Annotated in this window: 51 protein-coding genes, 2 tRNA genes and 1 pseudogene; 28 read left to right on the top strand and 26 right to left on the bottom strand. The window is 51.8% G+C overall.

All coding sequences use genetic code 11. The features are described from left to right. Positions 1 to 112 precede the first annotated feature (112 nt). From puuD to AC1DUO_RS12990, 3 genes are read left to right on the top strand one after another with little or no spacing between them, the layout of a single operon-like run. Positions 113 to 916 carry a gamma-glutamyl-gamma-aminobutyrate hydrolase gene (puuD, locus tag AC1DUO_RS13000; RefSeq protein WP_015689631.1) on the top strand — a complete coding sequence of 268 codons (804 nt, stop codon included), beginning with the start codon at positions 113 to 115 and terminating at the stop codon, positions 914 to 916. 4 nt (positions 917 to 920) lie between these two features. Beyond that, on the top strand, positions 921 to 1,478 hold the full coding sequence (gene puuR / locus AC1DUO_RS12995; protein ID WP_013574900.1) for an HTH-type transcriptional regulator PuuR: 558 nt from the start codon (positions 921 to 923) through the stop codon (positions 1,476 to 1,478). Between the two features lie 50 nt (positions 1,479 to 1,528). Next, positions 1,529 to 2,842, top strand: a complete 1,314-nt coding sequence (locus tag AC1DUO_RS12990; RefSeq protein ID WP_477987552.1) for an NAD(P)/FAD-dependent oxidoreductase — start codon at positions 1,529 to 1,531, stop codon at positions 2,840 to 2,842. A gap of 50 nt (positions 2,843 to 2,892) precedes the next feature. Here the strand turns inward: AC1DUO_RS12990 and AC1DUO_RS12985 are convergent, their stop codons facing one another. Beyond that, positions 2,893 to 3,087, bottom strand: a complete 195-nt coding sequence (locus AC1DUO_RS12985; RefSeq protein WP_037036572.1) for a hypothetical protein — start codon at positions 3,085 to 3,087, stop codon at positions 2,893 to 2,895. A gap of 194 nt (positions 3,088 to 3,281) precedes the next feature. On the opposite strand from AC1DUO_RS12985, the gene AC1DUO_RS12980 reads away from it, so the two are divergent. Further along, on the top strand, positions 3,282 to 5,009 hold the full coding sequence (locus AC1DUO_RS12980; RefSeq protein ID WP_013574897.1) for a potassium/proton antiporter: 1,728 nt from the start codon (positions 3,282 to 3,284) through the stop codon (positions 5,007 to 5,009). A 41-nt stretch (positions 5,010 to 5,050) separates the two neighbouring features. Here AC1DUO_RS12980 and osmE read toward each other — a convergent pair whose 3' ends face one another. Continuing rightward, positions 5,051 to 5,383 carry an osmotically-inducible lipoprotein OsmE gene (gene osmE / locus AC1DUO_RS12975; RefSeq protein ID WP_013574896.1) on the bottom strand — a complete coding sequence of 111 codons (333 nt, stop codon included), beginning with the start codon at positions 5,381 to 5,383 and terminating at the stop codon, positions 5,051 to 5,053. A 241-nt stretch (positions 5,384 to 5,624) separates the two neighbouring features. On the opposite strand from osmE, the gene AC1DUO_RS12970 reads away from it, so the two are divergent. Further along, on the top strand, positions 5,625 to 6,224 hold the full coding sequence (locus tag AC1DUO_RS12970; protein ID WP_112151752.1) for a cupin: 600 nt from the start codon (positions 5,625 to 5,627) through the stop codon (positions 6,222 to 6,224). Positions 6,225 to 6,231: 7 nt separating this feature from the next. Here AC1DUO_RS12970 and AC1DUO_RS12965 read toward each other — a convergent pair whose 3' ends face one another. The 5 genes from AC1DUO_RS12965 to AC1DUO_RS12945 form a co-directional block, all read right to left on the bottom strand. After that, entirely contained in the window at positions 6,232 to 7,857 is a 1,626-nt protein-coding gene (locus tag AC1DUO_RS12965; RefSeq protein WP_449632283.1) for a methyl-accepting chemotaxis protein, read from the bottom strand. Positions 7,858 to 7,954: 97 nt separating this feature from the next. Further along, on the bottom strand, positions 7,955 to 9,025 hold the full coding sequence (locus AC1DUO_RS12960; protein WP_013574893.1) for an ABC transporter ATP-binding protein: 1,071 nt from the start codon (positions 9,023 to 9,025) through the stop codon (positions 7,955 to 7,957). Continuing rightward, positions 9,018 to 10,787, bottom strand: a complete 1,770-nt coding sequence (locus tag AC1DUO_RS12955; protein ID WP_013574892.1) for an ABC transporter permease — start codon at positions 10,785 to 10,787, stop codon at positions 9,018 to 9,020. Before AC1DUO_RS12955 ends, AC1DUO_RS12960 begins: the two co-directional genes overlap by 8 nt. 87 nt (positions 10,788 to 10,874) lie before the next feature. Further along, on the bottom strand, positions 10,875 to 11,963 hold the full coding sequence (locus tag AC1DUO_RS12950; RefSeq protein WP_448311717.1) for an ABC transporter substrate-binding protein: 1,089 nt from the start codon (positions 11,961 to 11,963) through the stop codon (positions 10,875 to 10,877). 198 nt (positions 11,964 to 12,161) lie between these two features. Next, positions 12,162 to 13,058 (bottom strand): SDR family oxidoreductase, encoded by an 897-nt coding sequence (locus AC1DUO_RS12945; protein WP_449632282.1) that lies wholly within the window; start codon positions 13,056 to 13,058, stop codon positions 12,162 to 12,164. A 137-nt stretch (positions 13,059 to 13,195) separates the two neighbouring features. On the opposite strand from AC1DUO_RS12945, the gene AC1DUO_RS12940 reads away from it, so the two are divergent. Next, the gene (locus AC1DUO_RS12940; RefSeq protein WP_013574889.1) at positions 13,196 to 14,113 is read left to right on the top strand and encodes an AraC family transcriptional regulator; all 918 of its coding nucleotides are present in this window, start codon (positions 13,196 to 13,198) and stop codon (positions 14,111 to 14,113) included. An 80-nt stretch (positions 14,114 to 14,193) separates the two neighbouring features. Here AC1DUO_RS12940 and AC1DUO_RS12935 read toward each other — a convergent pair. Continuing rightward, positions 14,194 to 14,281, bottom strand: a tRNA-Ser gene (locus AC1DUO_RS12935). A 195-nt stretch (positions 14,282 to 14,476) separates the two neighbouring features. Further along, positions 14,477 to 14,564: transfer RNA gene (locus AC1DUO_RS12930), tRNA-Ser, on the bottom strand. Positions 14,565 to 14,953: 389 nt separating this feature from the next. On the opposite strand from AC1DUO_RS12930, the gene yccA reads away from it, so the two are divergent. Together yccA and tusE are read left to right on the top strand one after the other, a co-directional pair. Then, positions 14,954 to 15,619, top strand: a complete 666-nt coding sequence (gene yccA, locus AC1DUO_RS12925) for an FtsH protease modulator YccA (RefSeq protein WP_015689627.1) — start codon at positions 14,954 to 14,956, stop codon at positions 15,617 to 15,619. 107 nt (positions 15,620 to 15,726) lie between these two features. Beyond that, positions 15,727 to 16,056 carry a sulfurtransferase TusE gene (tusE, locus tag AC1DUO_RS12920; RefSeq protein WP_013574887.1) on the top strand — a complete coding sequence of 110 codons (330 nt, stop codon included), beginning with the start codon at positions 15,727 to 15,729 and terminating at the stop codon, positions 16,054 to 16,056. 6 nt (positions 16,057 to 16,062) lie between these two features. Here the strand turns inward: tusE and yccX are convergent, their stop codons facing one another. After that, positions 16,063 to 16,341, bottom strand: coding sequence for an acylphosphatase (yccX, locus tag AC1DUO_RS12915; protein WP_121019475.1), 279 nt, complete (start codon positions 16,339 to 16,341; stop codon positions 16,063 to 16,065). A 98-nt stretch (positions 16,342 to 16,439) separates the two neighbouring features. Between yccX and rlmI the strand changes: the two genes are divergently transcribed. Together rlmI and hspQ are read left to right on the top strand one after the other, a co-directional pair. Beyond that, entirely contained in the window at positions 16,440 to 17,633 is a 1,194-nt protein-coding gene (gene rlmI, locus AC1DUO_RS12910) for a 23S rRNA (cytosine(1962)-C(5))-methyltransferase RlmI (protein WP_015689626.1), read from the top strand. Positions 17,634 to 17,760: 127 nt separating this feature from the next. Then, positions 17,761 to 18,078, top strand: coding sequence for a heat shock protein HspQ (gene hspQ / locus AC1DUO_RS12905; RefSeq protein ID WP_013574884.1), 318 nt, complete (start codon positions 17,761 to 17,763; stop codon positions 18,076 to 18,078). An 82-nt stretch (positions 18,079 to 18,160) separates the two neighbouring features. Here the strand turns inward: hspQ and AC1DUO_RS12900 are convergent, their stop codons facing one another. Beyond that, the gene (locus AC1DUO_RS12900; protein ID WP_013574883.1) at positions 18,161 to 18,574 is read right to left on the bottom strand and encodes a CoA-binding protein; all 414 of its coding nucleotides are present in this window, start codon (positions 18,572 to 18,574) and stop codon (positions 18,161 to 18,163) included. 188 nt (positions 18,575 to 18,762) lie between these two features. On the opposite strand from AC1DUO_RS12900, the gene AC1DUO_RS12895 reads away from it, so the two are divergent. Both AC1DUO_RS12895 and mgsA read left to right on the top strand, forming a co-directional pair. After that, the gene (locus AC1DUO_RS12895) at positions 18,763 to 19,422 is read left to right on the top strand and encodes a DUF2057 family protein (protein WP_013574882.1); all 660 of its coding nucleotides are present in this window, start codon (positions 18,763 to 18,765) and stop codon (positions 19,420 to 19,422) included. 119 nt (positions 19,423 to 19,541) lie between these two features. Next, on the top strand, positions 19,542 to 20,003 hold the full coding sequence (mgsA, locus tag AC1DUO_RS12890; protein WP_013574881.1) for a methylglyoxal synthase: 462 nt from the start codon (positions 19,542 to 19,544) through the stop codon (positions 20,001 to 20,003). Positions 20,004 to 20,069: 66 nt separating this feature from the next. Here the strand turns inward: mgsA and helD are convergent, their stop codons facing one another. Continuing rightward, entirely contained in the window at positions 20,070 to 22,124 is a 2,055-nt protein-coding gene (gene helD, locus AC1DUO_RS12885) for a DNA helicase IV (RefSeq protein WP_121019476.1), read from the bottom strand. 176 nt (positions 22,125 to 22,300) lie between these two features. Between helD and AC1DUO_RS12880 the strand changes: the two genes are divergently transcribed. Continuing rightward, entirely contained in the window at positions 22,301 to 22,762 is a 462-nt protein-coding gene (locus tag AC1DUO_RS12880) for a YccF domain-containing protein (RefSeq protein ID WP_013574879.1), read from the top strand. A gap of 42 nt (positions 22,763 to 22,804) precedes the next feature. Beyond that, entirely contained in the window at positions 22,805 to 24,946 is a 2,142-nt protein-coding gene (gene yccS / locus AC1DUO_RS12875) for a YccS family putative transporter (RefSeq protein ID WP_477987543.1), read from the top strand. 21 nt (positions 24,947 to 24,967) lie between these two features. Here the strand turns inward: yccS and AC1DUO_RS12870 are convergent, their stop codons facing one another. After that, a complete protein-coding gene (locus tag AC1DUO_RS12870) occupies positions 24,968 to 25,600 on the bottom strand; it encodes a TfoX/Sxy family DNA transformation protein (protein ID WP_013574877.1) in 633 nt (210 codons plus the stop codon). 216 nt (positions 25,601 to 25,816) lie between these two features. On the opposite strand from AC1DUO_RS12870, the gene sulA reads away from it, so the two are divergent. Both sulA and ompA read left to right on the top strand, forming a co-directional pair. Beyond that, the gene (gene sulA / locus AC1DUO_RS12865; protein WP_013574876.1) at positions 25,817 to 26,323 is read left to right on the top strand and encodes an SOS-induced cell division inhibitor SulA; all 507 of its coding nucleotides are present in this window, start codon (positions 25,817 to 25,819) and stop codon (positions 26,321 to 26,323) included. Between the two features lie 357 nt (positions 26,324 to 26,680). Further along, positions 26,681 to 27,757, top strand: a complete 1,077-nt coding sequence (gene ompA / locus AC1DUO_RS12860) for a porin OmpA (protein WP_013574875.1) — start codon at positions 26,681 to 26,683, stop codon at positions 27,755 to 27,757. A gap of 109 nt (positions 27,758 to 27,866) precedes the next feature. Here ompA and matP read toward each other — a convergent pair whose 3' ends face one another. After that, on the bottom strand, positions 27,867 to 28,328 hold the full coding sequence (gene matP / locus AC1DUO_RS12855; protein WP_037035996.1) for a macrodomain Ter protein MatP: 462 nt from the start codon (positions 28,326 to 28,328) through the stop codon (positions 27,867 to 27,869). A 210-nt stretch (positions 28,329 to 28,538) separates the two neighbouring features. On the opposite strand from matP, the gene AC1DUO_RS12850 reads away from it, so the two are divergent. Further along, positions 28,539 to 30,305 carry an AAA family ATPase gene (locus tag AC1DUO_RS12850; protein ID WP_121019477.1) on the top strand — a complete coding sequence of 589 codons (1,767 nt, stop codon included), beginning with the start codon at positions 28,539 to 28,541 and terminating at the stop codon, positions 30,303 to 30,305. A gap of 68 nt (positions 30,306 to 30,373) precedes the next feature. Continuing rightward, the gene (gene fabA, locus AC1DUO_RS12845; protein ID WP_119261438.1) at positions 30,374 to 30,892 is read left to right on the top strand and encodes a bifunctional 3-hydroxydecanoyl-ACP dehydratase/trans-2-decenoyl-ACP isomerase; all 519 of its coding nucleotides are present in this window, start codon (positions 30,374 to 30,376) and stop codon (positions 30,890 to 30,892) included. Positions 30,893 to 31,042: 150 nt separating this feature from the next. Here the strand turns inward: fabA and rmf are convergent, their stop codons facing one another. The 6 genes from rmf to rlmKL form a co-directional block, all read right to left on the bottom strand. Further along, positions 31,043 to 31,210, bottom strand: a complete 168-nt coding sequence (gene rmf, locus AC1DUO_RS12840) for a ribosome modulation factor (RefSeq protein WP_013574871.1) — start codon at positions 31,208 to 31,210, stop codon at positions 31,043 to 31,045. Positions 31,211 to 31,485: 275 nt separating this feature from the next. After that, positions 31,486 to 32,052 (bottom strand): membrane integrity-associated transporter subunit PqiC, encoded by a 567-nt coding sequence (gene pqiC / locus AC1DUO_RS12835; protein WP_477987540.1) that lies wholly within the window; start codon positions 32,050 to 32,052, stop codon positions 31,486 to 31,488. Next, positions 32,052 to 33,704 carry an intermembrane transport protein PqiB gene (pqiB, locus tag AC1DUO_RS12830; protein ID WP_112197638.1) on the bottom strand — a complete coding sequence of 551 codons (1,653 nt, stop codon included), beginning with the start codon at positions 33,702 to 33,704 and terminating at the stop codon, positions 32,052 to 32,054. Before pqiB ends, pqiC begins: the two co-directional genes overlap by 1 nt. Then, positions 33,691 to 34,965 (bottom strand): membrane integrity-associated transporter subunit PqiA, encoded by a 1,275-nt coding sequence (gene pqiA / locus AC1DUO_RS12825; RefSeq protein ID WP_369794817.1) that lies wholly within the window; start codon positions 34,963 to 34,965, stop codon positions 33,691 to 33,693. The genes pqiB and pqiA overlap by 14 nt, the downstream gene beginning before the upstream one ends. A 78-nt stretch (positions 34,966 to 35,043) precedes the next feature. Then, entirely contained in the window at positions 35,044 to 36,948 is a 1,905-nt protein-coding gene (locus AC1DUO_RS12820; protein ID WP_477987537.1) for an ABC transporter ATP-binding protein, read from the bottom strand. 5 nt (positions 36,949 to 36,953) lie between these two features. Beyond that, positions 36,954 to 39,074, bottom strand: a complete 2,121-nt coding sequence (rlmKL, locus tag AC1DUO_RS12815; RefSeq protein WP_013574866.1) for a bifunctional 23S rRNA (guanine(2069)-N(7))-methyltransferase RlmK/23S rRNA (guanine(2445)-N(2))-methyltransferase RlmL — start codon at positions 39,072 to 39,074, stop codon at positions 36,954 to 36,956. 110 nt (positions 39,075 to 39,184) lie between these two features. Between rlmKL and AC1DUO_RS12810 the strand changes: the two genes are divergently transcribed. Beyond that, complete coding sequence (locus AC1DUO_RS12810) at positions 39,185 to 40,288, top strand: YcbX family protein (RefSeq protein ID WP_013574865.1); 1,104 nt, start codon at positions 39,185 to 39,187, stop codon at positions 40,286 to 40,288. A gap of 30 nt (positions 40,289 to 40,318) precedes the next feature. Here AC1DUO_RS12810 and AC1DUO_RS12805 read toward each other — a convergent pair whose 3' ends face one another. Together AC1DUO_RS12805 and pyrD are read right to left on the bottom strand one after the other, a co-directional pair. Next, positions 40,319 to 40,867: a cell division protein ZapC gene (locus AC1DUO_RS12805; RefSeq protein WP_013574864.1), complete on the bottom strand. Its 549-nt coding sequence runs from the start codon at positions 40,865 to 40,867 to the stop codon at positions 40,319 to 40,321. Positions 40,868 to 41,051: 184 nt separating this feature from the next. Further along, a complete protein-coding gene (gene pyrD / locus AC1DUO_RS12800; protein ID WP_013574863.1) occupies positions 41,052 to 42,062 on the bottom strand; it encodes a quinone-dependent dihydroorotate dehydrogenase in 1,011 nt (336 codons plus the stop codon). Positions 42,063 to 42,377: 315 nt separating this feature from the next. On the opposite strand from pyrD, the gene ssuE reads away from it, so the two are divergent. Genes ssuE through ssuB form a run of 5 tightly spaced genes read left to right on the top strand, consistent with a single transcriptional unit; the run spans position 42,378 to position 46,748 of the window. Next, positions 42,378 to 42,959, top strand: coding sequence for an NADPH-dependent FMN reductase (gene ssuE, locus AC1DUO_RS12795; protein WP_013574862.1), 582 nt, complete (start codon positions 42,378 to 42,380; stop codon positions 42,957 to 42,959). A gap of 18 nt (positions 42,960 to 42,977) precedes the next feature. Further along, the gene (locus tag AC1DUO_RS12790; RefSeq protein WP_013574861.1) at positions 42,978 to 43,952 is read left to right on the top strand and encodes a sulfonate ABC transporter substrate-binding protein; all 975 of its coding nucleotides are present in this window, start codon (positions 42,978 to 42,980) and stop codon (positions 43,950 to 43,952) included. A 59-nt stretch (positions 43,953 to 44,011) separates the two neighbouring features. Then, a complete protein-coding gene (gene ssuD / locus AC1DUO_RS12785; RefSeq protein WP_037036006.1) occupies positions 44,012 to 45,166 on the top strand; it encodes an FMNH2-dependent alkanesulfonate monooxygenase in 1,155 nt (384 codons plus the stop codon). 11 nt (positions 45,167 to 45,177) lie between these two features. Next, complete coding sequence (gene ssuC / locus AC1DUO_RS12780) at positions 45,178 to 45,969, top strand: aliphatic sulfonate ABC transporter permease SsuC (RefSeq protein WP_013574859.1); 792 nt, start codon at positions 45,178 to 45,180, stop codon at positions 45,967 to 45,969. Further along, entirely contained in the window at positions 45,966 to 46,748 is a 783-nt protein-coding gene (gene ssuB / locus AC1DUO_RS12775; protein WP_013574858.1) for an aliphatic sulfonates ABC transporter ATP-binding protein, read from the top strand. The genes ssuC and ssuB overlap by 4 nt, the downstream gene beginning before the upstream one ends. A gap of 75 nt (positions 46,749 to 46,823) precedes the next feature. Here the strand turns inward: ssuB and pepN are convergent, their stop codons facing one another. Then, positions 46,824 to 49,439 carry an aminopeptidase N gene (gene pepN, locus AC1DUO_RS12770; RefSeq protein ID WP_449632280.1) on the bottom strand — a complete coding sequence of 872 codons (2,616 nt, stop codon included), beginning with the start codon at positions 49,437 to 49,439 and terminating at the stop codon, positions 46,824 to 46,826. Positions 49,440 to 50,133: 694 nt separating this feature from the next. Between pepN and pncB the strand changes: the two genes are divergently transcribed. The 4 genes from pncB (at position 50,134) to AC1DUO_RS12750 (ending at position 55,843) form a co-directional block, all read left to right on the top strand. Then, complete coding sequence (gene pncB, locus AC1DUO_RS12765; protein WP_013574856.1) at positions 50,134 to 51,339, top strand: nicotinate phosphoribosyltransferase; 1,206 nt, start codon at positions 50,134 to 50,136, stop codon at positions 51,337 to 51,339. Positions 51,340 to 51,598: 259 nt separating this feature from the next. Continuing rightward, positions 51,599 to 52,999 (top strand): asparagine--tRNA ligase, encoded by a 1,401-nt coding sequence (asnS, locus tag AC1DUO_RS12760; RefSeq protein ID WP_013574855.1) that lies wholly within the window; start codon positions 51,599 to 51,601, stop codon positions 52,997 to 52,999. A 299-nt stretch (positions 53,000 to 53,298) separates the two neighbouring features. Continuing rightward, positions 53,299 to 54,411, top strand: a complete 1,113-nt coding sequence (ompC, locus tag AC1DUO_RS12755; RefSeq protein ID WP_013574854.1) for a porin OmpC — start codon at positions 53,299 to 53,301, stop codon at positions 54,409 to 54,411. A gap of 241 nt (positions 54,412 to 54,652) precedes the next feature. Then, on the top strand, positions 54,653 to 55,843 hold the full coding sequence (locus tag AC1DUO_RS12750; RefSeq protein WP_013574853.1) for an amino acid aminotransferase: 1,191 nt from the start codon (positions 54,653 to 54,655) through the stop codon (positions 55,841 to 55,843). 85 nt (positions 55,844 to 55,928) lie between these two features. Here the strand turns inward: AC1DUO_RS12750 and AC1DUO_RS12745 are convergent, their stop codons facing one another. From AC1DUO_RS12745 to AC1DUO_RS12735, 3 genes and pseudogenes are all read right to left on the bottom strand, one after another. Continuing rightward, the gene (locus AC1DUO_RS12745; protein WP_013574852.1) at positions 55,929 to 56,576 is read right to left on the bottom strand and encodes an MBL fold metallo-hydrolase; all 648 of its coding nucleotides are present in this window, start codon (positions 56,574 to 56,576) and stop codon (positions 55,929 to 55,931) included. 51 nt (positions 56,577 to 56,627) lie between these two features. Next, on the bottom strand, positions 56,628 to 57,179 hold the full coding sequence (mepK, locus tag AC1DUO_RS12740) for a peptidoglycan L,D-endopeptidase MepK (RefSeq protein ID WP_013574851.1): 552 nt from the start codon (positions 57,177 to 57,179) through the stop codon (positions 56,628 to 56,630). A gap of 179 nt (positions 57,180 to 57,358) precedes the next feature. Further along, positions 57,359 to 57,671: pseudogene (locus AC1DUO_RS12735) on the bottom strand (L,D-transpeptidase); the annotation flags it as partial.

Genomic DNA, 57,671 nt, shown 5'->3' with positions numbered 1-57,671 from the left:
AAAAGCGACCTGAGCGCTGCTAAATTGGTCAATATAAGGTCAATATTCTGAGCAGTAACGTGCGGGGAGGCACGTACTGTCAGCCAATTCATCTACTCAACGAGGCGGTATTATGGGCAATATATTTTCCACGGCATCTGCGGGAAAAGAGACGCGCTACAGACCGGTCATTGGGGTAGTCATGTGTAAAAACATCGTTGATGAAAATCCTGCCCTGACTGTCCACGAAAAGTATCTGGACGCCATTTTCAACGCCGATGCCCTTCCCGTTTGTCTGCCACATGAACTGGCAGCGCGCGAAGGCGCGATAGACCAGATTCTGCGCGGTCTCGACGGCATCTTCCTCACCGGCAGCCCCAGCAATATTGAGCCTCATCAGTACGGTGAAGAAGGTGTCGAGGAGCAGGCCGATCCCGGCCGTGACCGCCTGAGTTTGCAGTTGATCCGCGCGACGCTGGATAAAAAAATCCCGTTGTTCGCCGCCTGTCGCGGATTGCAGGAACTGGTGGTTGCCACCGGCGGCAGTTTGCACCGTAAAGTGCAGGACGTGCCGGGCTATATGGATCACCGCGAAGACACCACCTTGCCGCACGACAATCAGTATGATCTCGTGCATCCGGTACATATCGAACCGGGCGGCTTACTTTCGGAATTATTACCCGATTATCAGCAGTTTCAGGTGAACTCCCTTCACGGTCAGGGAGCCAACCGTCTGGGTGACATACTGACCGTGGAAGCACGCGCACCGGACAATCTGGTGGAAGCCGTGAGTGTCCGCAATCATCCGTTTGCCCTTGGTGTGCAGTGGCATCCGGAATGGCACAGTCTGACCGACCCGGTGTCGCGTCAGCTGTTTAACGCTTTTATCGCTGCCTGTCGCAAGGGCCATCAGGCCCGGAGCGCACGAGAGGAATAAACGGATGAGCGAAGTCAGTCTGGCGCCTGGTCGCCGGCTTTCTGAAATTCGCCAGCAACTCGGGATGTCACAGCGCAAAGCCGCCGAGTTGTCTGGCCTGACACACAGCGCCATCAGCACCATCGAACAGGATAAAGTCAGCCCCGCCGTCAGTACGTTGCAAAAGTTATTGCGGGTTTACGGGCTGTCACTTTCGGAGTTTTTCGCCGAAGAACATAAAAGTAACGCGCCGCGTATCGTGATTAATGCGGCGGATTTAATTGAAATCGGCAGCCGCGGCGTGTCCATGCGCATGGTCCACAACGGCACGCCAAACCATACCGTTGCCATGTTGCTGGAAACCTATCAGCCCGGCAGCACCACAGGTGACAAAATCAAACATCAGGGTGAGGAAGTCGGCACCCTGTTAGAAGGAGAAATCATCTTAACCGTCAACGGTCAGAGTTACCCGCTGCGTGCGGGGCAAAGTTATGCCATTAACACCGCGAACCCTCATAGTTTCAGTAATATTTCGACGCGGATTTGCAGGATTGTCAGCGCGCATACCCCTAATACCTTCTAGTTGTCATCGGCTCCGGGCGTGGCAACGGGAACCCGAAGAAGGATGTCATCATGACTGCTCAAACAGGAAGTCCCCGCGCTGCCGGTGTGCCGCACACCGACAGCTATTACGCCAGTTCTGTCAACGACCACGCCCCGTGGCCGGAACTGACAGACAATATTGAGTGCGATGTCTGCATTGTCGGTGCCGGTTTTACCGGCATTTCTTCTGCTTTATATCTGTGTGAGGCCGGTTACGATGTGGTGGTGCTTGAGGCCGCACGGGTCGGCTGGGGCGCCAGCGGGCGTAACGGCGGGCAGGTGGTCAACTCTTACAGCCGCGATATTGATGTGATTGAAGACCGCTACGGACGGCAGACCGCTGATATGCTCGGCAGCATGATGTTTGAAGGGGCGAACATCATCCGTCAGCGCATCGATCAGTATGYCATCGACTGTGACTATCGCCCCGGCTGTATTTTTGCCGCGCTGAGTGCACGCCAGCTTTCGAAACTGCGCGACCAGCAAAAACTGTGGAACCGTTACGGCCATACTGAACTGACCCTGCTGGATGAAACCGCCGTGCGGCGCGAAATCGCCACCGACCGTTACGTCGGCGGGCTGCTGGATAAAAATGGCGGCCACCTTCATCCGCTGAATCTGGTGCTGGGCGAAGCCGAAGCGGTGCGGCGTCATGGCGGGCGCATATTTGAAGGATCGGCAGTCACGCGCATTGACCACGGCGAACCGGCGTTAGTGCACACGGCCAAAGGTCAGGTCAGCGCCAAATATGTGATTCTGGCGGGCAACGCCTATCTGAGTCAGCAGCTTGCGCCGCGCCTCACGCGTCTCAGCATGCCGTGTGGCTCGCAGATTGTCGCCACAGAACCCCTGTCGGATGACATGGCACTCTCACTGTTGCCCAACAATTACTGCGTCGAAGACTGCAATTATCTGCTCGATTATTTCCGTCTCACCGCTGACAACCGGATGCTGTACGGCGGCGGTGTGACCTACGGCGGTAAAAATCCGCCGAATATCGATTCGGTGATCCTGCCCAAACTTAACCGCACCTTTCCGCAGCTTAAAGGCGTCAAGATTGATTACCGCTGGGGCGGCAATTTCCTGCTGACGTTATCGCGCCTGCCGCAATTTGGCCGGCTGGAAAATAACATCTATTACATGCAGGGTGACAGCGGGCATGGCGTGACGCTGACGCATCTGGCCGGGAAGCTCATCACCGAAATGCTGCGCGGAGACGCCGAACGTTTTGATGCGTTCGCCCGTTTACCGCATATGCCGTTCTTCGGTGGCCGCAATTTCCAGGTGCCATTTACCATGCTGGGCGCGGCGTATTATTCCCTGCGCGACCGCCTGGGCGTGTAATCCTTTCATCCTGCAAAGCCCCGCAGTTTAACTGCGGGGAAATCCCTGTGTCAGCCTTTACCCGCCACCGGAAATTCGCTGTCAGTGCCGACTTCGGGCAACTCATTCAGATCTGGCTCGATCCCTTGCGAAATGTAATCTTTTGCCGCAATCGACTGTTCATTGCCTTGTGCGTCGCGGATAAGCACATGTTTGATCGCGCCATCTTTCATCACCTCACGGTGTACACCGGTAAATTCACTCATTGTGGTTTCCTTTTTGATGAACTGCACGTAGACATCGCTCATCTTTAAGCATAGTTTTTTATTCTTAAGTGCAACTAATAAAAATCCTAAATGACCTCAGCAACGCGCTCATTTTCCTGATAAATTAGAGGTATTGTCACTGATGACGACACCGCACGCCCCCGCACCACTCATGCCTTACAAGGAGAACGCTCTTGGACGCCAGCACGATTAATACTCTTTTCTTTATTGGCGCCCTGTTAGTCGCAGCGAGCATTTTGCTCAGTTCGTTCTCTTCTAAGCTTGGCATCCCTATTTTAGTCATTTTCCTGGCGATCGGCATGCTGGCAGGCATCGACGGAATTGGCGGCATTGCGTTTGATAATTACCCCGCCGCCTATCTGGTCAGCAACCTGGCGCTGGCGGTGATTTTGCTCGACGGCGGCATGCGTACCCGCGCCTCTTCCTTTCGTGTTGCCCTGTGGCCCGCGCTGTCGCTGGCGACGGTCGGCGTTCTGATTACCGCCGGTCTGACCGGGCTGGCCGCCGCGTGGTTATTCAATATCAACCTGATGCAGGGTTTACTGATTGGCGCGATTATCGGTTCAACCGATGCGGCAGCCGTCTTCTCGCTGATTGGCGGTAAAGGTCTGAACGAACGTGTCAGCGCCACGCTGGAAATTGAATCCGGCAGCAACGACCCGATGGCGGTATTCCTGACCATCACCCTGATCGACATGATTTCCAAAGGTGAACACGGCCTGAGCCTGATGTTTGTGGTGGATGTGGTGCGCCAGTTTGGCCTCGGCATTGTGTTTGGTGTGGGCGGCGGCTGGCTGCTGCACAAGCTGATTAATAAGATTACGCTGGCGGCCGGGCTGTATCCGCTGCTGGCGTTCAGCGGTGGTTTGCTGGTGTACGCGGCAACCATGTCACTGGAAGGCAGCGGCATTCTGGCGGTGTATCTGTGCGGCCTGATGCTCGGCAATATGCCCATCCGCAACCGTCACGGTATTTTGCAAACCTTCGACGGGCTGGCATGGCTCAGCCAGATTGGTATGTTCCTGGTGCTCGGTTTGCTGCTGACGCCCAGCGATCTGTTGCCGATTGCCATCGCGGCGCTGGCGCTGTCATTGTGGATGATCCTGCTGGCACGTCCGCTGTCGGTGTTTGTCAGCCTGATCCCGTTCAAAAACTTTACCCTGCGCGAACGCTTCTTTATCTCGTGGGTTGGCCTGCGCGGTGCGGTACCGATCATTCTGGCGGTATTCCCGATGATGGCCGGACTGCCTAATGCCACGCTGTATTTTAATGTCGCCTTCTTTATCGTGCTGGTCTCCTTGCTGCTTCAGGGGACGTCATTAGGCTTTGCGGCCAAAAAAGCCAAAGTGCTGGTGCCGCCGCAACCGACGCCGATTTCCCGCGTCGGTCTGGATATCGATGTGTATAACGACTGGGAACAGTTCGTGTATCAGCTCGGCTCCGATAAATGGTGCGTCGGCGCGGCACTGCGTGATCTGCAAATGCCGCAGGCGACACGGATTGCAGCGCTGTTCCGTGGCAAAGAGATGCTGCATCCGACCGGCAGTACGCGGCTGAAGGAAGGCGATATTCTGTGTGTCATCGGACAGGAAAAAGATTTACCGGAGCTGGGTAAATTGTTCAGCGACAGCAATAAAGTGGTGCTTGATGATCGTTTCTTCGGTGATTTCATTCTGCAGGCCGATGCCCCGCTGGATGCGATTTCTCAGTTATATGGCCTGAATCTGGAAGACACCGTGGATCAGTCGCAAACCCTGGGACATTTCGTCATTAAGCTGCTCGGAGGCGAACCGGTGATCGGTGACCATATCGAATGGGACGGACTGACGTGGACGATTGCGGAAATGGAAGGAAATCGGGTGAGTAAAGTCGGCGTGAGGATTGTGACGCAGAAGGCTTAAATTCCGGCTCCTTCCCCTCTCACGAGGGGAAGGAAAACGTATTACTGAGCAGCCTGCGGGTCTTTGTCGTAGTCTGAACAGGACTGATAACCTTTGTTCATGACATGACCGGTGTCGTTAAAGCTGACGAAGTAGGTCTGTGCTTTACCATCACGCGGGGCGACCGCATAAGTCTGACAAGTCCCTTTGGCGTGGATCAGCGTCGCTTCCGTTGACGGTGGTCCTGCAATGGCACGAACCTGCGATTTCGTCATCCCGACTTTCACATCGCTGACTACCGGTTCTTTAACGTAACTCGCCGCACGGTCATAAGTCTGACACCCTGCCAGTACCGAAACTGCTGTAGCAACCACAAGTAACATTTTCTTGTTCATAACTTCTCCTCCTGAGTATTTTTGTATTGTTAAGCATAGAAGACATAAGGGATTTAGCCAGCCGATATGACTTCTATTTATTAATTGCACCATATTTTAAGTTTTTTCTGATAACCGGAATGGAGATTTTTAGCGCTGCCTGACATGCATTTTTATGTGTGCAAAAAGAAGATATTCAGGGCTTTTTGATCTATACATGAAAGAGGTAAGCCATTGATTGCTCGACAAGGAGCTATTACTGATGCATTTGGATCGACGCCGGTTTGTGACTTTGCTGGGTGTTATAGCCCTGATGCCGATACCCCAAACGGGCTTCGCGACTCCCCGGGAGGTTGCCATGGATACTCTGCGGATTGATAAACCCGACGGCGGTGTGCCGAATAATACGTTACCGGTGCTGATTTATCACCGCGTCATTCCGCCTGATACCCCCGATAATGCCGACTATCTCGAACACCTTTTCCGCGCCAACGGCTGGCCGCCGCAGTGGCGTTATCCCGTCTATACCTTTACGCATTTTCATTCCAACACACCTGAAGTGCTGGGTGTTTTTGCCGGTACGGCGAAGCTGCAACTGGGCGGCGAACACGGCAATATTATCGAAGTGAAAGTCGGCGATGTGTTACTGCTTCCGGCCGGAATCGGCCATAAACAGATTTCTGCCGATGACGATTTTATGCTGGTCGGCGCGTATCCGCCGGGCATCAAAGCCGATTTATGCCATGACGAATTGCCGCAACTGGCGGCTCGCACCAAAGCGGTGAACGCCGTCCCGCTGCCCGCGACGGATCCGGTGACCGGACACAGCGAAGGCAGCATGCTGGTGTGGCATCAGAAATAACCGGGCATCACGCGGCGGTCAGGGCAAACCGCGCCACGGCTTTTTCCAGACGCTGCGACTGGTCCAGCAACTGCTGGGAAGATGCCGCCGCATGATCCGCCAGTTTGCCGTTTTGCAGCGTCACATGATTAAGCGCGGTAATGCGTTCGGAGACATCGTGAACACTTTGCCCCTGATACAACGTCGCTGCCGAAATCTCACTGACTAACGTGCTCAGGCCGTTGAAGATATGAATTATCTCTTCCAGACTTTGCCCCAGCACCGTAACGGATGCCGAACCGCGATCAATTTGCTGCACGGAATCATCAATCAGCTGGTGAATGCCGCGCGTCGAATGGCTGCTCTTTTGCGCCAGCAGACCGATTTCTTTCGCCACCACCGCAAATCCGCGTCCGTGCTGTCCGGCATGCGCCGCTTCAATCGCCGCATTCAGCGCCAGAATATTGGTCTGAAACGCCACGCTGTCGATCATCGAGACAATACTGCTCATTTCTGAAGACTGGCTGACAATCTCTTTCATCGCGGTATCCACCTGCCCCATCACTTCCCCGCCGCGCGTCGCCACGCCTTTCGCCTGCTCGGCGCGTTGACTGGCCTGCAACGCATAGGCGGCGTTTTCTTTCACACGTTCATTAAGATGGGTGATGTGTTCAGTGGCAGCGCTGAGTTCTTCGCTCTGAATGGCGGCCTGTGCCGATAATTCCTCGTTACCCTTTGCCATCTGATTGATATTGATCATGATATGCGAGGAGGCATCGCGCACTTCACTGACCAGTTTTTGCAGGCCGCGCTGCATGTTGCGCAGGCTGACACCCAGCTCGCGGACTTCAATCACCCGCGCGTGGTCATCTTCGACATCGCGCGATAAATCCCCGGCAGCCAGCACGCTGATGTGCCCGATCATGCGTTGCAACGGACGGATAATCCACGCAGACACACCGCGCCAGACCAGCACCGCAATCACCGCCAGAATGACCAGCGCGCCCATAAACAGCGTTTTCGCCTGCGTCAGCGCATTGAGTAAGCGGTCGCTCAGGGACACCGCTGTGTGCTCATTAACCGCCAGATAAGCATAATATTTCTGGCTGAAGTCATCCTGAAACGCCTGGACCGGCACTTCAAAGAAGGAATCGATATTGTTGTTCTTTTGCAGACCGTTCGCCTGTTCCCGCAAGCCGTCGTAGAACATCTGATAGCTGGATTTCAGCTCGGTGGCAGCCGTATCGGCGTTTTTCGTCATACCTTCGAATTGTGCAAACGCTTTTTGCGACGCGGCAAGCGAACCCAGCGATTCTTCCATCAGGCTGTTCCAGCTCCCGACCGAGCCGGTTTCTTTATCCTGCATGTAATAAATACCGGCACGGTTCAGTTTGTCGCTGGCCATCAGCAGTTCCATACGGGCTTTATCCATGACGGCTTGCTGCTGACGCAGACTTTCGGTGGCAATAACGTTGTTATGTGCATCCTGCAGGATTTTGGTGAGCACCACGGTGGAGAAGATTTGCAAAGCAGAAAACAGGGCGATAACGCAAATTACCCCGAAAAGGATCCCCCGCGGACGTTTGATGAAACCCGATCGAAACAATCTGTTGAATGGCATTTTACCAATAAGTGAACGAGAAGTTAAATTCATGATTATTCTGCATTATTTAGAGAAGAAACAGAATTTTACTCGCGGGAAATGACAGAAGTATTTCAGGGAGCGGCGCTGAACCGCTCCCTGCGATTACTTATTGTTTCGGGAAGATCCACACATGGTTTTCGGGAAGTGCCAGACGGCAATGCTGCGGGTCGCGCACATCGGTGCCGTAAGCTCGGATCACAAAATCATCACCAGTTGTGCGGAACAGATATTCCCAGCGGTCACCGAGATACATGCTGGTCAGAAGCGGTAATTCCAGCTGATTCTCGCCCGGCCCGTCGGCCAGCACCACCCGTTCGACGCGGATCACCGCCGTCCCTTCTTGCCCGGCCTGCACCCCCTCACCCGCCAGCCCCCACAGCACCCAGTCGCTGCCTTCGATACGCGCTTTACCCTCACGCACTTCGGTGACTTTGCCGTGCAGACGATTGTTGCTGCCCATAAATTCTGCGGTAAACAGGGTTTTCGGCGAACCGTACATTTCCTGCGGCGTACCCTGCTGTTCAATTTTGCCGTTGTTGAGCAAAAGAATACGGTCAGAAATCGCCATCGCTTCATTCTGGTCATGCGTCACCATCAGCGCCGACAGTCCGAGTTTAATGATCAGTTCGCGCAGGAACACCCGCGCCTCTTCACGCAGTTTGGCATCCAGGTTTGACAGCGGCTCATCGAGCAAAATCACCGGCGGGTTGTAGACCAGCGCACGGCCAATCGCCACGCGCTGCTGCTGACCGCCGGAAAGCTGATGCGGGTGGCGCTTGCCCAGATGCCCGAGGCCCAGCTGATTCAGCACATCCTGTACGCGCCGGGTAATTTCACCCGCCGAAACCTTACGTAATTTCAGCGGATACGCCACGTTCTCAAACACGGTTTTATGCGGCCACAGGGCGTAAGACTGAAACACCAGCCCGAGATTGCGCTCTTCGGCCGGAATTTCGCTGCGCGGTGTGCCGTCATAAACTTTGTTTTTGCCAATGACGATAGTGCCTTTCACCGGCTTTTCCAGCCCGGCGACGGCACGCAGCAAGGTGGTTTTTCCGCTGCCGGAAGGCCCGAGCAATGACACCACTTCGCCGCGTTTCAGATCCATGGAAACGCCCTTCAGCACCGGATTATCACCATAAGTCAGGTGCAGATTGTCGACAGATAATTCAATCATGTAATTTCACTCCGAAACGAAGGGCAATACCCAGACCTAACACCACCAGCAGGATGTTAATAAAGGAGAGCGCGGCAACAATATCAATGGCGCCCGCCGCCCACAGGGAAACCAGCATCGAGCCGATGGTTTCCGTACCCGGCGACAGCAGATAGACACCGGTGGAATATTCACGCTCGAAAATCAGGAACATCAGCAGCCACGAGCCAATCAGGCCGTAACGCGACAGCGGAATGGTAACGTGGCGGGTGATCTGCCCGCGGGTCGCCCCGGTACTGCGCGCCGCCTCTTCCAGCTCCGGCCCGACCTGCAACAGTGTCGAGGAAATCAGCCGCAGACCATACGCCATCCACACCACGGTATACGCCAGCCAGACGCTGAAAATCGTACTGCGCAACGATCGCAACCAGACCACCAGGTTATCGCGCAACCACTGTGACCACGGCATGCCAGAAAGCCAGCCGGATTTGAGCGCGTTATCGAGCCACATCGGCAGGAACAGGAACACCCACAGGAAGGCCAGACCGGCCAGCAGCCCCGGCACCGCACGCGGCACCAGTACACTGTAATCAAGGAAACGGGTGACGCCGTCGGGTTTACGGTGCATCGCAATACCGATAAACAGATAACAGGCCACTGCCAGCGCGCCACCAATGACGCCAATGGCCATCGAGTTGACGATAGCGCGCAGCAGGTTCGGCTGTTCCCAGATAGTGCGGAACGTGTTGAGCGAGAGTTCATCCCAGATGGAAACCCCGACGCCCCAGTTAGAGATAAATGCACGCAGCATCACACCAATCAGCGGAACGCCGATGGTCACCGTCAGCCAGAACGCCACCACAGCCCCGGCCACCCAGCGCCATTTTCCAAGCGGTAAAGCACGCGCCTGCGACGCTTTACCTTTCACCGTCACGAAGCGGTTGGCGGTACGCATCAGGCGGCGCTGCAACATCACCAGCGGAATAGTGATACAAATCAGCACCACGGCAACCGCAGCCATCAGATGATAAGACGGCGTACCAAGTTTGTTGGTCAGCTGATAAAGATAGGTCGCCAGCACCATGTTGCCTTCCGGGTCACCCAGTACCAGCATCAGGCCGAACACTTCCAGCCCGAGGAAGAACAGCAAAACGGTGGCGTACAGAATCGACGGGCGCACCATCGGCAGACTGACCGCCGTCATCACCTGTAACGGCGAGGCGCCTGCGGTTCGCGCGGCTTCCTCAACATCCGACCCGACGCTGCGCAACGCCGAGGAGATATACAGATAGGCGTGAGGAACATGCGTCAGACCGGCAATCACCACGATGCTCGACATGTCGTAGATGTTCCACGGCACGAAACCGAGGATCGCCTGTGCCCACAGTGAAAAGAACCCGACCGGTCCGGCGGCCACCACGTAACCGAAACCTAATACCATCGGCGACACAAAAATCGGCACCAGGATCAGCGGTTCAATCACGCGTCTGCCCGGCAAATCCGTACGCACCATCAGGAACGCCAGAATACCGCCAAGCGGGATGGCGATGACCACCAGCCCGAAGGCCAGAATAAAGCCGCTTTTCAGGGCCTTGTAGAAATCCGGATCAGTAAAGATGAATCCAAAGGATTCGAGGCTCCATTCTTTCGACGGCGAAAAGAACGGCGCGGAGAGGAAACTCTGTATCACGATGAACGACAACGGAATGTAGATAACCAGCGCCGTTATCAACACCACAATGCCGCGCGGCAGGCTCTGCCACTTTCTGCGCAATGCATTCATGTTACTTCCCTTCGGTTAGAAACAAGGAGAGCGAAATCAGGCAGGAAAAAGGAAGCGCGGCGGAAAGTGACGCGCTTCAATATGTCACTACTTGGCAGCAGCGGTACGCCACTGTTTGATGTAATCCAGGCGTTTTTTCTGTTGCAGGTATTCCAGCAGGGTTTCATCCACCGGGATGGGTTTGAGCGCGTTGCCCAGCATTTTGGTCATACCATCGATATCATTTTTGCCTTCGATATCGTTACGGATGGAGGGAATGTCAGCCTGATTGGCCAGAATGCTCTGCCCCTTCTCGGACAAGACATAGTCAAGCCACAGTTTGGCCGCGTTGCTGTTTTTCGATTCCTGACTGATGAAGGAAACGCGGGAAAGCACCAGGGTGTAATCCTTCGGATAAGAAATCCCCAGTGACGGGTCAGTTTTAGCGCGGGCTTCGGCGTAGGAACCCAGGATGTTAAAGCCGATCAGGTTTTCGCCGGAAGAGACACGTTCCATCATGGTGCCGGTAGAGGATTGCACTGCTAAGCCGCCTTTGGCCACATCCGCCAGCGTCTTGAAATAATTCGGATCGGCTTTGAAATCCTGTACGGACAGCATGAAGCCGAGACCGGATTTCTCAATATCGTAAGTCGTGACTTTTTTGTTGAACTTTTCGGTCTGGCTGGCGATCAGTTTTGCCAGTGCCGCATGGGAATCAGGCACATCACCGGCCGGGATCAGGCGTTTGTTATAGATAAACACTACCGGTTCATACGTCGTGCCGTAGGCTTTTTCTTTCCACACTGCCCATTTTGGCAGTTGCCCCTGTTCAGGGGATTTATATTCCTGCGCGTAGTCGGTCGCCAGTTTCAGCGCGGTATCCATCGAGGAACTCCAGACCACGTCGCCGCTGGTGCCGCCCGCCGCCTGTTCGCTGATATAACGGTTGTACAGCTCGGTGCTGTTCATGTCGTTGTATTCGACTTTAATGCCCGGATACGTCGCCTCGAAGCCCTGGATCAGCGGGCCAGCGGCTTTGGTGTCAGTCGTGGAATAGACCACGACTTTGCCTTCTTTAGTCGCCGCATCGACGATTTTTTGATAGTCAGCCGGGTAGCCTTGAGGTAATGCAGACATTGCAGAGGAAGACATCATTACAGCCAGAGCAATCAGAGAGATACGTAATTTATTCGACATTATTGTTAACCTCTAGTTACATTTGGGAAACTAAAAATCAACATAACGCATAACATCGGACAGGCAATAGGGTAACGTTTTTATCTTCCCGATTTGTGATTCGTGGCGTTTTTTAAGCAATTAACACCATAAAAACCACGGTGGAAAACGCAAAACAGGCCCTCTGAATGGCCTGTTTTTAAGGACAGAAAACGGGGATTATTTAAAATATCCGGCGGTATCAATATCGGTCAGTAAATCCTGATGTACGGGTTTCCAGCCCAAAATATCGCGGGTGATCTGACTTGAGGTCGGATTATTTAATGAGGCAAAATGGGTAAACCAGCCAAAATGTGTCGCCAGATCTGGCCCGTTTTTACTCACCACTGGCAGGTTCAGGTGCTTACCGATGAGGGTGGCAATCTCACGGAATGGCACACCTTCTTCTGCATTCGCGTGATAAATCGCATTCTGCGCGCCCTTCTCCAGTGCCAGCACAAACACTTGCGCGGCATCAAAACGGTTCACCGCCGGCCAGCGGTTTTCGCCATCCCCCGCCCCCGGATACGCTGATTCCCCCTTTTCCCGCGCCAGCGCAATGAGCAGCGGCACAAATCCATGATCGCCCGCGCCATGCACCGATGGCGGGAGACGCACCAGTGACACCCGCACGCCCTGCTCTGCCAGTTTAGCGACGGCAAGATCGGACGCCACGCGAGGATTTTGCCCGTACGGATCGGGTAAATCATTTTCCGTAGCCAGACGGCCATTGTTCACCAGCGCCGTGCCGGAGGTGACGATCAGCGGTTTATGGGTGCCCTTCAGCGCAGCGCCTAATGCGCCAATCGCCAGCCGGTCTTTTTCACAATTTTCCAGAAACTTCGAAAAGTCATGGATAAACGCGATGTGGATCACCCCGTCGGCCTGCGCGGCGCCGGATGCGAGGCTCTCAAGATCTTCAATACTGCCGCGATGAACACCGGCACCCGCTTCGGTCAGCGCCTGCGCCGAGGCATCCGAACGGGCCAGCCCCAGCACCTGATGACCGGCCCGCAGCAATTCCTGAACCACCGCAGAACCGACAAAACCTGTTGCACCTGTCACAAATACACGCATTGCGAATTTCCCCGTTGTTGGCTAAACCTGTCGTGGCTACAAAAGCCCAGGACTTACGTCATAAAATATAGGGGCTGGAGGAAAGACGATCTATGCGCTAATGTCCGCATTATCTTTGCAATCGTCCGGAGTCGCTGATGGACCCTCTTTCTGATGTGTTATCACTGCTGAAGCCGCGCAGTTATATGTCCAAAGGTTTTGAAGCCGGAGGCGCCTGGTCGGTGCAATTTCCCGACCATTATCAGTCGATTAAATGTAACGCGATTATTCGCGGTGAATGCTGGCTGGCAGTCGATTCCGTGCCAGGCGCAGTGCATCTGAAAGCAGGAGACTGCTTTGTGTTACCCAGCGGACGCCCGTTCCGGCTGGCCAGCGATCTTAGCCTTCCGTCCGTCGATGCCGGGCCCATTTTCCAGCAGGCGCAGGATGGCGGAACGGTTTCCTGTAACGGCGGCCAGGATTTCTTCCTCACCGGCAGCCGGTTTGCGGTCAGCGGCGCAAACGCCTCTACCCTGCTGGCGATGCTGCCGCCGGTGGTGCATATCTCAAAAGAATCCGACAGAGCCAGCCTGCGCTGGGCGGTTGAACGGATGATGCAGGAACTGCGTGACCAGCGTCCCGGCGGCTTGCTTATTGCGCAGCATATGGCGCACATGATGCTGGTACAGGCGCTGCGGATGCACGTCGATAACGCGCCGGAAGGTGAAACCAGCGGCTGGTTTGCCGCACTGGCCGATAAGCAGTTATCCAAAGCGCTGAATGCAATGCATGAAAACCCGGCGCAGCGCTGGACGGTGCAAACGCTGGCAGAACGGGCGGGTATGTCGCGTTCTGTATTTTCTCAAAAATTCAAACAGGCTGTGGGCAGTGCGCCGCTGGAATACCTGACGCGCTGGCGGATGTTGCTGGCTGGCGACCGGCTGGCGAATACTAAAGAACCGGTATCAGCCGTGGCGCTTTCGCTTGGGTACGAATCAGAAAGTGCTTTCAGTACGGCGTTCAAACGCACACTGGGATGTTCGCCAAGGCAATACGGGCAGAAAGAAGCCGTCTGAAGAATAAGTGGAGGGGCAAAGGGGGAATTTCAGATACAAAAAAAGCCGCTAATCACTTAGCAGCTTTATTGTGTTGTTTATGGCGGAGGAGGAGAGATTCGAACTCTCGAATGGTTTCCCATCGCCGGTTTTCAAGACCGGTGCCTTCAGCCGCTCGGCCACCCCTCCGTAAACAACAAGTACGTTACGACCTCAGTCGTTCAGTACGGGGCGTAGTATACAAGACCGGAAAAAAGATGCAAATATTATTTTCAGTCTAGTTTGTTGATTTTATGAGCATTTAAACCGCGTACACAAAGTCGGGCATAAATGACAGAGACAAAAAAAGCCGCTAATTGCTTAGCAGCTTTCTTGTGTTGTTTATGGCGGAGGAGGAGAGATTCGAACTCTCGAATGGTTTCCCATCGCCGGTTTTCAAGACCGGTGCCTTCAGCCGCTCGGCCACCCCTCCGCAACGAAGCGAACTATAAACAGTGCCGATCCGCTTGTAAAGCCTGATTCTGTTCTGATTGCCTGAAAAACAGGCATTCGGTTCGCAAGCGGCGATTTAAGCATCATTTCGGTGATTTTGACGTCAGGATACCGCGCCGTGCCCCGCTCCGGGCAGGTAAAGAAGGGTAAAACGTCTTTAATGACGCACCGCAACTACTTACACTGCAACCTGTTTGTATTTTCACCGACTCCAATTAGATACCCAAAATAATTTGGGTCGCAGGAAGGCGGCAAGAGAGGGAGTCCCGATGAGCTTACGCAGGTAAGTGATTCGGGTGACCGGGCGAAGCCAACGCATCTGCGACACAAAGTATGAAGGGCTTAAGTGAGAATTTTATTATGAACCGCATGGATCGTATCGTTGCATCTTCGTCATCATCACGCGCTGGCTCGTTGCTAAGCACGCACCGGGTGCTGCGTAATACTTATTTCCTGTTAGCACTGACTTTGGGCGTATCCGCGATTACTGCGACAGCAAGTACGGTTCTGAGATTGCCGTCCCCCGGTTTTCTGCTGACCATCGTTGGCTTCTATGGCCTGATGTTTCTGACCTACCGCACAGCCAACAGCCCGGCGGGTATTTTATCTGCCTTCGCGCTGACCGGTTTTATGGGGTATACGCTGGGGCCACTGCTGAGTTCGCTGCTTTCCGTCGGTGCCGGTGACATTATTATGCTGGCACTGGGCGGCACTGCGCTGGTGTTCTTCTGCTGTTCAGCCTATGTGCTGACCACGCGCAAAGATATGTCGTTCCTGTCCGGCATGATGATGGCAGGTTTTGTGGTGCTGCTGGTGGCGGTTATCGCTAACCTGTTCCTGCAAATTCCTGCGCTGTCACTGGCGATCAGTTGCCTGTTTATTTTGTTCTCCGCAGGCGCAATCCTGTGGGAAACCAGCAATATTATTCATGGCGGCGAAACCAACTATATTCGGGCGACCGTCAGCCTGTATGTCTCGCTGTACAACATTTTTGTCAGCCTGCTGAGCATTCTGGGCCTGTCATCACGTAACTGATAAAGCCTGAAGTGGATCGAAGCCCCGCCTGCGTGCGGGGCTTTTTATTTTGTCTGACCGGCGTTTTTGCTAAACTAACTGCCGCATTTTTACAGGTTTGAGGTTGTATGCTGGAGTTTGAAGGTCAGGTTATTGAAACCGACGCTCAGGGTTACCTGAAAAACAGTCAGGAGTGGCAGGAAGGCATGGCGCCGCTGCTGGCGGAAGAAGAAGGGATCGTTCTGACTGACGCCCACTGGGAAGTCGTGCGGTTTGTGCGCGAGTTTTACCTCGAATTCAATACTTCTCCCGCCGTACGCATGCTGGTGAAAGCAATGGCGCAGAAATATGGCGAAGAGAAAGGCAACAGCCGCTATCTGTTCCGGCTGTTCCCGAAAGGTCCGGCCAAACAGGCAACCAAAATTGCGGGCCTGCCGAAACCGGTGAAGTGCTTGTGAAAGATTTCAGTATTTGATTTTAAAATCGCTGTAATTGCCAGGCGCGGTCGGTTCACTCAGTACGCGATCAACACGTGCATGTTTCGGCCCGCCCTGCTTTAGCCAGGCTAGCAACTGATCTACTTTCTCCTGCTCTCCGCACGCCACCACTTCGACGCTGCCATCCTCAAGATTTTTCGCGTAACCGCTCAGACCGAGACCGGTGGCCTGATGCTGGGTCGCAAAACGAAAACCGACGCCCTGCACCATGCCGTACACATAGGCGGCTATACTGACTGTTGCCATAATATTCTCTCCGTTAGCGGTATGGTTCGTTGCAATTTGACCTGCATGACCGGACAATGTCGCTCTTTTTTGTCTCCGAACCGACAGAACCTAATTTTATGACTGCACGTTTAATTCTGGCCAAAGGCCGTGAAAAATCACTTCTTCGTCGCCACCCGTGGGTGTTTTCCGGCGCGGTTTCGCGCATCGAAGGTAAAGCCAATTCCGGCGAGACTATAGATATTGTAGACAGTCAGGGAAAATGGCTGGCGCGCGGCGCCTATTCGCCGTCCTCGCAGATCCGTGCGCGCGTCTGGACATTCAAACAAGATGAAGACATTGATATCGCGTTCTTCATCCGCCGTTTACAACAGGCGCAGAGCTGGCGCGATTATATCGCTAAGCGCGACGGACTGGACGGTTACCGCCTGATTGCTGGGGAATCCGACTGCCTGCCAGGTATCACTATCGACCGCTTCCAGAATTTCCTGGTGCTGCAATTGCTGTCAGCCGGTGCGGAATATCAGCGTGCCCCGCTGATTGCTGCACTGCAACATTGCTATCCGGAATGTGCAATCTGGGATCGTTCCGACGTGGCCGTGCGTAAAAAAGAAGGGCTGGAACTGGCTCAGGGACACGTATTTGGCGACGAGCCTCCTGCCTTGTTGCCGATTCAGGAACACGGAATGAGCCTGCTGGTGGATATTAAAGAAGGTCACAAAACCGGTTTCTATCTTGACCAGCGTGACAGCCGCCTTGCCGCACGTAATTATGCCGCAGGCCGCAACGTTCTGAACTGTTTCTCTTATACCGGCGCTTTCGCGGTGTCTGCGCTGATGGGCGGCTGTACAAAAGTCACCAACGTGGATACCTCCCAGGCAGCGCTCGACGTGGCCCGTCAGAACGTTGAACTGAATAAACTGGATCTGTCGAAAGCAGAATTCGTGCGTGAAGACGTGTTCCAGTTGCTGCGCAAATACCGCACCGAAGGCCAGCAGTTCGATATGATCGTGATGGATCCGCCGAAATTCGTTGAGAACAAAAACCAGCTGGCAAGCGCCTGCCGTGGTTACAAAGACATTAATATGCTGGCGTTGCAACTGTTACGTCCGGGGGGGATTCTGCTGAGTTTCTCCTGCTCCGGATTGTTGCCAACGGATTTATTCCAGAAAATTCTGGCTGATGCGGCGCTGGATGCCGGTCGTGAGATCCAGTTCGTCGAGCAGTTCCGTCAGGCAGCCGACCATCCGGTGACCGGCGCTTACCCTGAAGGCCTATATCTGAAAGGGTTCGCCTGCCTGGTAATGAACTGACAAAATAAGCACGGTGTGCTGTTGCGGCGGCACGCCCGCGAATTTTAAGCAGATTACGTGGTCAAAACTTGAAATAGCCCGTTTTATCTCCATATAGAGATTAATGAATTATTTTTGGGAGGTGACTATGATTGCCAGTAAATACGGTATCGGACAGCAGGTCCGCCACAGAATGTTAGGTTATCTGGGTGTGGTTATTGATGTTGATGCACAATATTCGCTCGATAAGCCTGACGTCAATGATGTCGTTGCTGATGATTCAATGCGTACCGCTCCCTGGTACCATGTCGTGATGGAAGATGAAGAAGGTCAGCCGGTTCACACTTACCTGGCTGAAATTCAGATCGATCATGAAGCGGCACGTTCGCATCCTGAACAAGCCTCGCTGGATGACCTGGCAGCCTCAATCCGTAACCAGTTACAGGCACCGCGACTGCGTAACTGAGCATGATGGCTTTTTCCTGACAAGATGAAAGATAAAAACCGGCGCAGTAGCCGGTTTTTTTACGGGCAGGATCCACAGACGTTTACTTTTCCATGCCCAGTCGCGGAATTTCAATTTTCGGGCAGCGATCCATCACCACCTTCAGCCCGGCCTCTTTTGCCAGCACAGCAGCCTGTTCATTAATGACGCCCAGTTGCAGCCACAGCACGTTCGCCTTAATCGCAATCGCTTCCTGCGCCACGCCATAAGCGGCATCCGCATTACGGAACACGTCCACCATATCTACCGGATGGGGAATTTCTGCCAGAGAACCATAAGCTTTCTGGCCGAGCAGTTCCTGCCCCGCCAGCTTCGGACTGACCGGGATCACCTCAAAGCCCTGAGAAAGTAAATACGCCATGACGCCGTAACTTGGTCGGCCGGGATTATCACTGGCCCCCACCAGCGCGATGGTTTTCACTTCTTCAAGAATCTTGCGGATATCATTGTCTTGCACGGGTTTATCTCCTTTGGCCTGTATGCATTAAGTGTAACGCAGCCTGACCATTTCGACAGTCTGTACGTGAAAAAGAGCCGCTGCAGGATCGCRCTGGTGGGAAATTAAAACATTTTGTAAAACTTTGACACACAATCGTCATTCCTGAATAATAGAGGATGAGCAACGTTGTATCTGAGGAGAGAGGAATGAAAATCTGTCATGCGCTGGTCGCATTAGCGAGTCTCAGCCTGATGGTGTCAGCTTCAGCGACCTCACTTAAATTGTCCCCCGATGTCGATGTTCTGGTAATCGATGGCAAACAGATGTCTGGCGCAATCCTTAAAGGCGCAGACAGCCTTGAACTCGATGGCGGTCAGCACCAGATTCTGTTTCAGGTCAGCAAAAATGTCCGTTCCGTCGCTCAACAGGCACCGATAATCTACCATTCGCCTGCCCTTATCGTGACCTTCAATGCTAAAAGTAATCGTTCCGTTTCTTTCGTTCTGCCAAAACTGAGCAACGACAATGAAACGACACAATTTAGCCAGCAGATGAATTATCAGCTCATTGATGAACAAGGCCGTCAGATACCGACACAACGTGACGTCCTGAATATGTTTAATCCCGGGCATACTGCCGACGCTGAAAAATTAATGATGACTTACAATTTGTCGGGCGCACGTGCGGCGGTTCCTTCATTCGCCAAAGGCAGCATGGATAAAAAATCTGCGTTAGCCACCGACGCAACATCTCAAATTTCTATCGTTTATCTTCATCCGTTGTGGACACGTCTGGCCGCGAATGCTGGCTTTGAGCGGTTGTTACTCTGGTTAAAACTGCCGGATAATCAGGAACGCGCGTCATAACTTAATCTGCATCACGCATTCCTCCTTCTTAACGGCGAATTATTCCCCCTGAGCTATGCAGTAAAACGGAGTTTCAGTATTCTGTGTTCCACTTTTACTTTCGCGTTGAAGGGAATTAGATGGAATACACGACCCGCACGATCGCAAAACAAAAACATATAGCCCTGGTCGCGCATGACCACTGCAAAAGTACCCTGCTGAAATGGGTTGATAAAAACGTTGCTGAGCTTTCGCAGCATATCCTGTATGCCACCGGCACGACGGGTAACCTGGTTCAGCGTAATACCGGGATTAATGTCAAAAGCATGCTAAGCGGGCCGATGGGCGGCGACCAGCAAGTGGGCGCGCTGATTGCCGAAGGCAAAATCGATATGCTGATTTTCCTCTGGGATCCGCTCAATGCCGTTCCGCATGATCCGGATGTGAAAGCCCTGCTGCGCCTGGCGACCGTATGGAACATCCCGGTGGCAACCAATCTGTCTACTGCTGACTTCCTGATCCAGTCTCCGTTGTTCCAGTCTGAAGTCGAAATCACTATTCCTGACTACCAGCGCTATCTGTGGTCACGCCTGAAAGAATAATGATTCAATAGGCTGATTTTTAAAAGTAAAAAGCCCGGCGATTGCCGGGCTTTTTACTGATCTTATCTATGGTTTTCGCTGGACCGGTACACCGATATCTTCAAGCTGTTCTACGAAGACGGAAGGACGTTCTTTATCCTGCAGCAACCAGACCTGATGCTTCGCACGCGTCATCGCCACATACAATAAACGCCGCTCTTCGGCATCCAGAAAGTTTTCCGGTTCAGGCAATAACACTTCCTCCAGCAAAGATTCCCGCGCGGGCGCAGGGAAACCGTCATTGCCATCATGCAATCCGACGATAATCACGTATTCAGCCTGTTGTCCTTTACTGGCATGAATCGTCATGAAATCAAGATTAAGCTTTGGCCAGCGGGTCGCGGCTTTCTCCAGAATTTGCGGTCGAAGATGGTGATAACGCGCCAGCACCAGAATATGTTCATCAACGGTGACATAGCCGCTAAGTTTATCCAGCAATTTTTCCATCTGGTCCTCAGGCAGTATCACGACATTTTTCTTGTTGCCTTTGGTCAGACTGTTCAGCGGCTTCTTCAACTGATAAGGGTTTTGCTGCACAAACTTATTGGCAATTTCACCGATGCGGTCATTGAACCGGTAAGTCGTATCCAGTGCGCATTGCGCTCCTTCGCCAAAATTGTCAGCAAACGCCGTGGTCAGGGACAACTCCGCACCGCTGAAACGGTAAATCGCCTGCCAGTCGTCCCCCACAGCAAACAAACTGGTATGTTTGTTAAGTTTACGCAAGGCAGAAAGCAGCAGTGCACGCTGGGGGGAAATGTCCTGGAATTCATCCACCAGAATATGCTTCCACGGGCTGACAAAACGCCCTTTTTCCAGAATATTGACTGCCTGATGGATAAGCCCGGAAAAGTCCACTGCGCCCTCTTCTTTCAGTGCCGTTTTCCAGGCTTTCATCAGCGGTGCCATCAGACGAATACGCTTTGTAAACAGATCTTTGACGTCTTCCGGCGCGCTTTCGATCATCTCCGCCTGACTGCCACCGTGCATACGCATCAGGCTGAGCCAGCGTTCAAGGCGGCTTCCGAGGCGCTCCGCCAGCGATTTATTTTTCCAGTAATCACCCTCAGGAACGGTCCATTCCAGTTCGTCTGTCATCCATTGCCGCCAGCCGCTGGCCTGCACTTTTTTCTCTGCACACTGCTGCTGCCATGTCTTAATCAGTAAGCTGCGCCGGGCTTTCGAATCGGTTTCAAGTTTGCTGATTTTGGGGGCTTTTTTGCTGCCTTCCTGGATAATCTGCAAAGCGAGCGCATGAAATGTCTTGGCCTTGATGCCTTCAGTATGCAAACGCTCTTTGATACGCCCGTTCATTTCATCCGCTGCCTGACGACCAAAGGCCAGCAACAGAATTTGTTCAGGATGCGCTTCCTGACGGCGCAACAGCCAGCCCGCGCGCGCCACCAGCACCGACGTTTTACCACTGCCCGCGCCAGCCAGCACCAGCACCGCGTCTTCACCGTTCACGACAGCGCGGCATTGGCTGTCATTGAGCGGCGACACTTCAACGGTATCAAAAAAGTCACGGTTATCAGCAATCACCCTGTCAGTCCAAGCCAGATTGCGCCGGTCGACACTGCGTTTACCCTGCTCAAGCCAGCGCAGACAGGTCTGATAATCTTCCCGACAATTATCAAATTCAGTAAGACGTTCAACAGGCACCGGGATCGCAGAAAATGCCTCAGTAATGTCTTTCTGCACATCCGCCAGATCAATGCGTTTGAACCATTTGTCTTGCTGTTCAATCTGGGTAATTTTTTCAACCTGCCCGCGCAATACTCCGGCGCTGACCTCGCTCATCTCGAGACTCCAGGTCTGCCAGATATTGAGCAGGTATTGATAAAAACGCTGTGTTTCCTGCCATTCGGTGCCGTGCAGCCGGACCACTTTTTGCTCCGGCAATTCAAATTCAAGCTCCCCCCAGACGATGCCACGTTTGCAGCGAATCTGAATAAGCTGATTAAAAGGGATCAGATAGTGATGTTTATCGCCGCTGACTTCCACGCCGGCATTAAGCAGACGCACCCGGTTATAAGGGTGCTGCGCCAGATGTTTCCCGAATGAGGTCGATTTCAGTTCCATATCATCACACCGTGTTTTTCTTTAATTCCTGACATTTTACATGCAAGAGCATTTAAGAGTTTACCTTTGATAAGCGCAGGCGATCCACGCTCCAAAACAGAGTAGAATAAGAGGTATGTTTGCGTTATGTGAACACGAAATTTATCAACTTTTTAACCTCTTCGGGAAGAGCTGCCATGCGTACCGTACTCAATATTCTTAACTTTGTTTTAGGTGGTTTTTTCACCACGCTTGCCTGGCTGCTTGCTACGCTGGTCAGTATCGTGCTGATCTTTACTCTGCCACTCACCCGTTCTTGCTGGGAAATCACCCGTCTTTCACTGCTGCCATTTGGCAATGAAGCCGTACATGTCGATGACCTGTATCCGGAAAAACGCAGCGCGTTGCTGTCCGGCGGAGGTACTCTGTTGAATATCTTCTGGTTTATTTTTTTCGGCTGGTGGTTATGCTTGTCGCATATCGTTGCCGGTATCGCGCAATGTATCAGCATAATCGGTATTCCGGTGGGCATTGCGAACTTTAAAATTGCTGCCATTGCACTCTGGCCGGTAGGACGCAGGGTCGTTTCCGTCGAGCTGGCAAAGCAAGTTCGTGAAGCTAATGCAAGCCGTCAGAGAGAAAACGGACGCATTCGCTGATTGCGATGTTTCAACATTTTTGAATTTTAAGGTGGGTTTTTCGTGCTTTCTATTGCACCCGGTTTACGGCGCTATGCCTATAACAGCAATATTCTTTATCACATCAGGATTTTCATTGCGCTGACAGGGGCTGCGGCATTGCCATGGTGGTTGGGTCAGTTCACGCTGACAATCCCCCTTACACTCGGTGTGGTTGCTGCGGCTCTTGCCGATCTTGATGATCGTCTCGCTGGCCGTCTGCGCAATTTGCTGATTACTCTGGTCTGTTTTTTTATTGCTTCAGCATCCATAGAATTACTCTTCCCCTATCCGTGGCTTTTTGCGCCCGGGCTGATGATTTCAACCTGCGGATTCATCCTGCTGGGGGCCCTGGGGCAGCGTTATGCCACGATTGCCTTCGGCGCGTTGCTGATCGCCATATATACGATGCTTGGCACCAGCATGTATCACATCTGGTATCAGCAACCGCTGATCCTGCTTGCGGGTGCTATCTGGTATAACCTGCTGACGCTGGCTGGCCATATTATTTTCCCCATCCGTCCGTTACAGGATCAGATCTCACGCTGTTTCACGCAACTGGCGGCTTATCTTGAAGCCAAAGCAACGTTGTTTGATCCCGATCAGGAAGATAACAACCAGCAACTGGTCGAGCTGGCCATGGCCAACGGTCAACTGGTCTCCACACTGAACCAAACAAAAAATACGCTACAGACCCGGCTGAAAGGAGATCGTGGCCAGAAAGGGACCCGCCGGACATTACATTATTATTTTGTGGTGCAGGATATTCATGAGCGCGCCAGCTCGTCCCACGTGCAGTACCTCAAACTCAGTGAACAATTTCATCACAGTGATATTCTGTTCCGCTTTCAGCGCCTGATGAGCATGCAGGCGCGGGCCTGTTTACAGCTGTCACAATGCATTCTTTATCGCCAGCAATATACCCACAACAGCCAGTTCGAACGGGCGTTTTCCCGGCTGGAAGAAGCCCTCAAACGTCTGGAATCTCATCACGAACACCGTGAGACATTACAGGCGTTACGCCATCTTTTACGCAATCTGCATGCGATTGACGCGCAACTGGCAAATATCGAGTCGGAGCAGTCTCTGCCGGAAAACCAGACCGGCAAAAGCCCGTTTGCGGAAGACCGTCTGACTGGCCTTGATGATATCTGGCTGCGCATTTCCCGCCATTTTACGCCGCAATCGGTGTTGTTCCGTCATGCAATTCGTATGTCTGTCGTGCTCTTTGTAGGCTACGTTTTCATTCAGGTCAGCGGCTTAAATCACGGCTACTGGATCTTGCTCACCAGTCTTTTTGTCTGTCAACCAAACTACAGTGCGACCCGCCGGAGGTTAGCTCTGAGGATAATCGGAACACTCGCCGGTATTGCTCTCGGGATGCCTATCTTGTATTTCGTTCCGTCCGTTGACGGGCAAATGATTCTGATCGTCATCAGCGGGTTATTGTTCTTTGCGTTCCGCACAGTGCAATACGCGCAGGCCACAATGTTCATCACCCTTCTGGTGTTGTTATGCTTCAATTTGTTAGGCGAAGGATTTGAAGTCGCTATCCCGAGAGTAATCGATACGCTGATTGGTTGTGGTATCGCCTGGGCGGCAGTGACCTTTATATGGCCCGACTGGAAATTCAGGCAACTTGATAAGGTGGTCAGAAAAACGTTCGATGCTAATTGCCGTTATCTTGATGCTATTCTGGTGCAGTACCATCAGGGGAAAGACAACAGTCTCGAGTACCGTCTGGCCCGCCGTGATGCGCATAATTGCGATGCCGAGCTGGCGTCCGTGGTGTCGAACATGAGCTCTGAGAGAAATAACGAACCGGCGACACTCGAAGCGGCGTTTCGCCTGTTATGCCTCAATCATACTATGCTGAGCTACATTTCAGCGCTGGGTGCCCATCGCGAAAAACTCAATGATGCCGAAACCCTGAGGTTGCTGGATGATGCAGCATGCTGCGTTGACGGCGCTTTGCATCATCTGCCTTCTGAAGCAGAACGCATCCAACACGCGCTCGGTGAACTCACTGCACGTATTCAGATGCGTACAACGGATATCGACAGTAAAGAGCAGCTCGTGCTTCAGCAAATTGGATTACTGGTGGCTCATTTGCCTGAGCTCACCAGTCTTAATACTAAGATCCTGCCGGCACAAAATCGGCTCTAATTGCAGATAACTTACGCAAATTTAGTGCACAACCGTTGATAGCTGCTCTTGGTGATGGTTAAACCAGTGAGTTAATGACTCTCTGGATTCCATCGGCAAAGCGGCTTCATGGAAGCCCAAAATTGCCCCTTCGAGTGCCATCAGTAAATTAATCCCTAAATTCTTTTTTTTAATGGCACACAGTTTGAGGTAGGTATGGCAGGCCCCCTGTAACCGCAAGTCCCCCGAGTTCTCAATGCCGACTTGCCAGAGCATCCTTTCTAGCGCCAGCGAGAGATTGGGTAAATCTTTCAATCGGACCGCTTCGTTGTTTTTTTTCAGCTCTATATCCCGCAACATCCCTTGCAACGATAATCTGCCCAGCTCGCACAGTGCCTGGTGATCACTCCATTGCCGGGCACTCACTTTGAAATAACGCAACTGCACATCCATGCCTCGCTTGCGATAGGTCAGCCTCTCCATCTTTTTGCGGCGAAAATGAGTTTCGGTTTCTCCGGTCGCTCGCAGATAGAGTTCACCATCAGAAACCAGGGCGAACATGACGCGGTCAGCGGACAAGCTCATCCCCCCAAATTGGGTGCGGGAACGAATATTGCCCAACGGGGCAAAAATCTCCAGACACTCAAGCACTCGTTTTTTTGATTTGTTTATCATTGCGTTATCCTTTTCACGTTAATCCCTTGCTTCCATTTTGAGTTACCAAAACAGCTAAAAGCAAAATACGCAATCTTATGAACTCCAACAAACATAAAATGCCGTTACAGCCTGTTGCCTTCAAAATTTGCGAGATATCTTGGAAAAATTGGGTTGATCTTTGCTCACCGCCAGAGTACTGTACATACATACAGTAACTCACTGGAGTACATCATTATGCGAACTCAACACCATACAAATCATCATTTTAGTCAGCTTGCTTTGCCCGTCACTCCGTCACAGGTAAATACGTCTGCATCCTTGAATAATGGTCTGATCACTGAGTTCGTCTATAGTGCGAGCCAACCTGCTTTTGCGCAGTTATTACTGCCCTTACTGCAACACCTGGGTATGCAGTCTCGCTGGTTGTTGTGGCTCACACCTCAACAAAAACTGAGCCGTCATTGGTTATCTCAGTCAGGTCTGCCGGTGGATAAGATGGTGCAAGTTAATCAAATTACGGCGATGTCGACGGTAGATGCGATGGAGAAAGCCTTGCAGACGGGTAACTACAGTGTCGTGTTGGGATGGCTTCCGGATTTGAGTGATACTGAGAGGGAAAGATTGCAAATTGCAGCACGCCAGGGTGGTGCTTACGGCTTCATAATGAGACCGACAAATGAACAGAATTCAGCTTGTGGACATCATTCCACAGTAAAAATTCACTCTTCCGTATACCATTAGTTCAAAATAGGAATCTTCCTATGAAAATAATGCGGAACTTAGTGATTTGTGCTGAATAATGCCTGCAAGCCAGTAAAAACGGGCTTCCGGAATGCAGATTAGTGCCAGATTTTGTCAGCAAATTGCCAAAGCCGTTAAGAAATGTGTCCGTTTTTCCCTTTTTTTCCACGGTGTTAACACATCAAGCTTGTAAGTTTCGCGCCACGTTGTAGACTTTACAACGCCAAGGTTGCTCGATAATGCCAACGTAAAGTGGCAAGTTCTGAAATGAAGCAATAATCTTGGCGTAAGGATTTTAACCAAGGGCTTAAAAAGCTTAAAGCTCAATTGCCTATTTGGATGATAACGAGGCGCAAAATGAAAAAGACAGCTATCGCATTAGCAGTGGCACTGGCAGGTTTCGCTACCGTAGCGCAAGCCGCCCCTAAAGATAACACCTGGTATACCGGTGGTAAATTGGGCTGGTCCCAATACCATGACACTGGTTTCGCAAACGCTTACAACGGTATCGGCAACGGCCCTACCCACGAAAGCCAACTGGGTGCAGGTGCGTTCTTGGGTTACCAAGCGAACCAATACCTGGGCTTTGAAATGGGATATGACTGGCTTGGCCGTATGCCTTACAAAGGCAGCGTAAATAACGGCGCGTTCAAAGCACAAGGCGTTCAGCTGGCTGCTAAACTGAGCTACCCGCTGACTGACGATCTGGACCTGTACACCCGTCTGGGTGGTATGGTTTGGCGTGCAGATGCTAAAGGTAACTTCAACAACGGTGCTAATGGTCGCGTAAGTGATCATGACACTGGTGTTTCTCCACTGGCAGCAGTTGGTGTTGAATACGCAGTAACCAAAAACTGGGCTACCCGTCTGGATTACCAGTGGGTTAACAACATTGGTGACGCGGCTACCGTTGGTGCACGTCCTGATAACGCAATGCTGTCTGTAGGTGTTTCTTACCGTTTCGGTCAAGATGAAGCAGCTGCTCCAGTTGTTGCTCCAGCACCAGCTCCAGCTCCAGTTGTAGAGACTAAGAAATTCACTCTGAAATCTGACGTTCTCTTCAACTTCAACAAAGCGACTCTGAAACCAGAAGGCCAACAGGCTCTGGATCAGCTGTACAGCCAGTTGAGCTCTATCGATCCTAAAGACGGTTCTGTTATCGTTCTGGGTTACACCGACCGTATCGGTTCAGAACAATACAACCAGAAACTGTCTGAGCAACGTGCTCAGAGCGTAGTAGATTACCTGGTATCTAAAGGTATCCCTGCTAACAAGATCTCTGCACAAGGCCAGGGTAAATCTAACCCAGTTACCGGTTCTACCTGTGACTCCGTTAAAGGCCGTGCCGCTCTGATCGACTGCCTGGCACCAGACCGTCGTGTAGAAATCGAAGTTAAAGGCTACAAAGATACTGTTACTCAGCCACAGGCTTAATAACACGCTTTAGCTTTTGCTACAGATACTAAAAACCCCGCCATGGCGGGGTTTTTTTTATGCCTTCGGTCAGAGCAAATAGCTGACTCCCTGAGATGCGAAAGCAAATCTATCCAATATCTTTCTTGCCGAGTATTTGTTCTAAATCTTCTTTCAATGAAGACATCTGATTCGCGTATTTCTCTTTACGCTCGGCATCTTCAAGCAGTTGAATGATCGTGTCAGAAAGCGTGACACCACGCCTTTGTGCCAATCCCGCTAAACGCTGCCAAACCAGAAATTCTAAATCGATAGATTTTTTGCGAGTGTGCTGATGCTCTGCATTGAAATGACGCTTACGGCGTGCACGAATCGTTTGCTTAAGACGATTTTCCAGCGCCGGATTCATATTATTAACAATCCAGTCTGACACTTTGACCGGCTCGTTTTCCAGGTTGAGAAGTTGATTCACGGATTCCTGGGCAGCGCTGTTTTCCAAATGGCGGGTGATCCGCTCACCTTCCCGGTGTTTTTTCACCAGATACTTCCATTTCCAACCACTTTCGAGATTTTCCAGTTGCTGATATTTCATCGTGAACTCTTCGGTGACCACGTAACTTTACTAAGCATAACAGCTTTAATTCAATTTTCACCCCAAATAAAACCGCTTATTTTGGTTGTTTTTTGCCCACCTGTACAGCAATGTGCACTAAGACCAATTCCGCTACGACTCTCATTGTATGCAGCCGGATTTATTCTTGTATAATCGCACTTTCCCTTTTTATAGAAAACAGCTAACACATTGACCAATAACCGACTTGACTGGCAGCTTTTACTGCCCGACTCCGCGCCTTACGAGGCAATCTTTGCAACGGCTGCCCAGTTAGCCCCTGTCGATTTTGCAGGAATTCAGCCCCGGCTGGAAAATGGTTTAACGCTGTTTTGTCATCCCCGCTCACGTGTGCGTTTTATGACGCTCAAGGCGCAGGAAAATCGCGAATACTTGTCACGCATTACGCAGGTGGTCAGCGACTTACTACCTGAACCGGCGGAAGTCACGGGTAACCGTTACCATATTGAAGGCAATAAGGTAACGCTGCTGGCGGCGAAGACAGCGGAAGATGCATTCGCGGCGAAATCGACCTGCCAGTATCGTGAATGGGTTGAACCTGAACAGCTGTTCGGGTGCGTGCGCATTTACAAAGACCAGATCCAGCTGGAGCCGGGATTGGTACACCAGGTGAATGGCGGTGTGCTGGTACTTTCCATCCGTACCCTCATCGCGCAGCCTCTGATGTGGTTGCGTCTGAAACAGATGATCACCGAAGGTCAATATCATTGGGTCTCACCAGATGAGACGACACCTTTACCTGTGACAGTCCCTCCGATGCCTTTGGATATTCGCCTGATTCTGGTCGGTGACCGCTTATCGCTTGGTGACCTCAGTGATATGGAGCCAGAGTTGGTGGATTCTTCCATTTATGGTGAATTTGAAGCCGACCTGCCGCTGACGGAAGAAAGCGATATGGAAACCTGGTGTGGTTATGTCAATACGCTGGCTGATGAGCTTGAGATCCCACGCCTGGCCGCTGATGCATGGCCCGAGTTTCTGAAAATGGCCATTCGTCACAGCACCGATCAGGGCAGTCTGACACTCGACCCAGTATGGCTGAACACCCAGCTTAGCGAAGCTGCACTCTATAATGAAGACGAGTTGCTGAGCGTTAAGTCTCTTGAAGCGGCATCCGGTGCACGTGCATGGCGTGAGAGTTATCTCCAGGAGCGTATGCAGGATGAAATCGAACTTGGACAAATTCGCATTGAAACAGAAGGCGAAGTTGTCGGGCAGATTAATGGCCTGTCTGTACTGGAATATCCGGGGCATCCGCGAGCGTTGGGTGAACCTTCCCGAATTAGTTGTGTCGTACATGCCGGCGACGGCGAATTTACAGACGTCGAACGTAAAGCCGAGTTAGGTGGTAATCTGCATGCCAAAGGCATGATGATTATGCAGGCCTTTCTGATTTCCGAGTTAGAACTCGACCAGCCTCTGCCCTTTTCCGCCTCGATTGTATTTGAGCAGTCTTACGGAGAAGTGGACGGCGACAGCGCTTCACTTGCTGAACTCTGCGCACTGATCAGTGCGTTGTCGATGCAGCCGATCAACCAGCAAATTGCGGTCACCGGCTCTGTCGATCAGTTTGGGAATGTGCAACCTATTGGTGGCGTAAACGAGAAAATCGAAGGTTTCTTCGAAGTTTGTCAACGTCGCGGTTTGACCGGTAAACAAGGGGTCATTCTGCCAACCAGCAACGTGCGCAACCTGTGCCTGCATCAGCAGGTTCTGGACGCCGTTCGCGAAGGCCAGTTTCATTTATGGGCAGTTGATAACGCAGCCGAAGCGCTACCTATCCTGACCGGATTGATTTACACAAACGAAGAAGAAGCTGAAGAAGAGCGTCCGAGTCTGCTGGGATTAATTCAGCAGCGTATTGCGCTGGCGACATCGCAAGGCAGCCCGCGTTATCCGTGGCCTCTTCGCTGGTTGAACTGGTTCAATCGCAGCTGATCGGAGTTGTTCAGCTTACAGCTGTTCGCTAAACTTCGCCCTTCATTAAAATAAGGCTTACATAGAACATGGTAGATAAACGCGATTCCTATACGAAAGAAGACCTCATAGCTTCTGGCCGCAGTGAACTGTTCGGCGCTGGTGGCCCTCCGTTACCATCAGGCAATATGCTGATGATGGATCGTATCGTTAAGATGCAAGAAGACGGCGGCACCCATGGCAAAGGCTATGTTGAAGCTGAATTAGATATCAACCCTGATCTGTGGTTCTTTGGTTGTCACTTTATTGGCGATCCGGTAATGCCTGGTTGTCTGGGTCTGGATGCCATGTGGCAGTTAGTGGGCTTCTATCTGGGCTGGCTCGGTGGCGAAGGCAAAGGCCGCGCACTGGGTGTGGGTGAAGTTAAATTCACTGGTCAGGTTCTGCCAACCGCAAAACTGGTCACCTACCGACTGAATTTCAAACGTGTTATCAACCGTAAACTGATCATGGGCGTAGCTGATGGTGAAGTGCTGGTTGATGGTGTGGTGATTTACACCGCAACTGATCTGAAAGTGGGTTTGTTCAAAGACGCGGCTGCTTTCTAAGAGAGCCTGTTGCTGAGTCTGATAAAACGGTGAGTCTGATGGGCTCGCCGTTTTTTATGCGTGTTTTTCAGCGAACAGGGATGGTATTTGCCACAAACAAAAACCTCCGCGCACAGCGGAGGTTGTTCCTTATTCTGACAGGGTAGCCGCTTAAGCGGTAACAGCCCTGTCCTCCATGGCTTGTCGCCAACCCCCGAGCCAGTGTGATCGGGCATCTAATGATTGGTACGGACAAATCTCTTTTGAGCGTCCGCCAATACCTGCTTGATATCCACGTGATTGTGCCCGTTCCAGGCGATCGCGTTTTTGTCTCTTCATGCCTTGTATCCCTCATTATTCAGGTCAGGTGGAAAGAAAACAGTGGCCCGCTTCTGCGTCCACATCTAACAAATAGCTGCAATATGAGGAGAGGTCAATGCGCAAAATTCACGCCAATGTCATATTTGTGAGCTATATTATTGGATTGCGCACAAAATAATCGCGCCAATTAATCCCTCATCTGGCTGATCCCCATAAAAAAATCCCGGTGTCTGTCAGGTCAGAAACCGGGATTTTTTATCTTTAACTTAAAAAATATTAAGCTTAAAAAAACGTCATCTTATCTGCGCAGCAATCTGGCCCGCTTCTTGCTGCCAGCCGGTAGCCAACGTTCTGACCAGCGCGTCATAGCCATCTTCGTYTTGCTTGAGATTCAGGGTGAAATCACGCTGAATCATCTGCCCGTTGCGTGTCAGGCTCCAGCTGCCACTGACGATCACAATACCGTCATAGCGGCCATGGAAACCGGTGACATTAACGTTCAGCACATCCTGATCGTCGGTATTCGCCGCCTGAGTGGAAACCAGCGAGCCCGGCAAGTCCCGGCGTAAATAGGTGACCAGTGCTTGCTGTAGTTGCTGATCCAACGGACTGGCCCAGAGATTATTCTGGGTCAGCGTGTACTGCACATCATTGGTCTGATATACCAGCCCTGACCCTGCCAGATAATCAGCAACACTCACCCGCTCAACCCACAGATGCCGCTGTACGGCACCTGCAGACATCACGCTACCTGTTGTTACGGTGCTGCTCAGCACAGGCAACTGGTAGTAGGTTTTCTGATCACTGCTGCTACAGGCAGTCAGGAATAATGCTAAGACGACAGGTATCCATTTCATCATTATTTGGCCTTCTTCGGCTGAGGATCATCTTGCCCTGGGGCAGCGAAAATCAGTGCGTTACTTTTCTGATTCAGCGTTTTCAATACCGGTTGCAGCTCACGCAGGGTTTTATCCAGACTCTGCATATCGCCGACCAGATTGCCGTACGCTGGCGAACCAGGCTGGAAGCCTTTCAGGCTGCGGTTCAACTGAATCAGCGTCTGCTGCATATCCTGAGGCAGATTTTTCATCTCTTTACTGCTGACAATCGCGTTCAGAGACTCAATCGTTTTCTGCGTTGACTTCATCGTCCTCTGACTTTCAGCCAGCGTACTTGTCGCTTCGCGCATCATCGGTTCGATTGGCAGATTGTTGATCTTATCGAGGGTTGTCATCAGTTTTTGCTGAATCTGTGCAAAGCCTCCGCTCACCGTCGGCAACAATTTATGCCCGCCGATTTCCAGCGGCCCTTTCCACGGTTTTTCATTCGGATAGAAATCCAGATCGATATACATCGCCCCTGTTAACAGGTTGGCGGATTTCATCGAAGCACGCAGACCCTGAGCAATACCGTCACGGATATGATCTTCAATATTGAAATTACTGCCCAGCAGTTGAACGAAGCGATCGGGTTCAATGCGGATCAGCACAGGAATGCGATAATCGTCCGACATCTGCTGTTTCACCACATTCATCGGATAAGGCACTTCGGCCACAGTACCCAGACGAATACCACGGAATTCAACAGGTGCGCCAGGTTGCAGACCGCGAATAGAATCCGAGAAGAACATCACGTAATCCGTGTGACGGGTATACAGCGATTCCTGAATGCTTTTCTGATCATCAAAGAGCTTATAACTGTCACCATTTTTGGCTTCGTTGCCCTGCGTCCAGCCATTCGGAATATCAAAGCTGACACCACCACTAAATAACGTGGTCAGTGACCCCATTTCGACACGCATACCGGCGGCAGACATATCGAAGTTCACGCCGCTGTCTTTCCAGAAACGCACGTTATCAGTCACCAGTGTGTCGTAAGGCGCACGGATGAAAAGCTGGTATTTGATGTTACGTGCTTTCGGATCAAAGTGACTGGTTTCCACCGTACCGACCTGGAAACCCCGGAACAACACCGGGTCGCCTGGACTCAGCTGACCGGAACGCTCACTTTCCAGACTCACGCGGATCCCTTTCGCATCAGGTGAAGCCAGCGGGGGGGAGTCATCCAGTTTATATTCTGATTTTTCTCCCCCCTTGTTACCCGGCTGCAGCTGAATATAAGCGCCGGACAATAATGTGCCCAGACCGGAGATGCCTTCACGTCCGATTTGCGGTTTCACTACCCAAAAAACAGAGTCCCCGCGCAGCATTTTTTCCATGCCGGTGTTCAGTCGTGCTTTGATGATAACTTGTTGTAAATCATCGCTAAGCGTAACGGACTCTACTTTACCGACATCGACGTTACGGCTTTTGATGGTGGTTTTGCCACCTTCGATGCCCTCAGCGGTGGTAGTGATCAGCGTGACTTCCGGGCCCTGATGGCTGTAGTGATAAAACAGGATCCACGCGCCAATCAGCGCAGTGACGATCGGTACGATCCACACTGGCGACCAGCGTTTAATTTTCTCTACTTTGGCAGTTCCGTCATGCTCTGCCATGTTATTTCCCGCCATCTTGTGGCTCCTTTGTAGACTTCATTCCAGCACGATCCCAAATGAGCCTTGGGTCAAATGTCGTTGCGGCAAACATGGTGAGGATAACTACGCCGGCGAACAGCAGCGCGCCAATATCCGGATAAATACTCATCAGTTGCCCCATTCTCACCAGCGCCGCCAGTACCGCAATAACAAACACGTCGATCATTGACCAGCGGCCAACGAACTCAACCACCTCGTAAATGACATGTAATCGTTCCCTGTCGATCTCTTTATTACTGTTCGCATCCCAGCATAGCCAGCCAATAGCGATCATTTTGAGCGTCGGTACCATAATACTGGCGATCAAAATAACCAGAGCCACGGGATAGGAACCTTCGCTCCATAACAGCGCCACCCCGGCCATAATCGTAGACGGTATCGGATTACCCAGTACCTGAGTGATCATGATAGGCAACAGATTTGCCGGGATATACAGCAGAACGGAGGTCACCAGCAGAGCCATTGTCCATTGCAGACTATTTTTACGCCGTGCATGACCATGGGTTTTGCAACGGCCGCATTCTTTCTGATCAACCGGTAAAATTGCCATGCAGCAATGACAGGATCGCAGACCCTGACGCAGACCGCTTTCTCCCATGCGCAGTGGCTGATCTACCGCCGGAGCAGGTTCGATGTGCTGCCATATCCAAAGACGGTCAGTACATTGAAAGGCACGCAATTGCAGAAGGCAAAACAGGACATAGGGATAAAAACTGCTGCCCACGCCCACGTCGCCATAAGCCATGAGTTTCACGAAGCTGACCAGTACCCCGGCAAGGAAAATCTCGACCATACACCAGGCTTTCAGTTGGAATAAGGTCCGGGCAATGACAACTTTCCAGCGAACGGGAATATTGAAACTCTGGCAGAGGATGATAATGGACAGCATGCAGATGGCCGGGAGCAGTTGCACCACGATCATGAATAACGACGCCATGCTGGCATAGTCTTCTGAAACCAGAACCTGAGGGATTTGCACCAGCGTGACTTCGCTGCTCAGCCCGGCAACATTCATATTGACGAAAGGAAAGAGATTGGCCAGCAACAGCATGAACAACGCACTGATGGCATAACCGACAGGACGTCTTCGAGGCTCATTCCAGCGGGAGGTTAGCGTAGTGTGGCAACGGGGACACACCGCTTTTTGCCCGATGTGCAGGCCGGGTATTGCCACCAGCATATCGCATTGGGGACATAATATGTGCGGGTCATGATCATGGGCGTCAGAACACACTATCGACTCCTCAACAGCGGAAAGACTACGAATATCGGCAACCGGCCTTCCCTTTATCCGGTTGCCAATCATGAGGCAGTGTTAAGCGTTCTTCTGCGCTTCCAGCGCTTCCCAACGTTCAAACGCCTGCTCTAACTCAAGCTCTGCGGCAGCGAAAGCGGTGAGCACCTGCTGCGTTTCTTCATGAGGAAGGGTGAAGAAATTCGCATCGCTCATTTGCTGTTGCAAGGCACTGATTTTTTCTTCCAGAGTGCTGATTTGCGAAGGCAATTGTTCCAGCTCACGTTGCTGATTATAGCTGAGCTTATTCGCGGTGCGTTTGGCCGGTTCTGCTTTAGGTTGTGCAGCGGGTTTATTTTCCGTGGTCACCGCCTGACGGATTGGCTTCTGGTTGCGGCGCTGATGCTGTGCATCATGGTAACCACCGACATAGCTGTTGATCACGCCATCGCCTTCATAAATCCAGCATTCGGTTGCCGAGTTATCAACGAATTCACGATCATGACTCACCAGCAGTACCGTGCCCTGATAGCTGTCGATCATCTCTTCCAGGAGTTCAAGAGTTTCCACATCCAGGTCGTTGGTCGGTTCATCGAGGATCAACAGGTTGCTTGGGCGCAGGAATAATTTTGCCAGCAGAAGGCGGTTACGTTCGCCACCTGACAGCGCTTTCACCGGTGTCATGGCACGTTTCGGGTGGAACAGGAAATCCTGCAGGTAGCCCAGTACATGGCGTGCACGGCCATTGACCATCACTTCCTGCTTACCTTCGGCCAGGTTATCCATCACCGTACGCTCAGGATCCAGCTCAGCACGGTGCTGGTCGAAGTACGCCACTTCCAGTTTAGTACCGCAGTGAACACGGCCGCTGTCTGCCTGAATCTTACTTAACATCAGTTTCAGCAACGTCGTTTTACCACAACCGTTCGGGCCAATCAGCGCAATTTTATCACCACGCATGACTTGCGCAGAGAAGTTGCTCACCAGTTGTTTTCCGGCAATGCTGTAATAAACGTCTTCCATTTCAAAGACAATCTTGCCTGAACTCGCGGCTTCGACCACCTGCATTTTGGCGGTGCCCATCACTTCCCGGCGATCGGAACGCTCTTTACGCAGGGCTTTCAGAGCGCGTACGCGGCCTTCGTTGCGGGTACGGCGGGCTTTGATACCCTGACGGATCCACACTTCTTCCTGCGCCAGTTTTTTATCAAACTCGGCGTTCTGCAGTTCTTCAACGCGTAAGGCTTCTTCTTTTGCCAGCAGATAGGCTTCGTAATTACCTGGATAAGACACCAGTTTGCCGCGATCAAGATCGACAATGCGCGTCGCCATATTGCGGATGAAAGAACGGTCATGGGAAATGAAGATAATGCTGCCCTGGAATTCCTTCAGGAAATCTTCCAGCCACGCGATACTTTCGATATCCAGATGGTTCGTCGGTTCATCGAGCAGCAGAATATGAGGCGCGCTGACCAGAGCACGGCCCAGCGCCGCTTTACGCAGCCAGCCGCCGGACAGGGATTTCAGCTCTGTATCTGCATCCAGACCCAGCTTCAGCAATACTTCGTTGATACGGCTGTCGAGCTGCCACAGGCCCTGATGATCGAGGATCTCCATCACCTGAGCCAGTTTGTTCATGTTCTTTTCGCTCGGGTCGGTTTCAACCAGATGCGAAATCGCGTGATACGCCTTCAGATGTTCAGCCTGCTCGAACACACCTTCGGAGACGAAATCAAACACCGTACCTTCGACATTGCGCGGCGGATCCTGTTGCAGACGCGCAACAATCAAATCCTGCTCATACACGATACGCCCGTCATCGAGCGRCACTTCGCGGTTCAGGATCTTCATCAGCGTCGATTTACCGGCACCGTTACGGCCAACCAGACAGACACGCTCATTCGGCTCGATGTGTAATTCGGTGTTATCCAACAGCGGCGAGTCACTGAATGACAGCCAGGCACCTGACATACTAATTAACGACATAAACTTTATTTTTCCTCGCCGGCATGGGACAGCAGCCAGCAGTTATGAATCTGACGATTACGGGCGAAATCCTGTGACAGGGTTTGGCTGGTGATTTCTTTCGCGCTCAGCCCCAGTTTACTCAGTCCGTCGAGATCCATCTGGAAACCGCGCTTGTTGTTGGAGAACATAATGGTGCCGTTGCGACGTAAAATGCGTTTCAGATCTTTCATCAGAGCCAGATGATCACGCTGTACGTCAAAACTTTCGGCCATACGTTTCGAGTTGGAGAACGTCGGTGGATCGATAAAGATCACATCAAACTGTTCGTCACACATGCCCAGATAAGACAGGCAATCCGCCTGGATAAGTCGATGCTGGCGGCCGGTCAGATCGTTGGCACGCAGGTTCTTTTCCGCCCATTCCAGATATGTGCGGGACATATCTACCGTGGTCGTGCTGCGCGCGCCGCCCAGGCCAGCATGAACACTGGCGGTACCGGTGTAAGCAAACAGGTTAAGGAAGTCTTTACCTTTGCTCATTTCACCCAGCATTTTGCGGGCGATGCGGTGATCAAGGAACAAGCCGGTATCGAGATAATCCGTCAGGTTAACCCACAGTTTAGCGTTGAATTCCTCAACCAGCAGGAACTCACCTTTCTGCGCCAGTTTCTCGTACTGACTGGTGCCTTTCTGGCGCTCACGGGTTTTCAGGATCAACTGGCTGGATGAAATATCCAGTACAGACAGGGTGGCGTTTATCACGTCAAACAAGCGCTGACGGGCTTTTTGTGCATCAACCGTTTTTGGCGGCGCATATTCCTGCACCACCACTTTGCTGCCATAGCGGTCAACCGCAACGTTATAATCCGGCAAATCGGCATCATACAGGCGATAGCATTCAATGCCCTGCTGTTTGGCCCATTTTTCCAGTTTTTTGACGTTTTTACGCAGGCGGTTAGCGTAATCTTCCGCCATTTGCGTACCGGCCGCACCCGTCGGGTTTTCTGCCAGCTGATAGTTTTTCTGCACACATTCCAGCGGGCCGTTTTTAGCTTTGAACTGGCGCTCAGCACGCAGTTGCAGGCAGCTCAGCAATTCCGGTGACGCACTGAACAGCGACAACTGCCAGCCACCAAATTTGGTCTTCATGATGCGGCCGAGCATGTTATGCAGCGCAATCAATGCCGGTTCGCTTTCCAGACGCTCGCCGTATGGCGGGTTGCTGATGACCGTACCCACCGGGCCTTCCGGCAGCGGATTCACCAGTTTCCCAACTTCTGAGGCTTCAAAGCTGATCAGTTCCGCAACACCAGCGCGACGGGCGTTCGCACGCGCCATCTCAATCACGCGACGGTCGATATCAGAACCGAAGAAACGGGACGTGGTTTCCTGCACCGCACGGCGGGTACGAACCTGCGCTTCTGCGGTCAGTTCGCGCCACAGTTCAGCGTCAAATTTATTCCAGCCGGTAAAGCCCCAGTGCTGACGATGTAAGCCAGGCGCGCGATCGGCAGCGATCATTGCCGCTTCAATCAGCAATGTCCCGGAACCACACATCGGATCGACCATCGGTGTGCCCGCCTGCCAGCCGGAGCGCATTACAATCGCTGCTGCCAGGTTTTCTTTCAGCGGCGCCTGACCGGTCAGATCGCGGTAGCCGCGCTGATGCAGGCCTTCGCCGCTGAGATCCAGCGCGACGCTGGCGGTATCACGTTGCAGGAAGACGTTTACGCGGATGTCGGGCTGCTGTTTCGCCACATTCGGGCGTTCGTCCATTTTGCGGGTAAAGCTGTCGACGATGGCGTCCTTCACTTTCAGTGCACCGTACTGGCTGTTACGGATTTCGTCATTCAGGCCGCTGAAATGCACAGCGAAGGTTTTTTCCACGCCAAAAACGGCCGGCCAGTCGATCGCCATCACGCCAAGATAAAGATCCAGATCGCTGTGAACTTTGAATTCGTTCAGCGGCAACAGGATGCGCGAAGCCAGACGGCTCCACAATAAGCTGCGGTACAGCAGGCGATCGTCACCTTCAAAATGCACCCCTCCCTGCACAACTTTACAGGCTTGCGCACCCAGCGTTTCCAGTTCGCTTTTTAACAGTTCTTCCAGTCCACGCGCCGTGCTGGCAAACAAAGAGTTCATATCGACATATCACCAAAAATAAAATTGTTGCGCATTATAGCTAATCCCCGCCTCTTGTCATAAAGTCTCTGGTTCTTCTTAAGACTTTACACTCTGAGAGGCAGTCTTCAGTGCCCATTCTTTCACGTTTATTTGTTCACCCGGTCAAATCCATGCGCGGCCTGCAGGTTTCATACTCGCTGGTGACAGCAACCGGCCTGGCGTTCGATCGCCAGTTTATGATTACCGATCCGCAAGGCATGTTCATTACAGCCCGCCAGTATCCGAACCTCGTTCTGTTCACGCCGGTTTTGTTGCCCGATGGTCTGATGATCTCCGCGCCCGAAGGCGAAAGCATCACAGTCAAATTTCGTGATTTCGCAGGCGTTCACTCGCCGACGGAAGTCTGGGGCAATCAGTTTACCTCACTCATCGCGCCGGAACCCGTAAATCGCTGGTTAAGTGGCTATTTAAAGCGTGACGTTCAACTGCGCTGGGTTGGCGATGAACCGACGCGCCGGGTAAAAAAACATCCGGAAGTGCCGCTGTCGTTTGCTGACGGATTCCCGTATCTGCTGATCAATGAAGCCTCAATGCAGGATTTACAGCGCCGCTGTCCGGGCGGTGTCAGGATTGAGCAATTCAGGCCGAACATCGTGGTCAGCGGCGCACAAGCCTATGCCGAAGACAGTTGGCAGACGATCCGCATCGGGGAAGTGATTTTCGATCTGGTGAAACCTTGCAGCCGCTGTATTTTTACCACAGTCAGTATCGAAAAAGGTCGCAAACATCCGCGTGGCGAACCGTTGAAAACATTGCAGGGCTATCGTACCGCCAGCGACGGCGATGTCGATTTCGGTCAGAACATGATTGCCCGCAACAGCGGCGTGATCCGCGCAGGCGACAGCGTTCAGGTGCTGGCAACCAGGCCACCACGGCCTTACTGCGCGGGCGATATCATTGAAAATGTGGAAGCGCCAAAAAGCACCGCGCAGGACGTCCGCATTAATTATCAGGGAACGCAGTTTACCGGCAACAATCAGCAGATTTTGCTCGAGCAGCTGGAATTGCAGGGATTACGTATCCCCTATTCCTGTCGTGCAGGAATTTGTGGCGCGTGCAGGATGATATTGAAAGAAGGAAAAGTGGCACCGCTGAAAGAGAGTGCAGTGGGAAAAGATGGAACGATATTAGCGTGTAGTTGTATTCCGGCTACGGATATCGTGCTCGGCTAGAGATGTATTTAATGAGGATCAGGCAGGAAACTAAACTGCCTGATCGTAAACATCATCCCTGTCAACGCGGAATGCTGCTGGCATTAGCCGGTCATGCATCACTTTAATAGCATCCCCCAGCACCATGCCGCGCCCTGCGACCGTCAGCCGTTCCTGCGCCAGCAGGCACAGACTGGCATTATCACCGGATTCTACCACCAGTAATGTCGCCTGTTCACCGCTTTCCATCACCTGCACCTGAGCAAGCTGACCATTCGCAGGCTGGAAAGGACGCATCTGCTGACTGAAATGCCAGCTCTTCGGCATCAGCGGTTTTAAAAAACGATAAGCGACTAAGGCGTTCAGAACTAATTCAGCGCGTTGTTCAGCTGCGAGACGAATATGTTTGCACTGTTCTTCAAAATCAAAATACAGCGCCGCATCATCGACACAAAATGACATATTTCCGAAAGCATCAGGAGTTAACATTTTGGCGGGAAAACGGGAACGGAAAATCATGCCATTGGCGAGGTCCAGCATAAGCCGGTCATGTTCTGTATCAAAATACCAACGCCAATTATCATCTGGTTTAATTTTCATTTCGTCATCCTGTTTACCCTCATGCCCTCTGCCTGACTTCATTACCGGCTAATCTGTAAGAATAGATTTTTCAGTAACGAAACGATATCAGACAAATCCTGAGCCTGAATTACGGTCAGTGGACAAAATATAGACGAGCCGGGTTAATAAATAAACCCCTGACTCGTCTTCAGGATGAAAAATATTAGATATGGGTAACAATATCTTTGATCAGACCCGGACCTTTAAAGATAAAGCCGGAATAGATTTGAATTAAGGAAGCGCCTGCGGCCATTTTCTCACGGGCCGCCGTTAATGAATCAATACCGCCAACACCAATAACCGGCAGACGCCCTTGTAATTCATGAGAGAGCATGCGGATAATTTCTGTGCTGCGCAGCTGCAACGGGCGCCCGCTCAGACCACCAACCTGTTCGCAATAATTTAGCCCCTGAACCAGTTTACGATCGAGTGTGGTATTGGTCGCAATCACGCCATCCATATTATGGCGCACTAAACTGTCGGCTATTTGGATCAATTCTTCCTCAGAAAGATCCGGTGCGATCTTCACCGCAACAGGCACATATTTCTGATGCCGTTGCTGTAACTCAAGCTGCTTATTCTTAATCGCTGCCAGCAAATCATCCAGCGCTTCACCGTATTGCAGTGAACGTAATCCCGGCGTGTTAGGTGATGAAATATTCACCGCGATATAACCGGCGTACGGATATACTTTTTCCATACAGGTCAGATAATCGTCTGCGCCGTGCTCAACAGGCGTATCTTTATTCTTGCCAATATTAATCCCCAGAATGCCGCCAAAATGTGATTTTTTGACATTATTCACCAGATTATCCACGCCATGGTTATTGAAACCCATGCGGTTAATCAGGCCTTCAGCTTCCACAATACGGAATAAACGCGGCTTATCATTACCGGCCTGCGCACGCGGGGTCACAGTACCGACTTCAATAAATCCAAAGCCCATTGCGCCCAGCGCATCAATACATTCGCCGTCTTTATCCAGGCCTGCGGCCAGTCCCAAAGGGTTCTTAAAGGATAATCCCATGCAGTTTACCGGTTTGGTGGGCACTGACTGGCGGATCAAGAATTCAAACGGGGTGCCGGAAATGCGGCTCAACTGACGAAAGGTTAACTCGTGGGCGCGCTCTGGATCGAGCTGAAACAGTGCTTTCCTGACAAGAGGATAATACATGGAGACTCCTGGATTCCCGGTGGCTAGACGGGGCGGTATTATTGACTAAGCGCCGGACAATTGGAAATGATAACCGGCATATTGGCCAAATAATTGCTTCGCTGCGCAAACGATTACCTTTTTGTTACCTTTAATTCACTTTTATTTCCTTTCCCCCCATCGCCCCACAGCACACCCGACACGTGCTTTATCTGATTTGAAACTTTCCATAGCCAAAATTGAGATTTCCGCTGCGCCGCCTCTGCCTGCTAGGTTTACCTCACTTCGTTAAGAAAAATGATAGTTCTATAACAGATTGTTATAAGGAATAAGCAAATGCGTGTAGTGACTCTGGCAGGCAGTCCGCGACAACCCTCCCGCTCCTCTTCCCTGCTGGCACTCAGCCACCAGTGGCTGGCGAGCCGTGGCGTTGAAGTCTTTACCTACAATATTCAGGATTTTTCAGCAGACGATCTGCTTTTCGCTAATTTTGGCAGCCCGCAACTCAAGCAACTGAATGCTGAACTGGCGAGTGCTGATGGCCTGATCGTCGCCACACCAGTGTATAAGGCGTCTTTTTCCGGCGCACTGAAAACCCTGCTCGATTTACTGCCAGAACGCGCGCTCGACCATAAAGTGGTGTTGCCACTGGCTACAGCCGGATCTATCGGCCATATGCTGGCCGTCGATTACGCCCTAAAACCGGTACTCGCCTCGCTGAAAGCACAGGAAGTTTTGCAGGGCGTTTTCGCAGATGACAGCCTGATCACCGATTATCAGACGTTCCCTGCGAAGCTGGCCCCCGCACTGGAAGAGCGTTTGATCGAATCTCTGGAAAACTTCTACCTGGCGCTGAGCCGCCGCCGTCCGCAGCTTCCGTCTGTTGCATCCCTTTCTGCGCAAGCACTGCGTGTCTGACTTTAAAAGGAATTAATCATGCCTGCTTCTTTCTCTTTATTACGCCGTATCCCGGTTGTGGCCAGCCTGCTGACCAGCCTTTTCCTGAGCGGCACCGCAACGGCTCAGGAAAAGGATCCGGCGCAATTACGTATTGCCTATCAGAAAGGATCTGTCGGACTGGTGCTGGCGAAATCACACCAGTTACTGGAAAAACGTTTCCCGGACACAAAAATAAGCTGGGTAGAATTCCCTGCCGGGCCGCAAATTCTTGAAGCGCTGAACGTCGGAAGTATTGATCTGGGCGGTACCGGTGATTTGCCGCCGTTGTTCGCGCAGGCAGCGGGGGCAGATTTGTTGTATATCGGCTCTGAACCCCCGAAACCGAAAGCAGAAGTGATTCTGGTCGACAGCAAGAGTCCGATCAAAACCGTCGCAGATCTCAAAGGTCATAAAGTCGCTTTCCAGAAAGGCTCCAGTTCGCACAACCTGCTGTTGCGTGCCCTGCAACAGGCGGGCCTGAAATTCAGCGATATCCAGCCGGTCTATCTGACCCCTGCCGATGCACGGGCCGCATTCCAGCAACATGATGTGGATGCCTGGGCTATCTGGGATCCGTATTATTCGGCCGCGCAAGTTCAGGGTGATGTGCGCGTTCTGACCGACGGCTCGACGCTCCACCAGACGGGCTCCTTCTATCTGGCACCGAAAAAATACACCGAGGCCAATCCTCAGTTCATCAGTCAGGTTCTGGAAGTGTTAACGCAGGCGAATGCGCTGACCAAAACTGACCGTGAACAAAGTATCAAACTGCTTTCTCAGTCGATGGGGTTACCGGAAAAAGTGGTCGCCTCTTATCTGGATCATCTGCCGGATATGCCTATCACGCCGGTCAGTGCGGAAACAGAAAAGCGCCAGCAGCAAACCGCCGATTTGTTCTATCAGAACCATATTTTGCCAAAGCCGGTTGAAATTAAAGACCGCATCTGGAAACCAGCCGTACAAGCTAACTGAACATCCATTTAGCCGCCGCTGAGCGGTAACGAATCGCACACTTTGAGAGGAACACAACGATGAGTCTGAACGTATTCTGGTTTTTACCTACCCACGGCGACGGCCGCTATTTAGGCACAGAAGAAGGTGCCCGCGTGGTCGATCACGGCTATCTTCAGCAGATCGCGCAAGCGGCTGACCGTTTAGGTTTTGGCGGCGTGCTACTGCCAACGGGTCGTTCATGCGAGGACTCATGGCTGGTAGCGGCTTCCCTGATTTCTGTCACACAACGTCTGAAATTCCTGGTGGCGCTGCGTCCCGGCATTATTTCTCCGACACTGGCAGCCCGTCAGGCGGCAACACTCGACCGGCTTTCCGGCGGTCGTGCACTGTTTAATCTGGTGACCGGTGGCGATCCGGCTGAACTGGCGGCTGAAGGTTTACACCTCAATCATAAAGAACGTTATGAAGCGTCGGCGGAATTTACGCGTATCTGGCGTCGTGTTCTGGAAGGTGAAACCGTCGATTACGAAGGCAAACACATTCAGGTCAAAGGCGCGAGCCTGATGCATCCACCGGTTCAATACCCCCGCCCGCCGCTGTATTTCGGTGGTTCTTCCGACGAAGCGCAGGATCTCGCCGCCGAGCAGGTGGAACTTTATCTGACCTGGGGCGAACCTCCGGCGTTAGTGAAAGAGAAAATTGAACAGGTGCGTGCCAAAGCTGCCGCACAAGGCCGCACCGTGCGTTTCGGCATTCGTCTGCACGTGATTGTGCGTGAAACCAACGAGGAAGCCTGGCGTGCTGCCGACAAACTTATCGCCAACGTGGATGATGAAACTATTCAACGCGCGCAGGCGGCTTTCGCTAAAACCGACTCTGTCGGCCAGCATCGTATGGCGGCATTGCACGGCGGCGACCGCAACAAGCTGGAAATCAGCCCGAATCTCTGGGCCGGCATTGGTCTGGTACGCACCGGAGCCGGGACAGCGCTGGTGGGCGATGGCCCGACCGTCGCCGCGCGTATGCAGGAATATGCTGATCTGGGCATTGATACCTTTATTTTCTCCGGTTATCCGCATCTGGAAGAAGCGTACCGCGTCAGCGAACTGCTGTTCCCGCATCTGGAACTGGCGAAACCGGAAGATGACAATACTGTGAAGAAAGCCATTTTGCCGCGTGGCGAGCTGGTCGCTCATGACTTTGCGACCAAACGCACCGCCAGTCAGCACTGAGGAGAATACCGATGACAACGACACAACGCTGGCTGAACCGCGCTGCTCCCTGGGTAGTGCCGGTGGTTCTGATCGGTGGCTGGCAGTTAGCTGTCGAAGCGGGCTGGTTATCCAACCGCATTCTGCCCGCTCCCAGCGCAGTGGTGGAAGCCTTCTGGACACTGGCGAAGAGTGGCGAGCTGTGGCAGAACCTGAAAATCAGTACCTTCCGCGCTCTGATTGGTTTCGCTATCGGCGGCAGTCTCGGCTTGCTTCTCGGCTTTATTACCGGGCTTTCCCGCTGGGGCGAACGTCTGCTCGACAGTTCTCTGCAAATGCTACGAAACATTCCGCATCTGGCGCTGATCCCGCTGGTGATCCTGTGGTTCGGCATTGATGAATCCGCCAAGATCTTCCTGGTGGCGCTGGGAACGTTGTTCCCGATTTATCTCAACACCTACCACGGCATCCGCAATATCGACCGCGGTCTGCTTGAAATGTCGCGCAGTTACGGGCTTTCCGGTTTCCCGCTGTTTATTCAGGTGGTATTACCGGGCGCGTTGCCATCAATTATGGTCGGCGTACGATTTGCGCTGGGGTTCATGTGGCTGACGTTGATTGTGGCCGAAACCATTTCCGCCAACTCCGGGATTGGTTATCTGGCGATGAATGCCCGCGAGTTTTTACAAACTGACGTCGTGGTTGTCGCCATCGTGCTTTACGCCATTCTTGGCAAACTGGCCGATGTCCTTGCCCGCCTGCTGGAAAGTGTCTGGCTGCGCTGGCACCCTGCATATCAGAAAAAACAAGGAGATGCCGCATGAACGCCCCCGCACGTATTCCGCAAGGCACGCCGGTGACACTGTCCGGCATCACCAAAAAATACGGTAACCGCGCCGTGCTGAACGATATCAATCTGCGCATTCCGCCCGGCCAGTTTGTAGCCGTCGTCGGGCGCAGCGGTTGTGGCAAAAGTACCCTGCTGCGTTTGCTGGCCGGGCTGGAAAAAACCACTCAGGGCGAACTGCTCAGCGCCAGCGCACCGCTGAGTCAGGTGCGCGAAGATACGCGTCTCATGTTTCAGGATGACCGCCTGCTGCCGTGGAAAAAGGTGATTGATAACGTGGGATTGGGCCTGAAAGGCCAGTGGCGTGAAGCCGCACAAGCTGCACTGGAAGAAGTCGGGCTGGCAGATCGTGCCGACGACTGGCCGTCAGCATTATCCGGCGGACAGAAACAACGCGTGGCACTGGCGCGTGCATTAATCCACCGCCCTCGCCTGCTGTTACTGGATGAACCGCTGGGCGCACTGGATGCCCTGACGCGCATCGAGATGCAAAGCCTGATCGAGCGTTTGTGGCAGCAGCATGATTTCACCGTGCTGCTGGTGACGCACGATGTCAGTGAAGCGGTGACCGTCGCTGACCGTGTGATCCTTATCGATCAGGGGCAGATTGGCATGGATTTAACGGTTGATTTGCCACGTCCGCGTCGTAAAGGTTCTGCGCGACTGGCGGAGCTGGAAGCCGAAGTGCTGGAACGCGTGCTGACGCCACAGCCTCCACACACGGTGGCGCAGGAAGCAAAACGCGCGCAAAACTGATCTCTCTGTTCAGCGAATACAAAACGAAAAAAGGGCGATGTTTCCATCGCCCTTTTGCTTTGCGGTTAATTGCGATTACGCATCTAACGCTTTGGTAATTTTCTCGAACAAATCACCGGACAGATTTTCCAGCCCTTTCAGCTGTTGCAGCGCCTGACGCATCAGCGCCTGACGGTTCTGGTCATAACGTTTCAGGCGGATCAACGGCTCGATCATACGCGCCGCTACCTGCGGGTTACGGGTGTTAAGATCGGTGAGCATTTCAGTCAGGAACTGATAACCGCTGCCATCTGCGGCATGGAATGCAGAAGGATTGGCAGACGCAAAAGCACCGATTAATGAACGGACCCGGTTCGGGTTGCCCATGCTGAATGAACGGTGGTTCAGCAGTGAGCGGACTTTCTGCAATACATCGGCTGCCGGGCTGGTCGCCTGCTGGATAAACCATTTATCCATCACCAGACCGTCGTGATGCCAGCGCTCATCGTAAGCCGCCATCAGGGACTCACGGCAAGGCAGTTGCGCGGAAACCGCCGCAGACATCGCCGCCAGAGAATCCGTCATGTTATCAGCCTGCTCAAACTGCGCTCTGACAAGTTGATCTGCCAGCGTCACATCGGCAAAGGCCAGATAATGCAGGCAGGTGTTACGCAGCGAACGTTTACCGATATCTTCATGCACGACACGGTATGCAGGCAGACGGTTAGCGTTGTAAACCGCCAGGAATTCATCCGCCATTTCGGTTGCCAGACAACGGGTGATCGCATCGTGAACAGCGCTGATCGCTTCAGGATCGATAATATCGAACAGTTCAGCAATTTCATTTTCAGACGGCAGAGTCAGAATCTGCGACGCCAGCGCCGGATCAATGTTCTCATCCAGCAATACCGCGCGGAACGCATCTGCCACATGCAACGGCAGGGACAATGGCTGTTTCTGCTGATGACGCGCTACGTTCAGTTTGATGTAAATTGCCAGCAGGCTTTGTGCCGCATCCCAGCGGGCGAAATCATTACGCGCGTACTTCATCAGGAAAGTCAGCTGATGATCGCCCCATTTGTAATCGAGTTTCACCGGTGCGGAGAATTCACGTAGTAAGGAAGGCACCGGCGGATATTCCACGTCGTCAAACACAAACGTCTGCTCAGCTTCAGTCACGTTCAGCACGTTACTGACCGTCTTACCCTGTTGTTTCAGCGCAATCACATTGCCCTGCGGGTCATACAGTTCAATATCCAGCGGGATATGCAGTGGCAGCTTTTCAGTCTGATCAGGCGTCGGCGGGGTTTTCTGGCTGACAGTCAGGGTGTATTGCTGTTTTTCCACGTCATAGTCGTCGCGCACGGTCAGCACTGGTGTACCAGACTGGCTGTACCAGCGACGGAACAGGGAAAGATCGACGTTTGAGGCATCTTCCATCGCCTGTACAAAATCGTCACAGGTTGCCGCGCTGCCATCATGACGCTCGAAATACAACTGCATGCCAGCCTGGAATTTCTCTTCACCCAGCAAAGTGTGCAGCATGCGAATAACTTCTGAACCTTTCTCGTACACCGTCAGGGTGTAGAAGTTATTCATTTCAATGACTTTTTCCGGACGGATCGGGTGCGCCATCGGGCTRGCATCTTCAGAGAACTGCGCACCACGCATGACACGTACGTTATCGATGCGGTTAACTGAACGCGAGCCCAGATCAGAGCTGAATTCCTGATCGCGGAATACGGTCAGGCCTTCTTTCAGGCTCAGCTGGAACCAGTCGCGGCAGGTCACGCGGTTGCCGGTCCAGTTATGGAAGTATTCATGGCCGATCACCGCTTCGATACCGAGGTAATCTTTATCGGTTGCGGTTTCGGCTTTCGCCAGCACGTATTTGGAGTTAAAGACATTCAGGCCTTTGTTCTCCATCGCGCCCATGTTGAAGAAATCAACGGCGACAATCATAAAGATGTCGAGGTCGTATTCCAGATTAAAACGGGTTTCGTCCCATTTCATGGACTGCTTCAGGGATTCCATCGCCCAGCCTGCACGATCCAGATTGCCACGATCGACAAACAGTTCGAGCGATACATCCCGGCCGGAACGGGTTTTGAAGGAATCGCGCAACACATCAAAATCACCCGCGACCAGCGCAAACAGGTAGCAAGGTTTCGGGAACGGGTCCTGCCATTTGATCCAGTGTTTGCCGCCTTCCAGCTCACCCTGATCAATACGGTTACCGTTTGACAGCAAATAAGGATAGCGGGCTTTATCCGCCACAATGCGGGTCGTGAAACGCGCCAGCACATCCGGACGATCCAGATAATACGTAATATGGCGGAAACCCTCGGCTTCACACTGCGTACAAAGCGCTTCACCGGAAAGATACAATCCTTCGAGCGCAGTGTTTTTTGCCGGATGAATTTCATTAACAATCGCCAGTTCAAAGGCTTCCGGCACACCGGTAATTTCCAGTGCGCCTTCTTTTAACTGATATTTTGGCCAGTCCTGGCCGTTAACCTTCAGGCTAATAAGGGTCAGGTCTTCGCCGTTGAGCACCAGCGGCGCGCCCTCTGCGCCCTGTCGTTTAATCTGACTGACCGCAGTCACAAGGGTCTTCTGTGCATCAAGCTCGAAATTAAGGTCAATGTCCGTGATGGTATAGTCCGGCGCACGATAATCGTGGCGGAACTTGGCTTGTGGCAGTTGAGTCATAAAAAACCTTTTGACGTGTTGGTGGTTAGTAGTGATGGCGATATTGATTGATGAAGCAGGTTTTGCAAGTCAGCGAATCGCTGCACAGCACACCGGACGACCTTCATACTTTTTATCTTTAAACTCTACCACAGGCATCAGGAAATCCCAGATTGTTGCCAGTTTGTGAGTGCGTATGCGCACCTTTCAACCAAAACACAGAAATTTCTGTAAAACAGCGGGTTTGGCGCATCCGGCAAAAACACAACCGTCACGGACAGCTTGTCGTATGGCTTCATGGTATTCACATACTGGTCGTGATGCGGGTGATCGGTATTTGGGGCAAAAAAAACCTGAATCACTCTCGAAAACATCAGTTCGTTTACTATCGTGAACAAACGTAGCGAAATGAACATAAGAAAACCGGGGTTTAATCGCCCCCAATTTTTTCTTCCTTAATGTCAGATTGATTAAATTTATGTAATCAATTCGTGCTTTTTTTACGCCGGAAAATCGCCAGCTTGCCCATATTTCCTACATTTAAGCACATTTAGACCTCGACCATTCCCCGACAATTATGATGTGATGAGGGTTCTTTGACGGGATAATACGGTATACTTCACAGACTTTGCTGTTTTATCCAGAACGTTTTTTTTACGGAACGGTTGTTTGTGTTCAAACACTCAGTTTCTGACGAGGATGCTGTAAACGCGCTATGACTCCATACGCCTCCCCGATTTTGACTTCGCTGTTAGATACCGATGCCTACAAGCTTCATATGCAGCAAGCAGTCTACCATCGCTACCACAACATCAGCGTCGTGGCAGAGTTCCGTTGCCGTGGTGATGAACTGCTGGGCGAATACGCCAGCGAGGTCCGCCAGCAAATCCAGATGATGAGTCAACTGGCGCTGACGGACGACGAGTTCACCTACCTTTCCGGGCTGCCGTTCTTCACGCAGGATTACCTGAACTGGCTAAAAACCTTCCGCTACAATCCTGAACATGTAATGGTTTCCGATCGCAACGGACATTTGCATGTGCGCATCGAGGGCCCGTGGCGTGAAGTGATTATGTGGGAAGTGCCGCTGCTCGCGGTCATCAGTGAAGTTGTCCATCGCCAGCGTTCTCCACAAGTGACGGCGCAAATGGCAGTGGAGCACCTGCGTAAAAATCTCGCCAGTTTTAAAGAACAGGCCGCAGATATCGATCTCGGTGCCTTCCGTCTGATGGATTTCGGTACCCGTCGTCGTTTCTCCGGTGAAGTTCAGGAAGCCATCGTCAGCACACTGAAAAATGAATTCCCTTATCTGGTCGGCACCAGTAACTACGATTTAGCGCATAAATTGCAGCTGGCACCGGTCGGCACGCAAGCCCACGAATGGTTCCAGGCACATCAGCAAATCAGCCCGGTTCTGGCTAACAGCCAGCGCGCGGCGTTGCAGGCCTGGCTGGACGAATATCCGGATCAGCTGGGGATCGCTCTCACTGACTGCATTACGATGGATGCTTTCCTGCGTGATTTCGGCAGCAAATTCGCCAATGCCTATCAGGGACTGCGTCATGATTCCGGGGATCCGTTTGAATGGGGTGAGAAAGCGATAACGCATTATCATGCGCTGGATATCGACCCGATGACCAAAACGCTGGTCTTTTCCGACAATCTGGATCTGGACAAAGCGTTACACCTGTATCGCCATTTCCATCAACGGGTGAATCTGATATTCGGGATTGGTACGCGTCTGACATGTAATATTCCGGGCGTGAAGCCGCTGAATATTGTCATTAAATTGGTACAGTGCAATGGCAAACCTGTCGCGAAACTCTCTGACAGCCCAGGCAAAACGATTTGCCAGGACAAAGCTTTTGTTAAAGCCCTGCGCAAAGCTTTCGATCTGCCGCTGGTGAAAAAAGCGTCCTGACTCTCCCTAAAGTGCCGGAAATCAATCCGGCGCTTTATTCAGATTTTCTTTCCTTTATATAGTTGCGATCTAATTCTGCTCGGCTTTTATTCACTCTCTCAATATTTCCCCACAACTCTCTTCATTCGCGCCACAATTCTTGTCCGCTGACGACGATTTCTGCTTGTGTCCTGAGAAAGCCTAAGTAACATAGCAAAATCCCTATTTACAGGGTGTCCAATATTTCTTAGTCAACATATATAAAGAAAGAGAGAAATCTATGAGCGTTGTGCCTGTAGTCGACGTACTGCAAGGCCGTGCTGCGGTTGACAGTGAAGTCACCGTACGCGGTTGGGTACGTACCCGGAGAGATTCTAAAGCTGGTATCTCATTCGTCGCCGTTTATGACGGCTCCTGCTTTAATCCTTTACAGGCCGTCATCAATAATTCTCTGCCCAATTATCAGGAAGACGTATTGCGTCTGACGACGGGTTGTTCAGTAGAAGTGACCGGTATTGTTGTCGCCTCACCTGGCGAAGGCCAGAGTTTTGAGTTGCAGGCAACGACCGTCAACGTTGTTGGCTGGGTGGATGACCCTGATACTTATCCGATGGCGGCAAAACGCCACAGCATCGAATACCTGCGTGAAGTGGCTCACCTTCGCCCGCGCACCAATCTGATTGGTGCTGTCGCCCGTGTGCGCAACACCCTCTCTCAGGCCATTCACCGTTTCTATCATGAAAACGGGTATTTCTGGGTGTCCACACCGCTGATCACTGCCTCCGATACTGAAGGCGCCGGTGAGATGTTCCGCGTATCGACACTGGATCTGCAAAATCTGCCGCGTACAGACAAAGGCGAAATCGACTTCAGCGAAGATTTCTTCGGCAAAGAAGCGTTCCTGACGGTTTCCGGCCAGCTGAACGGCGAAACGTATGCCTGTGCGCTGTCCAAGGTTTACACCTTCGGTCCGACTTTCCGTGCAGAGAATTCCAACACCAGCCGTCACCTTGCGGAATTCTGGATGGTAGAACCGGAAGTCGCATTTGCGACACTGGATGACATCGCAGCACTGGCTGAAAACATGCTTAAATATGTTTTCAAAGCCGTTTTAGACGAACGCGCAGACGATATGGCCTTTTTTGCTGACCGTGTAGACAAAGATGCTGTTGCACGCCTTGAGCGATTTGTAACATCCGATTTCGCCCAGGTAGACTACACCGATGCAGTAGAAATATTAATGAATTGTGATCAGAAATTCGAAAACCCGGTTTCATGGGGTGTCGACCTTTCTTCTGAGCATGAACGTTATCTCGCGGAACAGCATTTCAAAGCGCCGGTGGTGGTTAAAAACTATCCGAAAGATATCAAAGCCTTCTACATGCGTATGAATGACGATGGTAAAACCGTCGCGGCAATGGATGTTCTGGCACCGGGCATTGGTGAGATTATCGGTGGCTCTCAGCGTGAGGAACGTCTGGACGTACTGGACGCCCGTATGGCTGAAATGGGGCTAAATAAAGAAGATTATTGGTGGTATCGCGATCTTCGTCGTTACGGCACAGTCCCGCATTCAGGCTTCGGCCTTGGCTTTGAACGTTTAGTCGCCTATGTAACCGGTGTTCAAAACGTTCGTGACGTGATCCCGTTCCCACGTACACCACGTAGTGCAACCTTCTAATTAATTAAACTATTTTTAATTAACATAATAGTTACAAAACTAAGGCCAGCTTTGCTGGCCTTAGTCATTTTCAAAGATAGATCCCTGTCACAAAGTTCCGTAAAATACACATTTTGAAATACATTATTTCCTGCTGAAACATATTTAGTAATTTAGTAGCATTTTCGCTGTGGATTAAGCTCACCACGGATGGAATAGTGCGTTCAGACACAGGAGACACCAAACTTTCGTGAATAGTTCCGTAAAGAATTATTTAGGCAGTGGCAGGTGTCCAAATAAAACCAATGAGGGTAATAATAATGATGAAGCGCAATATTCTTGCAGTGGTAATCCCTGCTCTGTTAGTTGCTGGTGCAGCTAATGCAGCTGAGATCTATAACAAAGATGGCAACAAACTGGATCTGTACGGTAAAGTTGACGCACGTCACACCTTCTCTGACAATGCTGGCGACGATGGCGACCAGACCTATGTCCGTTTCGGCTTCAAAGGCGAAACTCAAATTACTGACCAACTGACCGGTTACGGCCAGTGGGAATACAACGTTCAGGCTAACCATGCAGAAAGTGCTGGCGATGAAGGCAACAAAACTCGTCTGGGCTTCGCAGGTCTGAAATTTGGTGATGCAGGTTCTTTCGACTACGGTCGTAACTACGGCGTAATCTACGACGTAATGTCCTACACCGACCAATTGCCAATCTATGGCGATGACACCATGTACCAGAACAACGACAACTTCATGGTTGGTCGTGCTAACGGTGTGGCAACTTACCGTAACAGCAACTTCTTCGGTCTGGTTGATGGCCTGAGCTTCGCTGTACAGTACCAGGGCAAAAACGACGAAGGTCGTGATGGTCGTGGCGCAGTTGATTCCAATGGCGACGGCTGGGGTACTTCTGCCGCTTACGCTATCGGCAACTCAGGTGTTAGCATTACTGGTGCTTACTTCTCTTCTAACCGTACTGTTACTCAGAAACAAGACGGCACTGGCGACAAAGCTGACGCATACGCATTCGGCGCTAAATACGACGCTAACAACCTGTACCTGGCAACCTTCTACGGTGAATCACGTAACACCACCGATTACGGTAACCCGGATGCAATTGCTAACAAAACTCAGAACTTCGAAGTTGTTGCTCAGTACCAGTTCGATTTCGGTCTGCGCCCATCTATCGCATACCTGCAGTCTAAAGGTAAGAGCCTGAACGGTTTCACCAACAACGGTTCTACCTACGCTGGCGGCGATGCTGACCTGGTTAAATATGTAGAAGTTGGTACTTACTACTACTTCAACAAAAACATGTCTACCTATGTTGACTACAAAATCAACCTGCTGGACGACAACAGCTACACCAAAGCAGCGGGTCGCAGCACTGACGACATCGTGGGTGTTGGTCTGCAATACCAGTTCTAATATCACTTAACGATGCGCTTACGGGCGCATCAAAGTGGATATCAAGGCAGAGCTTCGGCTCTGCCTTTTGCATTTCTGAGTCTTGAAAATACCGCTTTTCCACCCTCGCCTATAAAATATTTTAATCTCCCACGCCTTCTCACAACTCTGTTTTCTTTTTGCCGCAAACGGTTGGCAAAAGGGGGCGCTGGCGTTACCCTGATGACCTCTTTCGTAATATCAGGCTATGGAATTTTCCGACATGTTTGAAAAAATCACTGCAGCACCTGCTGACCCTATCCTGGGTCTTACCGATCTTTTCCGCGCTGACGACCGCTCTAATAAAATCAATCTGGGGATTGGTGTTTATAAAGACGAAACAGGTAAAACGCCGGTTCTGGCCAGCGTGAAAAAAGCCGAACAGTTCCTGTTGGAAAATGAAACCACTAAAACCTATCTGAGTATCGACGGGTTGCCTGATTTTGCCCGTTGTACACAGGAACTGCTGTTTGGCAAAGACAGCACGGTTATTGCTGATAAACGGGCACGCACCGCACAGACTCCGGGCGGCACCGGCGCTTTGCGTATCGCAGCGGATTTCATCGCTACACAAACCAGCGCCAGACGCGTGTGGGTCAGTAATCCGAGCTGGCCGAACCATAAAGGTGTGTTCTCTGCTTCCGGTCTGGAAGTTGTGGAATACAATTACTATGACGCTGCAAATCACAGCCTTGATTTCGATGGCATGCTGAAAAGCCTGAGCGAAGCGAAAGCAGGCGACGTGGTGCTGTTCCATGGCTGCTGTCACAATCCAACCGGTATCGATCCTACAGAAGAACAATGGGCACAGCTGGCAGAATTGTCGGTGAGCAACGGCTGGTTACCGTTGTTCGACTTCGCCTATCAGGGCTTTGCAAAAGGTCTGGAAGAAGATGCGGCGGGTCTGCGCCTGTTCGTGGCAAAACATAAGGAATTGCTGGTCGCCAGTTCTTACTCGAAGAACTTCGGCTTATACAATGAACGCGTAGGTGCTTGTACGTTAGTCGCAGCCGATGAAGAAACTGCCGGTCGCGCTTTCAGCCAAATGAAATCGGTTATCCGTGCAAACTACTCCAACCCGCCGTCACACGGCGCTGCGGTTGTAGCCACCATACTGGGTAACGAAGCTTTGCGCACGCTGTGGGAGCAGGAACTAAGCGATATGCGCCTGCGTATCCATCGTATGCGCCAGCTATTCGTCAGCACCTTGCAGGAAAAAGGCGCTCAACAGGATTTCAGCTTTATTATTAACCAGAACGGGATGTTCTCTTTCAGCGGCCTGACCAAAGATCAGGTATTGCGTTTACGTGATGAATTCGGCGTGTACGCGGTGAACTCCGGCCGTATCAACGTTGCCGGCATCACGCTCGAAAATATGGCACCGCTGTGTGAAGCCATCGTCGCCGTACTGTAAAAGATAAGCAGTGTTGCTCAATTAAAAAAGCCCGTCAGGTATCCTGACGGGCTTTTTGTTTTTTGTTGATAAACAGCAAACGTAATTACCAGACCGGCATTTCATCCTGCAGGAACGGGTTCGTTTTACGCTCATAACCAAAGTCTGACATCGGGCCATGACCGGGAATAAAGACCATGTCATCGCCGAGCGGTAATAATTTCGTTTTGATGGAATGAATCAGCGCCTGATGGTCACCACGCGGGAAATCACTGCGGCCTACGCCACCCTTGAAAATCACATCACCAGAAACGGCAATTCGCGCTTTATCATTGATGAAGACAATATGYCCCGGCGTATGGCCTGGACAATGCAACACGGATAAGATTTCTTCACCAACACTCACTGAATCCCCTTCTTCCAGCCAGGTATCCGGCGTCAGCGGGTCACAATGGTCGAGGCCAAACATCTGGCTTTGGGTCGGTAACGCATCCAGCAGGAATTCATCTTCTTTTTGTGGTCCGATAACCGGTACCTGATAGTGCGCAGCCAGTTCTGCTGCGGCACCAACGTGATCAAGATGTCCGTGAGTCAGCAAAATTTGCGTAACCAATACACCTTTGGCAGAAACTTCCTGGATGATCCTGGCGGCTTCACCGCCCGGATCAACAATGGCGGCCTGATTGGTTTTAGCACACCAAATCAGTGAGCAGTTTTGGCTGAACGCCGTGACGGTAATAAGATGGGTTTTCATAGAGCTCCACAAAATGGCCTGTACATTCCGGCAGGCCATTAATTACACACATCACCAGGTCCGTGCGGGACCGGTATCGATGTGCACAAAGTTACTTCGTGGATAATATCCTACACCACCCATCCGCATTTTTAATGCTGCTTTGCGGATATTGCTCAGTTCAATGCCCTGAATGTGGAAATCCATTGCCTGCCCAAGCGTGTGATAGCTGTGCTTCGCTACCCCGCTTCCGGGTTCACGCATGCTGTTGTTTGTCGCCAGTGAGCGGTAACCCGAAATCAGCTGGACTGGTTTATTCGTTCCGCCAAGCATCACCTGCAAACGATAGAGGTGATCGAACAACGCGGGATCGATAGATTTTACTTTTTCCGCACGATAGTCCCTGAACAGATGATTCAACCGGGCCAACTCATCCTTGTTGTAACGCTTTCCATCAAAAAACTCGGTTTTGAGGGTTTCGCCGGTATTGATATTGTTAACGACTAAAATACGCGGGCGAGGTGTGGAAAGAGTGGCGAATGCACGACCTGGAAGTAATGCAATCCCCATAGCGGCACTGCCTAATGCCAGCCATTTACGGCGATGTTTGTCGATTTCATTCATGAACAGTTTACTATCCGGTAAGAGAGTCAAAAATAAGCTCTGATCTGAGCCGTTTTGAACCTTAACTGCCAATTTTCTGCGAGTCAAGGGAACCCATATAAGCAAAACGAGCGTGCCAGTGGCTCACGCTCGTTCGATGGCCAAATACTCTGACCCTTATCAGATTAGTTTTACTGCATTTATTGAAGCAAAATTTCCGCCTGAGGCAGAATTTGTGCACCGGATCTCACCGTTGAATCATAATTGTAAATATCTGTTCTGAATTGCGGCTTACCGTCATCCGCGACCCACGCCGTCAGATAAAACAGTTTTACCGGTATATGATGGCGTATTGCCACATACGTAGTATTGCCGCCCTGCAATGCAGAAGATATTCGCGTGTCATTCCAGCCTGCATCCTGTAACAGCATATTGGCTAATTCAGAAGCCTTATTCACCCTCACACAGCCAGAACTCAGCGCACGAATGTCTTTGCTGAACAAGTTATGGTTT

Source organism: Rahnella sp. P4_A8 (assembly GCF_056402435.1).
This window is presented reverse-complemented; position numbering and strand designations above follow the sequence as displayed.

Coding starts and splice junctions, on each gene's coding strand:
- puuD (WP_015689631.1), top strand. CDS start 113: ATGGGCAATATATTTTCCACGGCATCTGCGGGAAAAGAGACGCGCTAC.
- puuR (WP_013574900.1), top strand. CDS start 921: ATGAGCGAAGTCAGTCTGGCGCCTGGTCGCCGGCTTTCTGAAATTCGC.
- AC1DUO_RS12985 (WP_037036572.1), bottom strand. CDS start 3,087: ATGAGTGAATTTACCGGTGTACACCGTGAGGTGATGAAAGATGGCGCG.
- osmE (WP_013574896.1), bottom strand. CDS start 5,383: ATGAACAAGAAAATGTTACTTGTGGTTGCTACAGCAGTTTCGGTACTG.
- AC1DUO_RS12970 (WP_112151752.1), top strand. CDS start 5,625: ATGCATTTGGATCGACGCCGGTTTGTGACTTTGCTGGGTGTTATAGCC.
- AC1DUO_RS12965 (WP_449632283.1), bottom strand. CDS start 7,857: ATGAATTTAACTTCTCGTTCACTTATTGGTAAAATGCCATTCAACAGA.
- AC1DUO_RS12960 (WP_013574893.1), bottom strand. CDS start 9,025: ATGATTGAATTATCTGTCGACAATCTGCACCTGACTTATGGTGATAAT.
- AC1DUO_RS12955 (WP_013574892.1), bottom strand. CDS start 10,787: ATGAATGCATTGCGCAGAAAGTGGCAGAGCCTGCCGCGCGGCATTGTG.
- AC1DUO_RS12950 (WP_448311717.1), bottom strand. CDS start 11,963: ATGTCGAATAAATTACGTATCTCTCTGATTGCTCTGGCTGTAATGATG.
- AC1DUO_RS12945 (WP_449632282.1), bottom strand. CDS start 13,058: ATGCGTGTATTTGTGACAGGTGCAACAGGTTTTGTCGGTTCTGCGGTG.
- AC1DUO_RS12940 (WP_013574889.1), top strand. CDS start 13,196: ATGGACCCTCTTTCTGATGTGTTATCACTGCTGAAGCCGCGCAGTTAT.
- yccA (WP_015689627.1), top strand. CDS start 14,954: ATGGATCGTATCGTTGCATCTTCGTCATCATCACGCGCTGGCTCGTTG.
- tusE (WP_013574887.1), top strand. CDS start 15,727: ATGCTGGAGTTTGAAGGTCAGGTTATTGAAACCGACGCTCAGGGTTAC.
- yccX (WP_121019475.1), bottom strand. CDS start 16,341: ATGGCAACAGTCAGTATAGCCGCCTATGTGTACGGCATGGTGCAGGGC.
- rlmI (WP_015689626.1), top strand. CDS start 16,440: ATGACTGCACGTTTAATTCTGGCCAAAGGCCGTGAAAAATCACTTCTT.
- hspQ (WP_013574884.1), top strand. CDS start 17,761: ATGATTGCCAGTAAATACGGTATCGGACAGCAGGTCCGCCACAGAATG.
- AC1DUO_RS12895 (WP_013574882.1), top strand. CDS start 18,763: ATGAAAATCTGTCATGCGCTGGTCGCATTAGCGAGTCTCAGCCTGATG.
- mgsA (WP_013574881.1), top strand. CDS start 19,542: ATGGAATACACGACCCGCACGATCGCAAAACAAAAACATATAGCCCTG.
- helD (WP_121019476.1), bottom strand. CDS start 22,124: ATGGAACTGAAATCGACCTCATTCGGGAAACATCTGGCGCAGCACCCT.
- AC1DUO_RS12880 (WP_013574879.1), top strand. CDS start 22,301: ATGCGTACCGTACTCAATATTCTTAACTTTGTTTTAGGTGGTTTTTTC.
- AC1DUO_RS12870 (WP_013574877.1), bottom strand. CDS start 25,600: ATGATAAACAAATCAAAAAAACGAGTGCTTGAGTGTCTGGAGATTTTT.
- sulA (WP_013574876.1), top strand. CDS start 25,817: ATGCGAACTCAACACCATACAAATCATCATTTTAGTCAGCTTGCTTTG.
- ompA (WP_013574875.1), top strand. CDS start 26,681: ATGAAAAAGACAGCTATCGCATTAGCAGTGGCACTGGCAGGTTTCGCT.
- matP (WP_037035996.1), bottom strand. CDS start 28,328: ATGAAATATCAGCAACTGGAAAATCTCGAAAGTGGTTGGAAATGGAAG.
- fabA (WP_119261438.1), top strand. CDS start 30,374: ATGGTAGATAAACGCGATTCCTATACGAAAGAAGACCTCATAGCTTCT.
- rmf (WP_013574871.1), bottom strand. CDS start 31,210: ATGAAGAGACAAAAACGCGATCGCCTGGAACGGGCACAATCACGTGGA.
- pqiB (WP_112197638.1), bottom strand. CDS start 33,704: ATGGCGGGAAATAACATGGCAGAGCATGACGGAACTGCCAAAGTAGAG.
- rlmKL (WP_013574866.1), bottom strand. CDS start 39,074: ATGAACTCTTTGTTTGCCAGCACGGCGCGTGGACTGGAAGAACTGTTA.
- AC1DUO_RS12805 (WP_013574864.1), bottom strand. CDS start 40,867: ATGAAAATTAAACCAGATGATAATTGGCGTTGGTATTTTGATACAGAA.
- pyrD (WP_013574863.1), bottom strand. CDS start 42,062: ATGTATTATCCTCTTGTCAGGAAAGCACTGTTTCAGCTCGATCCAGAG.
- ssuE (WP_013574862.1), top strand. CDS start 42,378: ATGCGTGTAGTGACTCTGGCAGGCAGTCCGCGACAACCCTCCCGCTCC.
- AC1DUO_RS12790 (WP_013574861.1), top strand. CDS start 42,978: ATGCCTGCTTCTTTCTCTTTATTACGCCGTATCCCGGTTGTGGCCAGC.
- ssuD (WP_037036006.1), top strand. CDS start 44,012: ATGAGTCTGAACGTATTCTGGTTTTTACCTACCCACGGCGACGGCCGC.
- ssuC (WP_013574859.1), top strand. CDS start 45,178: ATGACAACGACACAACGCTGGCTGAACCGCGCTGCTCCCTGGGTAGTG.
- ssuB (WP_013574858.1), top strand. CDS start 45,966: ATGAACGCCCCCGCACGTATTCCGCAAGGCACGCCGGTGACACTGTCC.
- pncB (WP_013574856.1), top strand. CDS start 50,134: ATGACTCCATACGCCTCCCCGATTTTGACTTCGCTGTTAGATACCGAT.
- asnS (WP_013574855.1), top strand. CDS start 51,599: ATGAGCGTTGTGCCTGTAGTCGACGTACTGCAAGGCCGTGCTGCGGTT.
- ompC (WP_013574854.1), top strand. CDS start 53,299: ATGATGAAGCGCAATATTCTTGCAGTGGTAATCCCTGCTCTGTTAGTT.
- AC1DUO_RS12750 (WP_013574853.1), top strand. CDS start 54,653: ATGTTTGAAAAAATCACTGCAGCACCTGCTGACCCTATCCTGGGTCTT.
- mepK (WP_013574851.1), bottom strand. CDS start 57,179: ATGAATGAAATCGACAAACATCGCCGTAAATGGCTGGCATTAGGCAGT.